The sequence below is a fragment of the Sphingomonas montana genome, assembly GCF_001956315.1.
GTDB lineage: Bacteria > Pseudomonadota > Alphaproteobacteria > Sphingomonadales > Sphingomonadaceae > Sphingomonas_R > Sphingomonas_R montana.
The window spans coordinates 1-52,952 of the sequence record NZ_MOLY01000021.1 but is presented as its reverse complement, the minus strand read 5'-3'; the positions used below and the strand labels follow the sequence as shown (position 1 = coordinate 52,952).

Below are 52,952 nucleotides of genomic sequence, written 5' to 3'. Positions count from 1 at the left end.
AACGCCGGCGACGTCGTCGATCCGCGTGCCCCGGTCGCGTGGCGCGTGCCGCTGGCCCTCGTCGCGGGCGGGGTTGCTGCCGCGCTGCTGCCTGCGGTCGGCGGACTGCCGCTGTTCGGCTATGTCGCGATGGCGCTGGTGCTGGCCGGCGGCGTCGCGGCGATGCCGTGGGCGGCGCGGGTGCTGCTCGCCCCGTTCGACGCGCGGGCCACCGGCCGCCCCGCCTTCGACCTTGCGATCCGCCATCTGCGCGGTGCGCCCGGCCAGGCCGCGGTGGCGCTGGGCGGTATCGTCGCCAGCACCGCGCTGATGATCGCGATGGCCGTCATGGTCACCAGTTTCCGCGGCGCGGTCGACGACTGGCTGGGCGACGTGCTGTCCGCCGATCTGTACCTCCGCGTCGAAGGCGACGCCGGCGGCTTCGACCCCGCGGCACAGGCGCGGCTGGGCGCCGTCCCCGGCGTCGCGCGCATCGCCTTCACCCGCCAGGTCCCGCTCACGCTCGACCCCGGCCAGCCCGCCACCATCCTGATCGCCCGTCCGATCGATGCCACGCTGCCGTTGATCGGCCCCAGCGTCGCGGTTCCCGCCGGCACCGTCGCCGTCTGGCTGTCCGAACCCGCCTCACGCGTGATGCACAAGGACCGCGGCGACACGCTGGCACTGCCCATCGGCGCTGGCGGCGTGCGGTTCGCGGTGGCCGGCATCTGGCGCGACTATGCGCGGCAACAGGGCGCGATCGCGATCGATACCGCCGCCTACAACCGGCTGACCGGAGACGCCGTCCGTGACGAGGGCGCTGTCACGCTTGCCTCCGGTGCCGACCCGGCCCGCGTCCGCCGCGCGCTGATCGCCGCCGCCCCCCCCGCGCTTGCCGGCCAGGTCGCCGTCGCCAGCCCCAGGACGCTCCGCGCCTACGCGCTCGACCTGTTCGACCGCAGCTTCGCGATCACCTATCTGCTCGAAGCGGTCGCGGTGCTGGTCGGCCTCGCCGGCGTCGCCACCACCGTCTCGGCCCAGACGATCGCGCGCATCCGCGAATTCGGCATGCTCCGCCATATCGGTGCGGGCCGGGCGCAGATCGTCGCGATGCTGGGGGCGGAGGGTGCGCTGCTCGGCGCGGTCGGCGGCGTCGCCGGGATCGCGCTCGGCCTCGGGCTCAGCCAGATCCTGATCCACGTCGTCAATCCGCAGTCGTTCAACTGGACGATGACGACGCGTGTGCCGATCCCGCTGATCGCGGGTGTCGCCGCTGCGCTGGTTGTCGCAGCGGCCGCCACGGCTATGCTGGCCGGCCGCCGCGCGGTCGCGGTCGATGCCGTGCGCGCGGTGCGGGAGGATTGGTGATGCGCCGGCTCTGGACCCTCCTCGCGCTGCTGCTGCTCGCCGCTGCAGCACCCGTTACCGACTATCCGGTCGTCCGCCCCGGAGTGCCGCTGACCTTCCCCGCGGACCACGGCGCGCACCCGGCCTATCGCACCGAATGGTGGTACGCCACCGGCTGGCTGCGCACCGCGGACGGGCAGGATCTGGGCTTCCAGGTCACCTTCTTCCGCTCCCGCCTGCCCGTCGATCCGCGCAATCCCAGCGCGTTCAACCCAAGCCAGGTCGTGTTCGCGCATGCCGGCCTGTCCGATCCCGCCACCGGTCGCCTGCTGCACGACCAGCGGTCGGCGCGCGCCGGCTTCGGGCTGGCGCAGGCCGCGACCGGCGACGCGGCGGTCGCGATCCGCGACTGGACGTTCCGCCGAACCCCCGCCGGCCGTTTCGAAACGCGCATCCCGGCAAAGGACTTCACGCTCGCGCTCGGCCTCACCCCCACCCAGCCGCCGTTCGCGCAGGGGCAGGGCGGGTATAGCCGCAAGGGACCCAACCCGGCCGACGCCAGTCGCTATTACTCGGTTCCGCACCTGAAGGTCGCCGGCACCGTCCTGCGCGGCGGACGCAGCGTGGCGGTGACGGGGGAGGCGTGGCTCGACCGCGAATGGTCGTCCAGCTATCTCGATTCCCGCGCGGCGGGCTGGGACTGGACCGGCCTCAACCTGGACGACGGGTCCGCGCTCATGGCGTTCCGGATCCGTGGCAAATCGGGCGGTACGGTCTGGGCGGGCGGGTCGCTGCGCCGGCCGGACGGGCGGATCGTGCGGTTCGCGCCCGGTGACGTGACGCTCACCCCGCTGCGCCGCTGGCGCTCGCCCCGCACCGGTGCGCTATACCCGGTCGAACAATTGCTGTCCGTCCGCCTGCCCGAAGGGGTCCGCCGCTACCGCCTCACCCCGCTGTTCGATGCGCAGGAACTCGACGCCCGCGCCGGCGGCCTGCCGGTCTATTGGGAGGGGGCGGTCCGCACGCGCGGCGGACGTGGCTATCTCGAACTCACCGGCTACGTCGCGCCGCTCGCCATCTGAGCCTGACGATCTGCTTGGTATCGCGCACATCGCTGCGCTAAGGGATGCGCCGCAACGAGAAACGGAACCGATGCCGCGCACCGATCCCAACAGGTTGAGCCTCCTGCTCGGAATCGGTCTGGCGCTGGCGCTCGCCGCCTTGCTGTCGGTCGCGCTGCTCTGGGCCGGCGCGCGGCGCGACGCCGCCGCCCTGCGGACCTGGCAGCACGCGCTGCTCCGCCAACTCGGCCAGGCCACCGCCGGCCCGCCCCCCACGCCTGCGGACGCCGCAGATGCCGTGGCGCGTATCGTGGCCGCACGCGACGCTGCGGTCGCGATGGCGGCCGCCGCGCCATCCGCCGTCGCGGCGGCCGGCGCACCCGTCCCGACCCGGTCACACCCCGACACCGGCACCGAAATCTCCCGCCTGCGCGCCACGCAGAGCACGGGCACCGCGGCGGGCGATGCGCGGATCATCGAACAGGATAGCCGCGCGGCATGGACCGGCTGGAAATGAGGCGCGGTCGCCGGTTCGCAGTGCTGCTCGCGGTCCCGCTGATCGCCGCCTGCACGGCCGGCATCCCCGGCCGGTCGGCCGCACCGCCGCCGGTCCCGGTGCTGCTGATCCCGCCCCCCGCCGCCACGCCGGCAACCCAACGCAGGCCGGCGGACGCCACCGTCGCACGCTGCCCCTCGGCCGCCGATATCCGCCGGCTGCGCGCCGCCCGGCCAAGGCCGCTTCGGCTCCAGACGATGCCTGCCAGCCCGGCCGAACGCGTCGCCCGCACCGCGGCGCAACTCGGCCAATATGAAGCGCGCAACGCCTGGGCCGATCAGGTCGAGGACGCCTTCGCGCGCTGCGACCGCGACTGACGCGCCGCACCCGGTCCCGGATTTTCATTTCGGCGTCGCGCGGCACCGTCCTGCCGCGTCGGCACGAACGGTCGTGCGGCGCATCCCGCCTCAGACCGTTCCCAACTCCGAATCTACCCGCGCCACGAGGAAACACGCATGTCCGTCGATCCGATCTACAAGACCACTGCCACCGCAACCGGCGGCCGTGACGGTTCTGCAAAGTCCGACGATGGCTCGGTCGATGTGAAACTCGTCGTGCCGAAGGAAATGGGCGGCCCCGGCGGCGTTGGCGCCAACCCGGAAAAGCTCTTTGCGGCCGGCTATTCCGCCTGCTTCCTGGGCGCGATGAAGGCGGTGTCGGGCAAGGAAGGCGTCAAGGTCCCGTCCGATGCCACCGTCACTGCCGAAATCGGCTTCGGCCCGCGGTCCGAGGGGGGCTATGGCATCACCGCCGACCTCACCGTCTCGCTGCCGGGGGTCGACCGCGCCGACGGTGAAAAGCTGATGAAGGCGGCCCACGAAGTCTGCCCTTATTCAAACGCCACGCGCGGCAATGTCGACGTCGGCCTGACGCTCGCCTGACCGGACCTGTCGAGTTGCAGATATAAGGATATCTTTATATCTGCCTTGACGGCTCCGCCCCCGCCGGCCACAAGGATAGTGTTGAGGTTCTTCCCCGTTGTTCGCAACGGGGGAGCTAAGACGGGAAGCCGGTGCGGTCCTTCGGGGCCAATGCCGGCGCTGCCCCCGCAACTGTAAGCGGCGAGCGGCGGTCCAACAATGTCACTGGGGGCGACCCCGGGAAGGCCGGACCGTAGCGACGACCCGTGAGCCAGGAGACCTGCCTCGACAGATAACGTCCTCCGGCGGGGTGTCCGGTCTGGTCGCCCCGTGGGGAATTAGGCGTCCGGACTAGTTGTCCGGCGACGAATGTCCCGTGTGCGTCCGTTCCGGCCCCTCGCCCGCCATCGGGGTGAGTAGAATATGACCGTAACCGTCGCTACACTGGGTTTCCCGCGCATCGGCGCGCGCCGCGAACTGAAATTCGCACTCGAAAGACATTGGTCAGGGCAGGACGATACCGCCGCTCTCCACGCCACCGCCGCCACCCTGCGTGGCACAGCCTGGGCTTGCCAGCGCGATCTCGGCGCGGACCATATCCCGGCGGGCGATTTCTCGCTCTACGATCATGTCCTCGATACCAGCGTCATGCTGGGTGCGGTCCCGGCGCGCTACGCCCATCCCGGCGGCCCGGTCGATCTGTCGACCTATTTCGCCATGGCGCGCGGCGCGACCGCCGAAGTGGGTGCCGGTCCGGACGGCGCCGCCTGTTGCGCTGGTGCCGGCCATACCGCGCAGGAAATGACCAAGTGGTTCGATACCAACTATCATTACATGGTCCCCGAACTGACCGCGGACACAATGCTGGCGCTGTCCTCCACGCGCATCCTCGATGACTATCGCGAAGCGCGGGCACAGGGGATCGCCGCCCGCCCCGTCCTGCTCGGTCCCGTCACCTGGGCACTGCTCGCCAAGGGGCACGGTGTCGATCCGCTCGATCATCTCGATGCCGCGGTCGCGATCTATGCCGACGTGCTGGCACAGCTTGCGGCACTCGGCGCGGACTGGGTGCAGATCGACGAACCCGGCCTCGTCCTCGACCTCACCGATGCGCAGCGGGACGCCTTCACCCGCAGCTATGCCCGCCTTGCCGGGGCCGGACCGAAGCTCATGCTCGCCACCTATTTCGGCGCGATCGGCGACAATCTGGACTGCGCGCTCGCGCTTCCCGTCGCCGGCCTGCACATCGATCTCGTCCGCGCGCCGGAACAGCTTGAATCCGTGCTGGCCGCCGCCCGGCCGGACCTGCTGCTGTCACTCGGCATCATCGACGGCCGCAACGTGTGGCGCGCGGATCTCGAACGGCTGCTTGACCGGCTCGAACCGGTGGCCGCGACGCGCGACCTGATCCTCGCGCCCTCCTGCTCGCTGCTGCACACCCCCGTCGATCTCGCGCTCGAAACCGCGCTCGATCCCGAAATTGCGCAGTGGCTGGCCTTTGCCGTGCAGAAGATCGCCGAACTCGACGTCCTGAAACGCGCGCTCAACCATGGTCGGGCTGCGGTCGGCGACGCGCTCGCCGCATCGACCGCCGCGGCTGCGGCACGCGCCGCATCGCCGCGCATCCACGACGCCGCGGTCGCCGCGCGCCTTGCCGCGGTCACGCCCGATCAGGCCCGCCGCACGTCGGATTTCGCCATCCGCCAGCCGCTCCAGGCCGCCCGGCTCAACCTGCCCGCCTTCCCCACCACCACGATCGGCAGCTTCCCGCAGACCCCCGGCGTCCGCCATGCCCGCGCGCAGTTCATGCGCGGCGAAATCGATGCTGCCGCCTATGAAGGCTTCCTGCGAACCGAAACCGCCGAAACCGTCCACTGGCAGGAATCGATCGGCCTCGATGTGCTCGTCCACGGCGAATTCGAACGCAACGACATGGTACAGTATTTCGGCGAACGGCTGTCCGGTTTCGCCTTCACGCGCAGCGCGTGGGTGCAGAGCTACGGCTCGCGCTGCGTCCGTCCGCCGATCCTGTACGGTGACGTCGCCCGTCCCGCCCCGATGACCGTCGACTGGTGGGCCTATGCGCAGGGCCTGACCGAACGGCCGATGAAGGGCATGCTGACCGGCCCGGTCACCATCCTCAACTGGTCGTTCGTGCGCGACGATCAGCCGCGCGCCGTCAGCTGCCGCCAGATCGCACTCGCCATCCGGGACGAGGTGATCGACCTTGAGGCGGCGGGCGCCAAACTGATCCAGATCGACGAAGCCGCGCTGCGGGAAGGCCTGCCGCTCCGCCGCCGCGACTGGGCGGCCTATCTCGACTGGGCGGTGGAAAGCTTCCGGCTGTCGGCGTCGGGCGTGCGCGACGAAACGCAGATCCACACGCACATGTGCTATTCGGAATTCAACGACATCCTGCCCGCGATCGGCGCGATGGACGCCGACGTGATCTCGATCGAAACCGCCCGGTCGCAGATGGAACTGCTCGAAGGCTTTGCGGACTATCGCTACCCCAACGACATCGGTCCCGGCGTGTACGACATCCACGCCCCGCGCGTGCCGGCGGCGGACGAGATGGTGGCGCTGCTGCGCCTGGCACTCGCCCATCTGCCGGCCGGACAGATCTGGGTGAACCCGGATTGCGGGCTGAAGACGCGCAAATGGCCGGAGGTGCGGCCGGCGCTGATCGCGCTGGTCGCCGCCGCCCGCACGCTGCGCGCGGCGGCATGACCGCCGCGCCCGACGCGTCGGCGGACACACTGGCGGAAACGCCGGCGGGTCCCGTCGTCCGGCTGATCGACATGGTGTTCCCCGGCGACACCAACCATCGCGGCACGCTGTTCGGGGGCGATGCGCTCGCGATGCTGGGCAAGGCCGCCTTCATCGCCGCGACGCGCCACACCCGCGGCGTCATGGTCAGGGTCGCGTCCCGCCAGCTCGGTTTCCGCCGCCCGGTACGGCAGGGCGCGCTGGTTGAACTGACCGCCACCATCGTCGCCGCCGGCCGCACGTCCGTCGCCGTCGGCGTGACGCTGGTGACGGAGGATCTGGCGTCTGCGGCGCGCCACCATGCCGCGTCCGCCGAATTCGTCATGGTCGCGGTCGATGCCGCCGGCCGCCCGCTGCCCTGGGGCAACCGGGCGGCAGTGGTTCAGGCCACCGCCGTGTAACGGGTCTCCGGCAGGGTCACTGCGGGCAGCGCGCGGAAACCGGGCCGTGCGAGCAGATATCCCTGGATATAGCGTACGCCGATACCGCGCAGCGCGTCATATTCGGCGACGGTCTCGATCCCTTCCGCGATCACCGTGATGCCCAGCGACTCCGCGATCCGCACCACCCCGCCCACGATCAGCCGACGTGGCAGGCTGGTGTCGATCCCGCGGATCAGATCCATGTCCAGCTTGATGAAATCCGTCTGAAAATTGGCGAGCAGGCCCAGCCCGGCATGCCCGGCGCCGAAATCGTCCACCGCGGTCGCGAACCCCATCTTGCGATAGCTTTCGACGATATGCTTCACATGGTCGATATCGGCCATTTCCTCGTTCTCGGTGAACTCGAAGATCAGCCGGTCGGTCGGAAAACCGGTCGCATGCGCGGTTTTCAGCGTCAGCTGGATACACGCGACCGGCGAATAGACCGCGTTGGGCAGGAAATTGATGGAAAGCCGCGCGTCGGTTTCCAGGATCCCGGCCGCCACCGCGCCCTCGATCGCGGCCACCCGGCACTGCTGGTCGAAGGCATAGCGATTTTCCGGCGTGACGGCTGACAGGACCTCGCCCGCACCCTGCCCGTCCGGACCGCGCACCAGCGCCTCATACGCAAACGGTCGCCCGGTCACGACATCGACGATCGGCTGAAAGGCCATGGCGATGCCGAAGTCTTGCACGCTCGTTCGACAACCCTGACATCCTGGCTGCATTGCAGATTCCCCTGAATTCAACCTGTTGCGTAGCGTGGGGATACTAACGCTTCATGAAGGATGGCCCCAAGCCCGGACGCACCGACCACGCCTGACGCACCGGACGCTACCCGCCGGCGGATGCGCCGTCGGGGTGCAGCGCCGTACCCATCGGTCGCCGCGTCGCCCCCGCCACGCGCACGGCGAACAACAGCGGCGACACCGCGACCCGCGGCCGCGCGGACAGGATCAGCACCAGCGCGATCCCGGCCAGCCCCGCCGTCGCCAGAAAGGCGACCACCCCCTGCCCCGCGCCCAGCCGCAGGACCGCCCCCGCCAGCGCCCCCGCCAGCAGGACCATACCGGCCGCGCGCAGCGGCCCGACCGGCACCGGCCGCAGGTCGCGCAGCCGGTATGTCGCCAGCGCCAGCGCCGCCATGCCGCAATAGCTCAGGCAGAGTTCAGCCAGCATGGGCCGGTTCCTTTCGTTCGATCCTGCGTCGCGGCGCCCGCGCCGGCACCGGCCGCCGCCCCGCCCGGCTCGCCCCGAACGCCAGCAGCAGCGCGATCGCCAGCATCGCCAGGTCGAACGCGCGGAACAGCGCGTCACCATCGCCGAACAGCGTCCGGTCAAGCCCGCGGTCGGTGGTGATCGCGTTGACGACCGGGATTGCCGCGAACAGCACCGCGGACAGCGCCAGCGTCTCCGCCCATGCCCGCCGTGCCGGCCGCAGCCAGCCGGCCACGGCCACCCCGCCCCAGATCCAGAACATCGCCGCCACCTCCGTGTCCGCCCGCCCGGCCTGCCCCGCCGGGATCAGCCGGTTTGCCAGCAGGAACGCCGCCATCCCGGCCGGCAACGCGGCCACCGCCGCGATATTCAGCCGCTCGACCAGCCGCAGGCCGAGGAACGGCGCGGCCCCCGGCCGACGCCGCTTGGCGGTCCACAGCAGCAATCCGGTTCCCACCATCGCCGTGCCCGTCAGGCCGAGCAGGAAGAACAGCCAGCGCATCGCCGGCCCCGCGAAACTGCCCAGGTGCAGCCCCAGCATCACGCCCGCCGTCGCGACCCCCGCGCCCGGCGGTGCCGATGCCGCCAGCCGGCGTCCGTCCGTGCCGGCATAGGTGATCGTGGCGCCGCGCGCGTTCATCCCGTCGCCCGCGTGGCGGACGACGGTCACCGTCGCTGCGGCATCGCCCGGATGGCGGACGATCAGCCGCGATGCGCGCCCGCCCGGCCATTCGCGTTCCGCCGCCCGCACCATCGCAGACACCGATGCCAGCGGCACCGCCCGTCCGGTTGCGGGTGTTTCGGGCGGTTCGCCCGTCATCGCGCGATAATAGGCGTCGGGCGTGGGGAAGTTCGTGCGGGCCGGCCACGGCATGTACAGCGCCGCCAGCGTGATGAGCCCGGTATAGGTGATCATCGCATGATAGGGCAGTGCCAGCACGGCCGACACATTATGCGCGTCCAGCCAGCTGCGCTGCCCCTTCCCCCACCGCAACAGGAAGAAATCGGCGAAGATCCGCTTGTGCGTGATGACGCCGGAGATGATCGCGACCAGCATGAACATGCCGCACAGCCCGGCCAGCCAGCGTCCCCATGGGTGCGGCAACTGCAACTGGAAATGAAACCGGTAGAACTGCTCGCCGCCCCGCGTGTCGCGCGCGGTGGTCTGCACGCCCGTCGCCGGGTCGATCACGATTTCGGGCCGGCGCTTCTTGGGCGGGCTGCCGGGCGGCGGCGGGGCGTCCTGCACATAGGCGCGGGTCACCGCCGTACGCGTGTCGGGCAGGTAGATCGCCCATTGCGCCGCATCGCCGGCCAACGTCTGCAGATACCGGACCGCATCCGCCGCGCTGCGTTCGGGCGGCACCGGCGCGGCGCGCATCTCCGGCTGCATCCACTGCGTGATTTCCGGCCGGAAATAGCTGGCGGTCCCGGTCAGGAACATCGCGAACAGCATCCACCCGGCCAGCAGCCCCAGCCAGCCGTGGATCCACGCCATCACCTTGCGCAATCCCTGCGGGACCTCGTCCTGCACCCCGGTCATGGCCGCAGACCGATCGCGGCAACGATGCCGGCCGGCACCAGCGCCGCCAGCCAGATCGTCGCGATCACGCGCATCAGCCGGCGCTCGGCAAACGCCCACAACACGATGGCGGCATAGAGCAGGAAGGACACCGTCATCGCCCAGGCCGTCGCCTCGACCGCCGTGCCGGGCAGCAACCGCGCGGCCAGCGTGGCGATCGCCGCCGTCGCGGCATAGCCGCCCAGCAACGCGGTCGATGCCCGCGCCGCCATCGCGACGCGCCGTCCCCCACTGCGTCGTCGCGCTACCCTCACTGCCCCACACTCATCGATTTTTCCGATCACACTCTTGCACCGCGTCGATCGCTCTTCTAGGAGACATGCGAGTCAGTCGCAATAGCAATGCGATGTACCAGGGGTGAATTTGATGATCGTTATGCCAGTCCTCTCGCGTTCCGCGGTGTGCGGGGTGCGCCGCGCGGCGCTGTTCGCGCTGCTGATGCTCGGTGCCGCCACGCCCGCCCTTGCCGCCGCGGACCTTGCTACCGCCGCCACCGACGATCGCGATGTCCCGGAAACCGTCGTCGTCACCGGCGCCCGTACCGCCCGGCCGGGCATCACCGGCACCAAGACCGATACTCCCCTGATCGAAACGCCGCAGGCCATCACCGTCATCGACAATGCCGAACTGGTCCGCCGCAACGCGCTGTCGATCAACCAGGCGCTCACCTATGTCGCGGGCGTCGCACCCAACCAGCGCGGCGGCGTCGCGACGCGTTACGACCAGCTGTTCGTCCGCGGCTTTTCCCCCGGCGTGTATCTGGACGGCATGCGGCTGCTCGGTGGCATCTACGCCACGCCGCAGGTCGATTTCCATCTGATCGACCGGGTGGACGTCATCAAGGGCCCTGCTTCCGTCCTGTACGGCAACTCCACCCCCGGCGGCCTCGTCAACCTCACCAGCAAACTGCCCTATGCGGGCCGCGGCGGGCAGGTGGAACTGGCCGGCGGCAATTACGACCTTGCCCGCGGGTCGATCGACATCAACCAGCCGCTCGACGCGTCCGACCGCTGGCTGTTCCGCGTGATCGGCGGCGGCGAACGCAGCGACGGCTTCATCGCGCGGACCACCAACGAACGCTATTATATCCGCCCGATGCTCACCTTCGCGCCGGATGCCGATACCAGCCTCTCGCTCATCCTGAACTATCAGCGCGATCCGCAGGCCGCCTCCTACAGCGGCGTGTCGGTCTATGGTTCCGCGCTCGCCAACCCGCTCGGCCGGTTTCCGACCGACCTGAACGTCAGCGAACCCGATTACGAGGCATTCGATCGCCGCCAGACCTCGGTGTCCACGCTCTTCCGCCACGATTTCTCGCCGGCCTTCAGCTTCACGTCAAACATGCGCTGGCTGCGGACCAAACTGCATTACCGGCAGGTCTATCTTTCGGATTTCGCGGTCACCGGCACGGGTGCCAATGCGAACACCGATTTCGGCACCATCGTCCGCGGCGGGGGCGGATCGGACGAGGATTTCCGCACGCTCACCCTCGACAACCGCGTCACCGGCACGTTCGATACCGGCCCGCTGCGCCACACCGTGCTGGCCGGGCTCGACTATCAGAACAACCGCGGGTCCAACGCGCAACAGTTCAACACCGGCGTCGCGCAGGGCATTCCCAACCTGAACCTGTTCGCACCGGTCTACGGCCTGCCGGTCCGCGATTTCCCGCTTACCCAGACGCGGGGCGATCGCCGCGTCAACCAGACCGGCGTCTATCTGCAGGATCAGGTCGCGATCGGCGGGTTGCAGCTGATCGCCAGCGGCCGCTACGACTGGTACGACCAGACCTCGGTCAACCGGGTCACGAACGGCGTCACCCGGCTGGACCAGACCGCCTTCACGATGCGGCTGGGCGCGCTGTACGAATTCGGCTTCGGCGCCGCACCGTTCTTCAGCTATTCCGAAAGCTTCGAACCGCAGACCGGCACGCTGTTCGATGGTACGCCGTTCGATCCGGTCACCGGCCGGCAATATGAAGGTGGCATCAAATATCAGGTGCCGGGCACCAACGCGCTGTTCACGCTGTCCGCGTTCGACCTGCGCCGCCGCCGCGTGCCCGTCGCCGATCCGGCCGCCGGCACCGGCAACATCCCGGCCAATTCCAACATCCAGATCGGCGAGGTCGCGATCCGCGGCATCGAACTGGAAGGGCGCGGTGAAATCCTGCCCGGCGTCGATGTCGTGGTGGCCGGCACCTATACCGATCCGAAAGTGACCAAGGGCAACGACCCCGCCAAGGTCGGGCTGGTCAGCGGTGCCACCGGCACCAAGCCGCTCGGCGTGCCGACCTGGAGCGCGGCGAGCTTCCTGTCCTACGATCTTGCCCGCGATCGCCGCGCATCGGGGCCGCTGTCCGGCCTGAACGTCGGTGCCGGCGTCCGCTACGTCGGCGCATCGGACGGCACGGCGTCGCAGATCATCGCCGGCCGCACGATCCTGACCCGGTTCCGCAGCCCCGGTTTCGTCCTGGTCGATGCGGTCCTCGGCTACGACCTGGGCAAGGCCGCGCCCGCGCTCGAAGGCTTCTCGGCCATGGTCAACGCGACCAACCTGTTCGACAAACGCCACATCGCCAGCTGCTTCTTCAACAACAGCTGCTATTTCGGCGCATCCCGCACCGTCGTCGGTACGCTCCGCTACAAATGGTGATCAGCGTTATTTGAACCCGACTCGCCGCGTCATTCCTACCGTCATCCTGACTTCCGTCAGGATGACGGTGGAAAGCAAAGCCCGCAGTCTCGGCCGGCCATCGCCGTCAGGCGGTCGGTAACGGCCGGAACACCGCACCGACCGCCCAGCGATGGCAGGCCAGGTCAAGAGTATCAGACCCAGCCGCTCGAAAAACCCCGCCGGCCGTCACTCCGCGCTGCCCGGTTCGGCCATGTTACGGTGCATGTGCGCCAAAATCGGGGCCGGCGTCACATGCGCCATCGCGACCTGAACCTTGTTCTTCCAGCCGGACACGACGCTCGCCTTGCCTGCCATCACCGCGTCCCAGCCGTCGCGCGCCACGTCGCCGGCCTCGCTCTTGCTCTCCGACACGCCGACCGACGTGTCCATCATGTCGGCCCGGTCGAAGAACTCGGTTTCCACCGGCCCGGGCATCAGCGTCGTGATCGTGACGCCCTTGGCCTCCTTCAATTCGTCGCGGATCGCATCGGTGAAGCTGTCCACGAACGCCTTGGTGCCGTTGTACACCGCCTGGAAACTGCCCGGGATGAACCCCGCGATCGACCCGGTGACCAGCACCTTGCCGGCGTCGCGCGCCACCATGTCGCGCAGCACGGTCTGCAACAGGTACAGCGTGCCCGTGATGTTGGTGTCGACCACCCGCCGCCAGTCCGCCACGTCCTGATCGAGGAACCCCTTGCCCAGTCCACGCCCGGCATTGGCGCATAACAGGTCGATGGTCCGCCCGTTGGTGGCCGCGATCAGCGCGTCGACGCCTTCGATGGTCGACAGGTCGGCCTGAAGCGATTCCACCGCCCCGCCATGCGTCCGGAAATCGGCGGCCGCCGCGTCGATCAACGCCTCGTCGGCCACGACCAATATGTCGTAGCCATTCTCCGCGGCCAGGCTGGCGAGTTCGAATCCGATGCCCGTCGAGGCCCCGGTGATGACGGCATATTTACGGTCGGACATGGTCTTGTCTCCTTCAGGCGGCGGCGGGTGCGGGCACGGCCATGCCGGGCTTCAGCACGATCTTCGTCACGTCATTCTGTTCGTCGTGGAACATCCGGTACGCTTCCGGCGCCTGCTCCAGCGGCATGCGGTGGCTGATGAGGAAGGTCGTATCGATCTTTCCCTCCATGATCGCGTTCAGCAGGCCCGGCAGATAGCGCTGCACATGCGTCTGGCCGGTCTTCAGCGTCAGCCCCTTCTCCATGAACGCACCCAACGGGAACTTGTCGACGATCCCGCCATAGACGGCCGGCATCGACACGCGCCCGCCCTTGCGACACGCGACGATCGCCTGGCGGATCGAATGGATCCGGTCCGTGCCGAGAAACGTCGATTTCTTGATCTGGTCGATCACATTATCGACGAACAGGCCGTGCGCCTCCAGCCCCACGCTGTCGATGCATGCATCCGGCCCGATCCCGCCGGTCATCTGCATCAGCGCATCGTAGGTGGCGGTTTCCTCGAAATTGATCGTCTCCGCGCCGAACCGCCGGGCCAGTTCCAGCCGCTTCGGGAAATGGTCGATCGCGATCACCCGCGCCGCGCCCATGAGGAACGCGGACTGCACCGCGAACAGCCCGACCGGGCCGCATCCCCACACCGCAACGGTATCGCCCGGTTCGATGTCGGCATTCTCCGCCGCCTGCCATCCGGTCGGCAGTATGTCGGACAGGAACAGCACCTTGTCGTCGTCGACCCCGTCCGGGATCACGATCGGCCCGACGTCGGAATATGGCACGCGGACATATTCCGCCTGACCGCCCGCATAACCGCCCGTCATGTGGCTGTACCCGAACAGTCCGGACATCGGCTGCCCGTACAGCGTCTCGGCAATATCCTGGTTGTCGGCCGGGTTGCCGTTGTCGCATGCCGAATATTGCTGCTTGCCGCAGTGGAAGCAGGATCCGCACGCGATCGTGAACGGCACGACGACGCGCTGGCCCTTCTGCAACGTGCTGCCGGGTCCGGTCTCCACCACCTCGCCCATGAACTCGTGACCCAGGATATCGCCCGCCTTCATCGTCGGGATATAGCCGTCATACAGATGCAGGTCGGACCCGCAGATGGCGGTGGACGTGACCTTGATGATCGCGTCGCGCTTGTTGACGATCTCCGGATCGTCGACGGTATCGACGCGAACGTCGTGGCGGCCGTGCCAGGCAAGTGCGCGCATTGGACTATGCCTCCTTGGCCGCGGCCTGCGCCGGGTTCATCGCGTTGGTGCTGATCTCGCCGGTTTCCATCAGCTGCTTGAAGCGGCGCAGGTCGCGGCGTGCCTGGATCGCGGGTTCGCGCTGGAACAGCTTGGCCACGATCTTGCCGACGATACCGGCCGGCGGGTCGTACAGGATCGTCGCGGTCACCACCGTGCCACGCCCGCCCTGCGCGTCCGCAAACTCGATCCGCCCGCTGTTGGGCACGTCCGCGCCGGGGGCGGTCTCCCACGCGATCAGTGCGTCCGGCCGATCCTCGGTCACGATCGCGTCCCATTCGACGCTCTTGCCGGCGGGGGCGGCGACCACCCAGTGCGACCGGCGATCGTCCGTCACGTCGATCCGTTCGACATTCTCCATGAACGTCGCCAGGTTCGCAAAGTCCCGCCAATAGGCATAAAGCTCGGCCCGCGGTCGGTTGATCGTCACCGCGCGCGCCATGATCTGGTCGCCGGCCGTATTACGGATCCGGCCACCGGTCTCGCCCGCCGGATCGCCATGTTTGGATGTCGCGAGCGGCGCATCGTCGCGCCCGCTGTTCGTCGCGCCGTCGTTCATCGCAGAACTCCTTGTTACAGAAGCTCAAACCGGTCGACGGACCGCACGTTCCGCATAAAGGCCGCAACCTGGATCAGCCTGGAACACCGTCAGAACCAGGCGCGCACCCCCAGCACCAGCGCCGCGCCGCCGCGCCCCTCCCCCGCCGCGCGGGCAAGCCGTGCCGTCCGGCCGAACCGCCGTTCCCACGCGACGCCCACATAGGGCGCGAATTCGCGCCGGACCTCGTACCGCAGCCGCAGGCCCAGTTCCGCATCGGACAGCCCGGCCCCGATCCGGCTGGCCACTACGTCCTGCGCCGCCAGGTTCAGTTCGGCGCGCGGTTGCAGGATCAGCCGCTGCGTGATGCGCTGGTCGTAGGTGCCCTCGACCCGCGCCAGCACGTCGCCGCGGTTCGACAGGAACAGCGCGCCTTCCACGTCGAACCAATATGGCGCCAGCCCTTCGACCCCGATCGCGGCATAGCTGCGCGTGCCCCGCCCCAGATCCTGCCGCACCCCGGCCTGCACGTCGAAATACGGCCCGATCGCCCGACTGTAGAGCGCCTGCACCTCCGCCGTGTCGATCCGCCTCCCGAACGCCGCCTCGCCCTCGCTCTTCACCACCAGCCGGTTCAGGTCGCCGCCGAACCAGCCTTCGCCGTCCCACCGATAGCCTTCCTCGCCGCGCTGCGCCTGCACCTCGGCCAGATTAAGCATCACGCGACTGAACATCATCCCGCCATGTTCCGCCCGCATCCGGCGATCCGCCGCCGCCATCGCGGCCGGGTCGTAGAAACGCGCCGCGGCCAGCGTCGTCGGCGGTGCCGGCGGCGGCGCGTTCCCGGCGGGCCGGTCCGTCCCGCGCCGCCCTCCGTCCGCTACCGGCGTCTCCACCGGTGGCACCGCCGATGTCGTGGGCGGTGTCGTGGGCGGTGGCGCCGCTGCCGTGCAATGCCCCATAGCCGCATGTTCGGGCGGGCAACCGGGCGTCGCCGCCTGCGCTGCAACGGGTTGCCTTGCCTTGGCGGCCCGCGCCGCACGCACGGGTCCTTTTCCGGTGGCACGCGGTTTGGCGACCGGCATCGCCATGCCCGGCATGGCGTGCATTCCGCCCATGCCGGGCATCTGCGCCGCGACCGGCGTGGCGATCGGCAACAGCGCCGCCGCCGCGATCACCGCCGCCTTCACGCCGCGCCCTCCGGCCGCACGGTCACGACCTGCATCATCCCGGCATGCATATGGTACAGCATGTGGCAATGGAACGCCCAGTCGCCGATCGCATCGGCGGTCAGGTCGAACGTCGCGGTGCCGCCCGGGGCCACGTTCACCGTGTGCTTGCGCGGCGCATGGTCGCCATGCCCGGTCACCAGTTCGAAGAAATGCCCGTGCAGGTGGATCGGGTGCGCCATCATCGTGTCGTTGACCAGCGTCACGCGCACCCGCTCCCCCGCGCGGAACGGGATGGGCGCGGTCACCGCGTTCAGCTTCACCCCGTCGAACGCCCACATATAGCGTTCCATATTGCCGGTCAGGTGGATGCGCAGCGTCCGGCTCGGCGCGCGCACGTCCGGGTTCACGGCCAGCGCGACCAGATCGCGGTACACCAGCACGCGGTGCCCGGCATTGGCCAGCCCCTGCGGCGGTGCGCCCGTCCGGTCGACCGGCATCGGCGAAATCGTTTGGACCACCGGCGTACGCGGCAGTTCGGGCGCATTGGCGAAATCGCGCATCCGATGCGACATCGCCGGCATCCCGCCCGCGCCGGTCTGGCCTGCGAGCTGGCAATGCCCCATCGCGGCATGTTCCGGCGGGCACGCATCGGGCGCGGCAGACATGGCGGCCATCGCGCCATGATCCATGCCGGCCATGTCGCCCATGCCCCCCATCCCCATGTCGGTCATCGTCGCCAGCGGTCGCGTGCGCAGCGCCGGCACCGCCGCCGTCATGCCCGCCCGCGGGGCCAGCGTCGCCCGCGCCATGCCGGACCGGTCCCAGGCTTCGGCGACCAGCGTATGGGCGATCGCCGCGGTCGGCTCCACGATCACGTCATAGGTTTCGGCCACTGCGATCTGGAACTCGTCCACCGTCACCGGCCGCACATTCTGCCCGTCCGCCTGCACGATGGTCAGCGTCAGGCCCGGTATCCGCACGTTGAAATTGGTCATCGCCGATGCGTTGACGATCCGCAGTCGCACCCGTTCGCCGGGCGTGAACAGCGCGGTCCAGTTGTCCGCCGGCCCATGCCCGTTGACCAGATAGGTGTAGGTCGATCCCGTCACGTCCGAAACGTCGGTCGGGTCCATCCGCATGCCGCCCCAGGACGCGCGGTCCTTCGCCGGCTGGTCCCGCCCGGCCAGCAACCCCGCCAGCGTCTGTTTCTGGTAGTTGAAATAGCCGCCCTGCTGCTTCAGCTTGCGGAAGATCGCATGGGGGTGCAGCGCGCTGTGATCGGACAGCAGGATGACATGCTCGCGGTCCGCCACGATCGGGTCCGGCCCCGCCGGATCGATCACGACCGGCCCGTAATGGCCCATCTGCTCCTGCAACCCCGAATGACTGTGATACCAGTAGGTCCCGGCCTGCACGACCCGGAACCGATATTCGAACGTCGCCCCCGCCGCGATGCCGGGAAAGCTGATGCCCGGCACGCCGTCCATCTGGAACGGCACCAGCAACCCGTGCCAGTGGATGGACGTCTCTTCCGCCAGCGCGTTCGTCACCGCGATCCGCACGTCCTGTCCCTGCCGCAGCCGGATCAGCGGGGCGGGCACCGTGCCGTTGATGCCGATCGCATGGTGCGTCCGCCCATCGATCATCATCGTCTGATGCGCCACGCGCAACGCGATGTCGGGGCCGGCCAAGGTTGGCAAGGATGCCGGCCGCGGCGTCACGATTCCGGCCGAAACCGGCTGCGCCCAGGCAGGCAGCCAGGGAACGGCCGCTGCGCCGGCACCCAGCCCGGCCCCGCGCAGGACGGAGCGCCGCGTGATCCCGCTCAACGCCACCCCATCCGATCGTCCATGAACCGATATGCCATCGTCGCCTCTTCCACCGCGCGCCCGGCCCGGAGTGGGTCAGCCGCCACGCGACGTCCGGACGGCGCGATACATGGGGTGTGCGCAAAGGCAATACATCGTCATGTCCTATCATGCCGGTGCGGCCGGGGCAGGATGGCACGCACGACCCCGGCCCTACCGATCATCGACGCGCCGTTTCCCCCGACGTCCCGAAAGTCAGAACAGGCTGATCCGCATGCTGGCGCGCACGGACATCGCCGCCCTGCCCTCGCGTTCCTCCGCCCCCACTTCGCCCGCCAGCCGGAACGCGTCCGATCCGCCCAGCGCACGCACCCGGCCGATCCAGCCGCTGTCGCGTTCGCGCGGCGCGATCGTGAAGCTCTGCCCGCCGGCGAACTGCGCTGTCGTGACACCCAGCCCGCCGCCGACGATCTCCCGCCGCCCGGCCTCGGCCTCGATCCGGAACCAGCCCTCGCCCAGCTTTCGCCCCAGGAAATCGCGCGACACGCTGAAGATGTCCACGCCGCCGCCGATGCTGCCCGTCACCGCCAGTTCGTCGCTCGTCCGGTCTGTCACGGACAGCGCGAAACCGGTCCCGCCGGCGTCCCGCTCCGTATGCGCGCCCTCTTCCAGCCGGTAATAGTCGACCGCGACCGTCGGGCGCAGGAACCACTGCCCGCTGTTCAGTTCATAGGATGCGCCGGCCCCGGCCGAGGCCATGTCCCCCTTCCAGCTGCTCGTCGCGGTCCGGTCGACCGCCTCGTTCGCGATCGTGGTGCCGCGGAACCGGCGGGTTCCGTCGAAATCGACGCGGGCATAGGATCCGCGCGCGTGCGCCGCGAACCGACCCTGGATGATCCGCCAGTATCCGCCCGCCTCGATCTGCTTGCTCTCGACGCGGTTGGCGATGCCGGGCGTGCTGTCGCGCCCGTCGAGATAACCCAGCGTCACGCCGAAATTGCCGATCCCGGTCTTGATCTCCGCCCCGCCCGAAACGCCCCAGCCCGCGATATCATACCCGCTGTCCGCGCCGTTCCGCGCCTTGGACTGCCATCCGGCGGGTGCCACCCAATAGGCCCAGCGGCCCTGGTCCTTGAAATACCCGTCCGGGTCCGCGATGATCCGCGCGGCGGTGCGCGATCCCATCGTGACCATTTCGAACGTGCCCGCCGCCTGGTCCGGCAGCATCTGGTTCAGCGTCGCCCGGTACAGCGCCCCGTCCGCGATGCCCAGGAACACGCCGCCGATCCGCGCGTCCGCGGTCAGCGCGGCATAGGCCGCATCGTTGATCGCGGTCTGCGGACGGTTCAGCCCCAGTTCCGCCGCGGTCCGGCGCGCAATATCGACGGTCAGCGCGTTGCCGGTACGCGTCAGGATCCCCCGGTACAGGAACGGCAGCGTCGTCGTGGCCAGCGTCGGCACGTCCGTTCCGGTCAGCGTCCCGGCCTGCACCGCGACATGCCGGCCGATCGCGCCCGACACGTTGGCGATCGAAACCGACAATGTGGTCCCCGCCTCGAAACGCGCGGTCCCGGCCACCACCAGCGCGGGCGTGGTCAGCGTGGCGGTGCCCAGCGCCACGCCCAGCGTACCCTTGCCCGCCACCGCCAGCGACCCGATCGCCGCCGGCGCGGTCAGCCGCAGCGTCCCGCCATTCACCGTCGCGGCCAGTCCGCCCGCGTTGGTCAGCGTGCCCAGGTACTGCGCGGTATCGGCGATCGCCAGGCGGTCCGCCCCACCGCCGAAATCGGCCGCCCCATTGTAAACTGCGGGTCCGGTCAGCGTCAGCGCGTCGTTCCCCGCGCCCGTCCGGATCGCGCCGACCACGCGGCCGGTCGCGATCTCGATCCGGTCGTTCCCGCTTCCCGTCAGGATCGCGCCGCCGATCGCCGCGCCGGCCGCACCCGATTGCCGCACCGTCACGTCACCGGTCGCGGCCGACAGGTCGATCGCGACGTTCCGGTCGGATGTCGCCAGCGCCCCGCTCGCGCCGATCGTCCCGCTATTGTCCACCAACCACACCGTGCCGGACGCGTCGCGGATCGCGGTCGCCGCGCCGTCCGTGGCACTTGCCGTCGCGCCCACGGTGCCGGTCACGCGGATCGTCTGCACGCCGGCGCCCTGTTCGATCAGGATCGCGGTGGACCGGACACCCGCCGCGCCGCCGCCGCTGGCGCTGACCGTGCCCGAAACCGCGATCTGCGGGACGGTCGCGCCGCTGCCGATCCGGATCGCGGTGGCGGCGCCGCCGTTCGACTGCGCCTGCACGCTGCCGGCCACCGCCATTCCGCCCGCGATCGTCGTCGTCCCACTTTGGCCACCGATCACCAGCCCGTTGCCCGCGACGCCGGCATAGACCCCGCTGCCGAGGATCGCGCCGTCGATCACCAGTCCGAACCCGTCCGTGCGCCCGGCAACCGCGCCGATCGCCACCGCACGGTCGGCCGCGCCGATCAGCACGGCCGGTGCCGCGCCATAGGTCGCGACGGCGGCGGCCCCCTCCGCCGTGTCGACGATGCCGTCCCGGTCGTCGTCGGTCCCGGCCGGATCGGTATTGGCCGGCGGCACCGCGAACACGATGCCCCCGCCGACATTGCCCGCGACCACCATCGCGGACCCGCCCTGCAACAAATCGTCTGCGTCCAGCGCGGTCAGGTTGGCGGGCAGGGTCGTACTGCGGTAGCCGGTCGATGCGATCCCGCCCTGCACGACCAGCGCACCCGTGATCGCACCGTCGATCCGCGTCGCCACCGCGTCCCGCCCCACGACGCCGATCGTTCCGGCCAGCCGCACATTCCCCGTGACGTCGCCGGTCCGCACGCCGACCGCCCGGTCGCCGATCACCTGCGTACCCCCGCTATGATCCAGATTGCCGGTCAGCGGCCCGCCCAGCCAGATCCCGGCGCTGTCGTTGCCCTCCACCGTGATCGCCCCGCCGATCGCGTTGGCGACGGTGCCTGCATAGGCGCCGTCCGTGCGGATGCCGAAGCGGCCATTGCCCTGCGCCAGCCCGCCGTCCAGATCGCCGTCCCGGTCGGTATCGACGGGCACATAGGCTTCGTCGATCACGATCCTGCCACGGTTGGTGATGCCGCCGCCGGTGCCGCGGCCCGCCCCGATGCCGACCGCGCCGTTCGCGTCGGTGACCTGGACCGTGCCTTCGTTCACCACGGCGTGAATGCTGTCGACCGTGACCGCGGTGCCGCCCGTCGGCACGACCGAACCGGCGGTGGTGATGCGGATCGCGTCGGGCGCCCCGGCCCGGATCGTCGATGTGCGGACCGGCGTCGTGGTCCGCGTCTCGATCGCGGTCTGCGCCGCGGCGGACCCGGCCATGCAGAAGGACGCGACGATCGCGGTGGACGTGAACAGATCAATACGCATGGCAACCCTTCGTGCAGTCTTCTCGGTTGCACGACGGAGCCGGCACGACGCGGCCTTGATGGTTCGCCGATCCCGCGATCGGCACGCGCCTCAATAGGCGATGTCCAGCCCGACCCGCACCGTCTGCGGCCGCATCGGCGTCAGATAACCGTTCCGCCCCGTCACGAACGGCGTGCCCAGCGCGAACCGGTTGCCGACATCGTCCAGCAGGTTGGTGACCGTGATCGACAGCCCGCGCCGCGCATCGCCCAGCCGTGCGACCAGCCCGGTGTCGACATAGTCGCCCTGCCGCTCGCCCAGCACCGGCCCGATCCCCAGCCGCGACGGCCCGACATAGTTCGCCCATCCCGACAGCCGCAGCGCGGTGTCCGGCGCCAGTGCCGCGACATAGTCCGCACCCAGCCGCACCGCGTGGCGCGCCACGTTGGGGATCCGACCCAGCCGTTCGGTGGCGGACGCGGCCAGCAGTTCGGGCGACAATTCGGTCACCCGGCTCCGGTTGAACACCGCGCCCAGGTCGAACGACAGCCCCGCGACCGGGCGCACCGCCGCGGTCAGCGACACCGACGTGATGACCCCGTTGCCGATATTGGCCGTGCTGGGCAGACCGTCGCCGTCCATGAAATCCGCCTGGATGTTGCGCCACCGGCTGTGCGACAGCGACAGCGCCGCATCGAACCGCCCCCGCCCGGGCTGGCCGTAGCGCACGCCCGCCTCGCCCGTCGTCACCCGGTCGTTGCGAAACCGGCGGACGCGGTCCGTCTCGATCGACAGTCCGCCCGGCCGGAACCCCTGCTGGTACCGCGCGAACAGCGCGACGTCGGCCACCGGGTTGGCGACGATCCCGAACGACGGCAGGAGATCACGCTCGCGCCGCCGCGCCACCACCGCGCGCAGCGACTGGACGACGCGTTCCGCCACATCCTCCCCGTCCCCGCTCAGCCGCGCCCGCGAATAGCGCGCACCCGCGGTCGCGGTCAGCCACGGCCGCACAGCGACGCTGCCTTCGCCGTACAGCGTATATTCGGTGATGCGGTTGGTGACGCCGGTCAGCAGCGCGCGCGCGGACGGCGATGTGAAGCGGCGGTTCAACCGCGTCCGGTTGTCGAGGAAACTGCCGCCCAGCACCCAGCCATAGCCGTCCCTGACCGGCCGCCACAGGCGGTTCTCGCTGGCGATCATCCGCGTGCGATTGTCCTGCGCGAACAACCGCGACGGATCGTCCGGGCGGCCGGCGTCGAACAGTTCGTCCAGCCGGTGGCCCGCGACCGCATTGGACGACTGGAACCGCAGCCCGTCCCACGTCTTTGCGACGACCAGCGTGCCGAGCGCATAGCGCGCCTCAGCGCCCTGTTCCACCGCGCTGCTGCGCGTCAGCGGCGGCGCGCCGCGGTCGACATATTGGCTGTCGTCGGCGTCGGTGGACTGGATCACGCCCCCCGCATCGACCGTCCAGCCGTCGCCGGGGGCGATCCGCAGCGTCGCGCGCCCGCCCACGGTGCGCGTCCGGTTGATGTCGTCCGTACCGCGAAGCGGATTGTCGATGTAGCCGCCGTCGCTGACCGCATAGCCCACCAGCCGCAGCGCGTTGCCGCCGCCCAGCGGCACGTTCGCCATGCCGCCGACATCGCCGCCCGGCGCGCCGTGCCGCGTTGCCGACACACCGCCCGCCATGGTCAGCGCCAGCGCGGACGGATCGGGCGCGTTCGGCATCAGGCGGATGATCCCGCCCAGCGATCCCGCACCGTACAGCGTACCCTGCGGCCCCTCCAACACCTCCACCCGCGCGATATCGTACAGCCGTAAGTCCGGGTCGGGCGCGTTGTAGCTCAGCCGGATATCGCCGAGATACTGGCCGACCGTCGCCTGCGTCGGACCGGTGAAGCTGCTGTCCGCAATGCCGCGTATGAACAGCTTGTTGCGTCCCGATCCCAGATGCGTCGATGCGACCCCGGCCAGCCGCGACAGGATCGCCTCGGTGCCGCGCACCCCGCCCAGCGCCAGATCGCCGCCGTCCAGCACGTGCACCGTCCCGGCATAGTGCGACAGCAGCGTGTCGCGCTTGCTGGCGGTAACCACGATATCGACCGCCGGATCGCGCGGCGCAGGCGGGGCGAGCGTGCGCACCGGCGCCCGCGCCGCCATCGGACGCGCCACGCGTAACGGCGTGCGGACGATGCGCCATCCGTCCGCGCTCACCTGCACCGCCTGCGCACCCGTACCGCGCAGCATCCGCCGCAGCGCCGCGCCCGCCGCCATCCGCCCGCGCACCGGCGCGACGCGCGCCTGCCAGAGCGCCGGATCGGCGACTGCGATGCTGATTCCCGCCTGCATCCCCAGCCTCGCCGTGACGTCCGCCAGCCGTCCGGCGGGCACGTCGATCACGCGCGGCGACGCCGCCCCGACCGCGTTCGGCAGCAGGACGGCGCATCCGACGATCAGGAACCGCAGGCCCGCGATCACGGTCCCCCGCGCGTCAGGTGCCATTCGTCCTGCCGGCGCGTCGCGCGCAACCCGGTCAGCGCCGCCAGCTCGCCCGCGATCCGGCCCTTGTCGCCGCCGGTCAGCAACGCACCGCGGAACGGCCGGTCCGCCAGTCCGGACGCCAGCGTGATCCGCGTCCCCGTCCCCCGGCGGATGTCGGCGACGACCGTCGAGAGCGGCGCCCCGTCATAGACCAGCTGGCCCGTCCGCCAGCCACCGACGAGCGCTGGGACGATCGCCGTGATCCGCGGCGTCGCGTCGGCATCGTCCGCCTGCAACTGCCGCCCCGCCGCGACATGGGCGTTTTGCGCGTCCGGATTATAGACGACCGCACCCTCGGACACCGCGACCCGCGTCGATCCGGCCTCGCGCACGATGTCGAACACGGTGCCGACGTCCACCACGGTCGCCCCGCCGACCGTCACCGTGAACGGATCGGCCGGATCGTGCACCACGCGGAACATCGCCTCGCCCTGCTCCAGCGCGGCGAAGCGCGGCCGGTCCCGGTCGATCGCGATGCGGGTGTCGCCGTTCAGCGCGATCGACGATCCGTCCGCCAGCGTCAGCGTCCGCCGCTCGCCCGCCGCGGTCGCGACGCGGACCAGATCGGGCGACCGGTCGACCGCGCCGTAGCCGACGATCCCGACGAGCGCCGCCGCCGCCGCCGCGCCGCCCGCCAGCCAGATCCGGCGGCTCGGCCGGGCTACAGCCCGCGCCACGGGCTGCGCGGGCAGGTCCGCCGCATCCGCGTCCGCGACCGCCGCGACGTCATACGCCTCGGCATGCCGCGTATCCGCCTCCAGCCACAGGGTGAACGCATCCCAGTCGTCGAACGCGGGATCGCGCTGGCGAATGACCCAGTCGATGGCCTGGGCGTCGGGGGTCGGTCGCGACTGGTCCATCATCGGTTCCATACCGGTATGACGAAGCCATGTCCGCGGGACCTTGGCATGTCACACCGCATCGATCTGTCTCCGCAATTCGACCAGCGCACCATAGGCCTTGCGCAGGTCGCTCTCGACCGTGCTCAGGCTGATCCCCAGTTCGGCCGCGATGGCCTTCTGGCTGATCCCGTCCAGCCGGAAACGCCGGAAACAGGTGGCGGCGCGCGGCCCCAGGGCCGTCACCGCCGCGTCCGCCCGCGCCAGTTCCTCCCGCGCGATCAATGTCCGCTCCACGGAAGTGACCGGCGATTGCGCGATTGCCGCATCGTCGCGGTCCTGCGCGCCATCCGGGTCCGCCCACGCGTGATCCCGCAGCGCCGCCTGCCGTAACGACCGGTATCTGTCGAGCATCAGGTTGTTCGCCGCGCGGTACAGGTACGACAATGGCTGCCCGACCGGGCCCGTGGGATGGGTCGCCAGCTTCATCCAGAGTTCCTGGAAGACATCCTCCGCCGCGTCTCCGGCACCCCGTGCTTCCAGGAAGCGCACCAGACGATCGCGATTGGCCAGCAGGACCGCTTCGATCCCCTGCGCATCCCCGGCCGTCATGACTCGTCCGTCGCTATTCCAGCCTCCACAACAATCGTCGCCCCGGTCGACCCATCCGCGCAGGTCCGGCCGTGAGCCGCTGCACCGGGACCGGACGGCCGAGGCGGTCGGCGGTGCGCGCGCCGGCCGTCGTCCGCGGCCCATCTACGCGCGGCACCGTCCCCCGCCAACCCGGATATGTCCTGCGCTGCCGGAACCTGTGGCGCTGCGTGGTCGTCCTGGAAATCCCGAACCGCGATCGGACCTAGTAGAAGCGCGGGATCGGCCCCATCTGCGGCGTCCGGTCCGGAAGCATGACTTCGGCATCGTCGACATAGCACCATCCCCAGCCCTCGGGCGGGTCGTAGCCCTCGATGATCGGATGCCGCGTCGTTCGGAAATGCGCGCGTGCGTGACGATGCGGCGATTGATCGCAGCAGCCGACGTGACCGCATCCGCGGCACAGCCGCAGATGGACCCAAGCACTGCCGATCTTCAGGTAATCCTCGCACCCCCTGGCACTCGGCGTTACCGCCCGGATCGTGTCGATGTGCGTGCAGGTCATGCGCGTGCCTCCGTAGCGGACTGTTCGGCAAACAGGCTGTGGATCTGCGCGACCACCGCCGCCCCCTCGCCGACGGCGGCCGCAACGCGCTTGGTCGAACCGGCGCGCACGTCGCCGATCGCGAAGACGCCGGGCCGGCTGGTTTCCAGCGGCAACGAACCCGCGCCGGTCAGGATGAATCCCTTGGCGTCCGTGTCGATGCAGCCCTGCGCCCAGTCCGCATTCGGGTCGGCACCGATGAACAGGAACATGTGCCGGACCTCGCATCTGGTCAGCGCACCACTGCGCCGGTCGCGGAACGTCGCTGCGCCAAGGCCGGTCTCGCGATCGCCCTCCAGCGCCACGACCTCGCTGCCAATGTGGATCTCCACGTTCGGCAGCGCGGCGATGCGGTCGATCAGGTACCGCGACATGGTGGCCGCCAGTTCGCGCCGCACCACCAGATGCAGCTTGCGGACCTGCGGCGCCAGGAACGCAACCGCCTGTCCGGCCGAGTTGCCGCCACCGACCAGCACCACCTCCTCGCCCGCGCACAGCCGCGCCTCGATGGCGGACACCCAATAGGAGATGCCCGCCCCCTCGAAGTCGGCAAGGTTCGGCACGTCGGGCCGGCGATAGCGCGCGCCCGACGCGATCACCACGGCACGCGCCTTCACGCGGCGCGCGTCCGCACAGAGCAGGGTCGGCTCCGGCCCGTCGCAGTCCAGCCCCTCGACCGATACCGGAATCGCGATCTCGGCACCGAATTTCAGCGCCTGGTTGAACGCCCGGCCCGCGAGCGCCTGACCGGAAATGCCGGTGGGAAAACCGAGATAATTCTCGATCCGTGCCGATGCGCCCGCCTGTCCGCCCATCGCCCTGGCATCCAGGACGACGACCGACAACCCTTCGGACGCCGCATAGACGGCGGTCGCGAGCCCGGCCGGACCGGCGCCGACGATCGCGACGTCGTACAGCCGGTCCGGGTCGATCGCCGGGACCACGCCGAGGCAGGCGGCAAGTTCCTCGACGCTCGGCCGTTTCAGCACCGGCCCCGTCGGGCAGATCACCAGCGGCAGTTCGTCCGGCAGCACGCCGGTGCGCTCGACCAGCGCCCGGCCCTCCTCGTCGGACCGGACGTCGAGCACGAGGTTCGGCAACCCGCTGCGGCCGAGGAAATCCTGCAACCGCACCATGTCCGGGCTGCCGGGCGTGCCGATCAGGATCGTGCCGGCACCACCCTCCTCGATCAAACTGACCCGGCGCAGGATCAGCGCCCGCATCACGATCTCGCCGACATCCGCCGACCCGACCATCAGCGCCCGCAGATGCGCCGGATCGAGCGGCAGCGCGGTGCAGCCGTCCGGCCCGGCCCGCCCTGCCGCGATCGACGGACGGCCCGCCAGCTGATTGACCTCGCCGGAGAACTGGCCGGCGTGGTGAACGGTGATCGTCGCCTCGCCGCTCAACCCGTCGCGCCGGACGGCCTCGATCGTCCCGCCGAGCACCAGCCACGCCGGCGCGCCATGGTCGCCGATCGCGTAAAGCGTCTCGCCGGGCGCGAAGCATGTCTCCGGCCCGCTGGCGAAGCGGCGCGCCGTCGCGATCTGCGCCGGCGTCAGGACGGGGAAGCGCTGATGTTCACGCGTGTCAATCATGGTCCCGATCCCCTTCGCGCCTGCCCGGACGTCGCGTCGTCCGATGCCCCAGGTCCTTACCCGTTTTGACCGCGCGTCGCACACGCGCGGCAATCGCGTCCGCAGATGGCACGATCCGCATCGCTCAGCGCTGCCGCTGCGGGCCGACGAGCTGGATCAGCACGCCGACACCGGAAAGAACGCCGCCGACGACAACGACCGCGGTCCAGCCACCACCGTTCCAGGCCAGCGTTGCCCCGGCGGACCCGGCCGCACCACCCAGGAACATCGCGCCCATGAAGATGGTGTTCAGCCGCGCCCGCGCTTCGGGGCGCAACGCGAAGACGACATGCTGGTTCGAGACGAGCGCGCTCTGCACGCCGAAGTCGAGCAGGACGACGCCGACGATGAGTCCCGCAATGGTGTCGAAGATCCCGAACACGCCCCACCCCGCCAGCGTCAGGACGGTGCCGAGCAGGATCACCGGGTGCGGCCCGCGCCGGTCGGCGATCCGCCCGGCGACCGGCGCGGCAAGGACGCCGACCGCGCCCACGACACCGAACAGTCCCGCCACATCGGCACCCAGCGAAAAGTGCGGTTCCTGCAGATGCAGCGCCAGGATCGTCCAGAACGCGCTGAAGCCGGCGAACAGCAACGCCTGCGTGATCGCCGCCTTGCGCAGGGCGGCGAACTCGGACCAGATACCGCCGAGCGAACGGAGCAGCGAGCCGTAGCTGTGGCGCGTCTCCGGCACGCTTCTGGGCAGCATGGCCGCCATCAGCGCGCCCGCCCCGATCGCCATCGGCACGCCGAGCCAGAACATCGCGCGCCAGCCCGCCTGGGTCGCCACGAAGCCGGCAAGCGTCCGGCTGAGCAGGATGCCGCAAAGCAACCCCGCCATCACCGTGCCCACGGTCGCGCCGCGCCGTTCCGGCGTCGCCAGATGCGCGGCCAGCGGCACGATCTGCTGCGCGACGGTCGACAGGACGCCGACGAGCAGCGAAGCGAGGATCACCATGGTCGCCCCCGGCGCCACCGCGGCGAGCGCCAGCGCGACGGCAAGGCCACCGAACTGCAGGACGATCAGCCGCTTGCGCTCGATCAGGTCCCCCAGCGGGACGAGCAGGAACAGGCCCGCGGCATAGCCGAGCTGCGTCGCGGTCGGCACGAAGCTGGTGGCGGAACCGGGCAGGTCCCGCTCCATGATGCCGAGCATCGGCTGGTTGTAGTAGATGTTGGCGACCGCGACCCCGGCGGCGGCCGCCATCGCGAAGTTCAGCGCGGACCGGCGCCGGGGCTTCGTGTCCGCCGCGGCGACATGTGCGGTGGGTGTCATGCGGACTTCCTCGGTACAACGATCCGGACCCATCTGGACCTTGTCGACCCGCAGCATAAGTAGCATCTTTCGACGAGCCGGTTTATCATCGTGAGATATGCTGGACCTCGCAGACCTGGCCATCCTGATCGAAGCCGTGCAGCAGGGCAGTCTCTCGGCGGCCGGCCGTCGGCTGGGGCTGACCCCATTGGTCGCATCCCGCCGGCTGGCGGCGCTGGAGGCCGAGATCGGTGCCCGCCTCGTCCACCGCACGACGCGGTCGCTGTCGCTGACCCCGGAAGGTGAAGCGTTCCTGCCGCACGCCGAGGCCATAATCGCGCATGTCGAGGACGGACGCGCCGCCGTTTCCGGCGGAAACGCGGGTGCCGGCGGACTGTTGCGGGTCGCCGCGTCGGTGCCGTTCGGCCGCAAGGTCCTGACGCCGATGCTCGTCCGCTTCCTCGACGCCCATCCGCGCGTGAAGGTGGAACTGCTGCTCAGCGACCGCGTCGTGGACATCGCCGCGCAGGGAATCGACGTCGCGATCCGCTTCGGCGAACTGCGCGACAGCACGCTGGTCGCCCGCCGGCTGGCGGACAACCCGCGGGGCCTCTACGCCGCCCCGGCCTATCTGGCCCGACATGCCGTGCCGACCGGGGTTGCCGAACTGCGCGACCATGACTGTCTGACCCTGCCCGCGGTGCGGCACTGGACGTTCGAGCGGACGGGAAAGGTCGTCCGCCAGTCGGTCGGCGGCCGCTTCGCCGCGGACAGCGTGGAGGCGCTGCACCAGGCCGGCCTCCAGGGGCTGGGTGTCGTGCAATTCTCGGAATGGAACGTCCGCGAAGACGTTGCGGCCGGTCGGCTGGTCGAGATCCGGCTGACCGACGCCACCGTGCCCGACCAAGGCATCTGGGCGGTGCTGCCGACGCGGCGGCTCGTCCCCCGCAAGGTCCACCTCTTCCTCGATGCGCTCTCCGCCCACCTGTCGGGTCGCCCGACTGCCGGCAGGGCCGATGGTCCTCCCCCAGCCAGTCGGGCGTGAGCCACACGACGGATACGCCCATGCCGTGCGGGCGCCACGTCGTCAGCCCGGCCGACGGGTCCGGAAGGCGCTTGTTCAGGGATCGCCCGAACCGCCTGCGCGGCACCGGGTGCGTCATCATGCCCCGAACGCCGCAGCATCGGACATGACCGTCGATGGCGACGCGCGGGGCATGGGCGGCGGCGCCTACATCCCGGCCGTGGCCAGGATCGTCGCCAGGCCAAGTCGCTTGACCTTGAGATTGCCCGGCTTCTCCACCGAAACCCACTCGTCGAGCGAATGCCCCCGGCCGCCGGTAGCGACGCGCGACAGCGTGATCGCCGGAATGCCCAGGCTGATCGGAATGTTCGAATCCGTCGATGCCGCCTCGAACCGGATCGGGATACCTTCGGCGGCATAGGCGGCCGTCGCGAACTGGACGATCTGCGCGCCCGGTGGCGTCCGTCCGGCAGGCCGATCGCCGATCAGCTTGGGTTCGACGGTGATGGCACCTTCCTTGACGGAACGCGCGGCATTCTCGGTGGCGGCGGCCTGCTGCATGATCTGGAGGAAGCGCTTCTCCAGGATCGCCAGCGCCTCCGCGCTTTCGGACCGCATGTCGAACTCCGTCCACACCTCCCGCGGAATAGCGTTCACCGACGTGCCCCCGCCGACGACGCTCGCACTGTAGGTCGTCTTCGGGTCGGCCGGCACCGCGATCTTGTAGAAATCGACGACGCCCTGCGCCATCGCGGCCATCGGGTTGACCAGCCCGAACGCGCCATAGCTGTGGCCGCCCGGCCCCCGGAAGGTCACACGGTAGCGCTTCGACCCCGCGCCGCCGACCGTCACGCCCTCCAGCCCGCCGCCGTCCAGCGAGAAGAACGCCTTGGCCCGCCCCTTATACTTGCCCTTGGTGAACAGATATCGGACGCCGCGCAGGTCGCCGGCCCCCTCCTCGCCGACCGTGCCGACGAACAGGACGTCGGCCGCGGTGCGGATGCCGGCCGCGTTCATCGCCTCGATGATGGCGATCTGCGTGGCAAGGCCGGTCGCATCGTCGCCGACGCCCGGCGCGAACAGCCGGTCGCCCGCGCGGCGGACCTTCACCGGCGTGCCTTCCGGAAAGACGGTGTCCATGTGCGCCGACACCACGACAAGCCCGTCGCCACCGCCCTTGCGCAAACCCAGCACATTGCCTTCCGCGTCGATCTCGACATCGCTCAGTCCGCTTGCGGCGAACATGTCGCGATAGGCGCGCGCCCGCGCCGCTTCCTTGAAGGGCGGGGACGGTATCTCCGTCAGCGTGATGATATTCTGCACCCAGCGATCGTGCCCCGCATCGAGCGCGGCCACGGCCTTCGCATAGCCGGGCGAGGCGACGATCCGCCCGATGGTGGCGGTCGCCGCGGCAGCGGCTGCGGAAGTCGCGGCGTTGGCCCGTGCGACGGTCGGCGGCGCCTGCGCGATCGCGGCGGCGGGAAGCATCAGCGCCAGCATGGCGGCACGGTGAACGAGACGGATCATGACATAACCTTTTTGCTACGAACGGGAGGCTGGCGATGGCCGGTTGCGCCAATATCCCGCCCGACAACGCGCGAACTGTTACCAGACGCGATCCGCGATACCATCGGTGGAGCGCAGCGGGGGCACTCGGATCCGCCCCCGCTGCTACGACGCCCCTCGATCCGGGCTAGAGATCGAAGCGCAGGCCGGCGCGGAAACTCCGCCCGAGATAGTCGTACATCGTCTGGTTGATGCCCAGATCGACGTTCGACGTGTCGGACGGTCCCTTGCCGACCGGCACCGGATCCGTGTTCAGGATGTTGGCGACGCGGAAGAACAGCTGGCTCTTCACCCTGCCGACCGGCAGGTCGTACGCGAAATAGGTGTCCAGATAGAATGCGCCGTCGATATGGTTGTCCGCGATCGTCCGATTGATCGTGTTCGATGCCGGGCAACCGCTCGTGCATTCGGTCCACTGGTTGTTGTAGACGCCTGCGCTCACGCCCCGGCCGATCAGCTGCATCGAGAAATTGTCGACCGCGTAGCCGGCGGTGATCCGATAGGTCCAGTCCGCCGGCCCCCCGCCTGCATTCTCGCCGACCACGTCGGTCGGGGCCTGGACGCCGTTCGACTCCGATGCTTCCAGATAATGCGTCGCGATGGCCCGCAGGTTCACCTTGCCCGGCAGGCTGGCCGCGATGCTAGCAAGGTCGAACTGGTAGCTGGCTTCGATATCGATGCCCCGCGCGCGGTTCGACAGGAAATTATAGGGGCTGTTGGCGATCAGATATTCGGTGACGCCGGTGCCCGGCCCGGTGGCACCGAAACCGGGGCTGCCATAGGGGACCGTGCCGCCCGGCGTGATCGCCTGCAGCCGCTGGCACAGGTCGACATTGCCCGTAAAGCAGCGATCGACGATGTCCTGCGGCCCCAGCGTCCCGATCGCGCCGTTGATCTTGATATCATAATAGTCGATCGACAGCCCGAAACCCGGCACGAAGGACGGCCGGAACACCGCGCCGAAGCCCCAGGTATCGGCCTTCTCCGGTTCCAGCGCCAGGTTGCCGGTCACGGTCTGGGTATACCGGACCGGGGCGTTGCCCTGCCACGGATCGCCGATCGAGTTGGTGTTGCGGCTGCCGCCCTGGAACAGTTCGGACAGGTTGGGCGCGCGGATGTCGCGCGACCGCGTTACGCGCAGGCGGATGTCGTTGACCGGCTGCCAGCTCAGCCCGGCCTTCCAGGTGACGACGTTCCCGGACTCGCTGTAATGCGTGTACCGCGCCGCGCCGGTGAACTCGAAATCGAACGGCAGCGGGACCAGCGCTTCGCCATAGCCTTCCGTCACGGTGTAGGACCCCTGGGTCGCGGTGAAATTCCCCGAATACCACCCCGACGCATATTCCGGCGGCACATACCCCGAAATCCGTTCCTTGCGATGTTCCAGGCCGAACGCGATGCCGATCGCCTCCAGCCACGGATTGTTGATGCTGGTGCTGAAATTCAGCGCGCCGACGTCCTGCTGCAACCGCCGGTCGCCATAGGGCGTGCCCATGATGTAGTCGACGGCGGCCTGCGAATTGACGCCGATCCCCATGCGGTTGAACGGGACGCAACCCTGGAACAACGGATCGGCCAGCCTGGCGGCGGTGGGACGGCAGACGATGGTGCCGCTGCTGTTGCGGACGGCGTCCTGCGCATAGCCCAGCTTGACGCGGTTGGCCGAAACCAGCGCTTCCTTGGCGTTCATGATGCCGCGCTGATAATAGCCGTCCCACTTCCAGTCCGCCTTCAGCAGGTCGAACGACCCTTCGAAACCGACCAGATAGCGTTGGACGTCCCGGTCGTAACGGCTCTCGCGCGTCGGAATATCCTGGTTCCACGTACCGATCGTGAAACCGGTCGCGCTGGCCGGCAACAGGTCGCGCACGGCCGCCGGGATGAACGCATTGTCGCGCAGGATCGTCACATTCGCCTTGTCGGTGTGATATCCGCCCCAGCTGCGCTGCTTGCTGAGATTGTAGGAAAGCTCGGTATAGACCTGGAAATTGTCGAACAGCTCGTAGCTGAACCGGCCGAAGATACTCGAGAGATTCTCCTCCGGCTGCAACGAAGTCCCATAATATTGCTGGCTCAGCTGATAGTCGCCCCCTTGCGTCCAGGCGCTGTTGTTGGTTGCGATGCTGTTGGCGATCGAACGATTGTCGCCATAGTCATAGCGGTTGACCGTACCGCCCTGACCGAAATATGTCCCCCTGAGCGCGCCCGCGCTGGTGATGATGCCGCCGCCGGTCGTCGTGTTCAGACCGGACTGCCGCGATGCGACGAATTCCGGCTGGCCGTTGCCCGGCTGATAGGCCGGGTTCTGGATCAGGTGCATGGCGCGGTCCGTCCAGGGACGCGGGCCGGATCCGTACACGCCGCCGCGCCGCACGATATTCCCGCTGATCAGGGCATGGCCGCGCCCGTCGGCAAAGGCGGTTCCGCCGGTCAGCGTCGCGCGCCACGTATCGTCGTCGCCATAGGTGGTCTCGCCGTAGCTGATCTCACCCTTCAGGCCCGTATAGGTGCGATCGAGGATGAAGTTGACGACGCCCGCCACCGCGTCCGAACCATAGACCGACGACGCACCGCCGGTGACGACCTCGACGCTCTTCACCAGTCCCTGCGGGATGGTATTCACGTCGACCGTGCCGCTCGCCAGCGAACCGACGGATCGGTGCCCGTCCAGCAGGACCAGCGTGCGCGTGCTGCCCAGGCTGCGCAGGTTGATGGTGTTGATGCCGCCTGCCCCGCCGCTCAGGACGCGCTGGGTGTTCGACGGCGTCACGCTGCCCGACACGGACGGGATCTGGTTCACGAAATCGGCGATGTTGGCCGGCGCCGCGGCCTGGATCTCGGCAAGGCCGATCACCGTCACCGGCGTCGGCTGGTCATAGCCGTTGCGCGAGATGCGCGATCCGGTGACCGTAATCTCGGCCGTCGCCGCGTCGTCGTCCGCGGATGCGGGAGCTATCGCCGGCGGCGGCGCGACGGCGGACGTCGGGACGTCGGGCACGGTCTGCACCGGCTGGGCGTCCTGTGCGTAGCCGGCGGTCGCACCGGTCAGCAGCAATGCCCCGATCAACGCCCTGCGCGATCGTGCGGCGGACCCGGCGGCGGCCGGAAAGACGGCGCAAGCAGCCAAGTCGCCGCCCTGTACGGGTCGCCGGATCGGGTTGTATGTGACATCGCGCGGCGTGACGGACCGATTACGACGGGACAAGACCGAGCATGTATAAGCGCGCATGAAAACCCCCCTTAACCCAAGCTCATGCTGCTTCCACGGGATCGAGGCATATCGCCTTCTGAACATTTGGAAGATCATGGAGCTTAGGCGCATTATTTGGCGCTACAGGCTCCCCCCTCTATTGATACTATGGCTATCAGCCGTGCGACTTCAGTCAAGCCGACTTGTACCTTCGCTCCTCCCCATATGAGGATGACACCCATAACGAAATTGCATGGGTCCGCTTTCGGCATGGAACGATGAACGGGGGCGTTACTGACTGTGAAGCTGGGCGACGCTGGATACCGTCCATGCAATACAGACGATATCGCCGACGCGACGCCGCCCGGAACCGGCATCCGCGGGCATGGGCGCGTGGGGCAACCGCGGAACGACAGGACGACCAGCGTCGCCCGACGAGGGGCGCGTGTGGACGCTGCGCGTCCGCCGATCGCGTCCGGGAAGGCTCAAAGCATGGTGACGAACCAGGCCGGACCGACGTTCAGCATCTATCGCCGATGCGCTCGCGCGGTTCGGCCCGAAGCGCTGGAAGACTGACCCGGATAGCGTCCCTCACCCATGCCGGGCATGGACGGGTTTCGCGGTGGTTCGGCCCGGCTTGTCGCGCGCCGGATCTTGGCTGCGCTAATGGGTGACGGCACCCGCACGATCGCCCGTCCCGACATACCCCCGCTCCGTGGGCGTCGCGATCAGCCGGCGCTTCAGTTCGATGAAGCTGCGCGCCAGGCGTGACAGCGGCCGGCTGCCAAGATGCAGCACCTTGAGTTCGAACGTGACGGCGGGTGCCAGCGGGAGGAAGATCAGGCTGTCGTCGACATATTCGCGTGCGGTGAATTCGTCGACGATCGCGATCCCCGCGCCCTGCCGCGCCAGCGCCGCCGCGATATAGACCGAACCCACCGTGATTTTCGGCGTGATCTCCGCCGCCCGCGTCGACCCGGCCAGCCCGCCGATCGCGACGCTCGGACTGAGGCCGATCACCTCGTTCGCGGCGAGCATCTCCGGCGTCACCGCCATCGTCCCTTCCGGCAGCAGCCGGCGAAGGAACAACGCACCGACGCGCCCGATGCCGAGCGAGGCCGACGCGATCTCCACGTCGAGCGGAAGCTGATGGCCGATCACGAAATCGCACGCGCGCGACGCCAGCACGTCGCGAAAATCCTCATGGTGGACGGCCGACATCTCGAAGGTGACGCGCGGCATCCGCTGACGGAAGCGGACCACGGCCTCGGGCGCCAGCGAAAGCGCCAGCGACGGCAGGACACCCATCCGGATATGCCCTTCGGAATTGGACCGCAGGCTCAGCGCCGCGCGCTGGAACGTGTCGATGCGCGCGTGAAGATCGTCCGCCTCGCGAAACAGGATATGCGCTTCGTCGGTAGGGGTCAGGCGCCCCCGCACCAGTCGGAACAGCGCAAAGCCGAGCCGCGACTCGGCATGTTTCACCATCTTGCTGACCGACGGCTGCGACACATGCAGCATGCGTGATGCGCCGCTGATGGAACCCAGCGAATAGACCGCGTGAAACACCTCGATTTGCCGGAGATTCATCGCAACCCCTTGATTAACTACGCCGCCAGCCTTCCCATGGTTGACTTATGACAGGTTGGTAACAGGTGTTTGACCACTATCGGGGCGATTTTGCCCATGAAATCGGCATACGTGCGCACCCCGTTGTCCCCACCGCCGTCCGGTGGCGATATCCACCGATCCACCGGGCGCCGGCTACGCCCCGGTTCGATCGACACCGAAAAATAGGTCGGCTTCTGCTCGAACAATTTCGGCCCTGCCCCGATCCGGTGCCGGGGCGGGCAGATACCTGCCCGCCGTCCGGCTCAATTGTCGTCGTCGGTATCGTCGTCCACGCTGGTCCGGGCATCCTGGCTGCCGCTCAGATAGGGGCGCAACGCGATCAGATCGACCGGCCCGAGCAGACGATCGAGATCGGCGACGATGGCGTCGACCTTCTGGCGCAGTTCGGCGTAGCGCCCGATCGCGTCGGCACCGACCTTCTGGTCCGTCGACCCGGTCTGGCTGTAGAGATAGTTGACGTGGGTCTGGAGCGCGGGCTTGCTGTACCGGATCCGCGGCGTGATCAGCGCGTCGGCGATCGGCTTGAGGGCCTTCGCCCTGGCCGGATCGGCCTGTGCCGACTGGGCCTGCGTGACGCGTGCAACGGCGCGGCCGGTATCGTTGACCAGTTCCAGCACGCGCAGGTTGTGCTGATACTGCGCCACCAGGTCGGCATCGGTCACGCCGCTGGCGACGACGCGGGGATCCTCGACGATGCGCAACGGCTGACGCGTCGCGACGCCGCCGACCGTGAGGACCACCGTATAGTCGCCCGGCGGCACCATGGGACCATCCGGAAAGCGCGGCCGCGGCGTCGCCGGTGCTGCGGTCGGTGTCGGTGTCGGCGCACTCGTCGCTGCGACCGGCGATGCCGTCCCGGGTTCACCCGTGTGGCGCAGATCCCAGATGAAGCGATGCATGCCGGGGGTCGTGGCCGGCGTCTTCGGATAGACCGGGCGATAGCGCCCGCCGCCGTCCTCGTCGCCCCCGCCCCCGCCGCCCGCCGGCCCTTCCGCCGGGCCATCGCTGGAGAAGCTGCGCACCGTCCTGCCGGTCGCATCGACGAAGGCGATCGACACCGGCTTGCCGCCGCTGTTCGGCCCGATGAAATAGTCGATCTGCGCGCCGGGCAGGATATATTCCGGCCCCTCGGCGGGGTCCGATCCCTTGTCGCCGGTGCTGTTGACGCGCACGGCCGTGACCGGCGCGTACAACCGGTCGGCCGTCGCCGCGCCGCTTCGTGGCACTTGCCGGAGGACGCTCAGATTATCGAGGATCCAGAAGCCGCGCCCCTGCGTCGACAGGATCAGATCGCCATGCGCCAGCCGGATGTCGGTGACGGGTGTGGCGGGCAGGTCGAGTTGCAGGCTCTGCCAATGCGCCCCGCTGTCGAACGATGCGTACATGCCGAACTCGGTGCCGGCATATAGCAGGCCGGGTCGCTCCGGATCCTCGCGGATCACGCGCGTCGGTTCGTTCGCCGCAATGCCGTTGCGCCCGTCGGCAAGCCGCTTCCAGCTTTTGCCGTAATTGTCCGTGGCATAGAGATAGGGCGCGAAATCCCCCATCAGGTACCGATAGATCGCGACATAAGCGGTGCCGGGGGCGCGCACGCCGGGTTCGATATTCTGCACGCGGCCGCCGGGCGGCAGCCCCTTGGGCGTCACATTCCGCCACGTTTTGCCGTCGTCCTGCGTGACGTGGACCAGCCCGTCGTTCGACCCCGCCCAGATCACGCCCGGCCGGACGCCGCTCTCGCGGATCGCGTATACCGTGGAATAGATCTCCTCGCCCGTCGCATCGCGCGTGATCGGCTCGCCGGACGCGAACTGCCGTTCGGCCGGATTGGCGGTCAGGTCCGGGCTGATCGTCTGCCACGTCACGCCGCCGTCGGGCGAACGATGCACGAACTGCGAACCATAATAGATCGTGGCGGCCCGCGTCGGCGAAACCTCCAGCGGCGCGACGCGCTGGAAGCGATAGCGCAGATCCTTCGGATCGTTGCCGTACAGCGACTCGCTGCCGATCCAGTAACGCTGCTCGTTGCCGTTGGTACGCAGGTCGAGCCGGCTGAACTGCCCCTTGCAGGCCCCCCAGACCAGATTCGGATCGTCGATCTTCGGTATGATCGGCCCCGTCTCGCAGCCCGGACCGATCCGGTAATCCTGTCCGTCGCCAAGCGACAGCGATGGCACGATGACCGTCGTATTGTCCTGCTGCGCGCCGTAGAGGCGATAGGGGAACTGGTTGTCGACCGCGACCTGGTAGATTTCCGCCGTCGGCTGGTTGGCCTGCGTCGTCCAGTTGTCGCCGCCGTCCACCGACACGTTGGCGCCGCCGTCATTGGCCTGCACCATGATCCGCGAATCCTTCGGGTTCATCCAGACGTCGTGATTGTCGCCATGCGGCACCGGGCGCGTCTTGAACGTCTTGCCGCCGTCCACCGATTTGAACCAGCCTTCGTTGCCGACGAACACCACGTTCGCATCGGTCGGGTCGACGCCCAGCGTGGTGTAGTAGAATGGCCGGGTGACAAGCCGCGCCTCGCCGTTGACCAGCCGCCATGTCGCGCCCGCATCGTCCGAACGATACAGGCCGTGTCCGGGCTTCGCCTCGATCAACGCGTACAGCACGTTCGGCGCGCTCGCGCTCACCCCGATATTGGCGCGACCGAACAGCCCGGTGGGCAGGCCACCGCCCAGCTTCACCCAATGGTCACCACCGTCGACCGACTTGTACACGCCGCCTTCGGTGCCGCCCGATATGATCGACCATGGCTGACGCAGGCCGTGCCACATGGTCGCATATAGAATCCTCGGATTGTCCGCCTGGAACTCGATGTCCGCGGCACCAAGCCGTTCGTTCAGGAAGAAGATCTTCTTCCACGTCACGCCGCCGTCGCGTGTCCGGTACACGCCCCGTTCCGTGCTGTATTTGAACGGATCCCCGGTCGCGGCGACGAACACCTCGTTCGGATCGGTCGGGTTGACGCGCACGGTGGCGATCTGCCCGACATCGCGCAGCTCCATGAACCGCCATGTCTTCGCGGCATCGACCGACTTGTACAGGCCGCGCCCGATCGACACATTGCTGCGGATCTTGGACGATCCGGTGCCGGCATAGACGATGTCGGGGTTGCTGTCCGCCACCGCGACCGCACCGATCGATCCGACCGAGATCTGTCCGTCGCTGGTGTTGGTCCATCTGTGCCCCGCATCCGTCGTCTTCCAGACGCCGCCGCCGACCGTGCCCATGTAGAATGTGCGGGGCTGCGACGGCACGCCGGTGACGGTCGTGACACGTCCGCCGCGCCACGGCCCGACCTCCCGGTAATGCAGTCCCGACCATAAGGCGGGATCATAGCCCTGCGCGGCCGCCGCAGGACCCGCAGTCGCCAGCAGACCGATCACCACAAGAGCAAAAACAGACTTCATACCAGCCCCCCGACCAAACCATCCGCGCAACTATCGCGCAGGATTCATGCCTTATGAAATCCCATCAAAATGGATTACAATCAACATAATTCAACTCTTAACTCAGATACGTCATATTGCGTATTTTCGTACACATGAAGAAACTCATATTGTACGGTAATCGCATGAGGCCATATTATCTTTATAGAATCAGTATTTGCGAATTAAATAACTCCAGCCGGTCGCGCCTGCCTCCGCCCTGTCTAGCCGAGCTGCAGGCCGATGCGGACCGATCGTCCCGGCGCGGGCAGGCCCAGTTGTGGTTCGATCCACGTATCGCCGATATTCCCGGCGTGCAGGAAGATCTCCATCTTCCGGTTCCCCACATCCCAGCCATAGCCGATCCTGCCGTCCAAGCTTGTCGATCGTTCCAGCGCCACCAGCGCGCCCGCCGGGTCGGCGGAATAGGCCTCGCCGACATGCCGGGCCTCCACCATCGCCGAAATGCCGGACGGATGCGCGTAACGCGCATTGATGCTGGCGATCAGCGCAGGCTTCTCCGCGATCCGGTTGGGCTGGCCCGCGGTCGCCCCCTTGCGGCGCACCTGCGTCCAGGTCGCGTTGCCCGCCACCGCCAGCGGCGGCAGGATCTGCCAGCTGCCGCCCAGTTCCAGCCCCCTGACCGTCGATCCGTCCAGGTTGATGCGCTGGCGCAGCCCGCCGGCGGTGCGCTGGTCGATCGTGTTCTTCAGGTCCTGCACGAACGGGATCAGGTAGAAACCGCCCGCCGCCCCGCGCCATTCCGCCCCCAGTTCCGCCGTGATGATCCGTTCGGGGTCCAGATCCGGGTTGGGCAGGAAACGGTTGATCGCCTCGCCGAACCGTTCCCGCATGGTCGGGGCGCGCATCTTGCGCCCCACGGCCGCCCGCAGCAGCCAGCCGTCGCCCGTCGCCAGGATCAGGCCGATCCGCCCCGTCCAGTCGCCGGCGGTCGGCACCGGCGGCTTGTCACCCGTGCGGACATAGTCGACCGCGTCATAACCCGCACCGATCTCGGCCCGCAAGACGGGCGAGACCGCATATTCGACCTCGCCGCCGACGCTCCAGTTGCGCTGGCTGTAGGACAGGGTGGCCGGCAGCACGGCCGGCCGCGATCCGCCCACATAGCCGATATCGCGCTGGCGGTGCGTCGATTGCTGGAGGTTGAGCGATCCCACGAACGTCGCCGGGCCGCTCCGATGCTTCAGCAGTTCGCGCACGCCCCAGGTCCGATCGCGGTCGACCTGCTGCGCCGTGATCCGGTCGTAATCGGCATCGGCATGGCTGTCGATCGTCTGCCCGAACCGCTGATACCATAGCGCGCTGTCGAGTTCCGTCGATCCGGTCAGCCGGCTGCGCGCATTGCCGGCGATCAGCGTGTGGCGGATATCGGGATAGCGCCAGAACCGCGCACCGGACGCGCGGTTGCCTTCGGGCGCGATCCCCTTCGCGCCCCGGACATGGAAGGCGGCAAGGCTCAGGTCATGATCGCCGACGGACTGTGCGACGCGCCCGAACAGGCTGGCCAGTTCGCGATCCGTGTTGGTGCGCAGCCGGCGGCCCGGCTGCGAAAACGGCAGATCGGCATCGTCGGACAGCGGGTCGCCGTCGCGCCGCGCATAGCTGCCGCCCACGATCGCCGGACCGATCCGCACCGCCGCCCGCCCGTCCAGCTGGTCACCGGTGCCGTACTGGCCCTGCGCCCCCGGTGCGTCGACGGGCGAAAGGCTGATCGCGGCCAGTGCGTTGACGCCGTAATGCGGGGCCAGCGGCCCGGCGGCGGTCCGGACGCCCCCGATCAACCCGGCGGGCAGCAACGACAGGTCCAGCCGGTTGTCCCAGGGAATGTTGATGCTGGCGCCTTCGAAGAAGACCGTGACCTGCCGTTCCCCCGCATTGCGCACGAAGGCGACGGCCTCGCCACGCGAATTGGTCGGCACGTGCAGCCCCGGAAGCCGCCGGACGATCTCGTCGGCCGACATCGCGTCCAGCCGCCCGACCATCTCGGGCGACAGTGCGTGCCGCGTCTCGAACGAAACGGCGTCGCCCGCCTCCCGCTGTCCGCTGACGACGATCGTTTCGGATACCGCCCCCGGCTGAGCCGAAGCCGCGGCCGGCAGGAGCGCGAACAGGGACGCCCGCAGCACAGCGCACGTTGGCGCACGCTTCGCCGGAACCGTGGACCCACGCGCATGCCGCCCCGAAATGCCGCCCGTCGCCCGACCATGACCAAGCCGCGTCACCGGATCAGTCGGCCGGTTTGGCGCCGGCCTCCTTCGTGGCCGCCACCGTCGCGATCCCGGCCTGGCTGGGCCCGTACAGCGCCGCGTTGAACAGCAGCTTGAACGTCGCATAGGACTGTCCACGCTGCGTGACTTCCGGCGCCAGCAGGTAGACGTGCCCGCGGCCCAGCGTCGCATCCACCACCGTGGCGGTGTCGTTCAGCGCCTTCTGGCCCCATGCCCAGCCCGACCGCAGCGGATCGTCGCTGGCGAACCACGATACGCGCCGGACCCCCACGGCGGCCGGCGCGAACATGTAGGTCGGGTTGTTGTTGTAGAAGACGTCGACCGTCTCCGGCATGCCGTAGGCCAGCGGATCGCTGATATCGACGTTCGCCTGCAACACCGAACCCGGCACGTAGAATTTCGTGCTGGGAAACGGCACGCGCTTGCCCGATGCATCGACGCTGCTCAGCGCGTTGACGACCGGCACCCCGATCGCGGCCGCCAGCGCGGATGCGTTGCCCACCGTCACCACGGTGCCGCCGGCGCGGGCGAACGCCGCGATCTGCGGATAGGTCTTTTCCCGGGTGATGCGGCCGAGCGCCTTGCGCCATTCGGCCGGAACGTCCGCCGCCGCCGGCTGCGGCTGCGGCGGGCGGCCTTCGCGGCCCAGCACGTCGGTCTGGAAGATCAGCACGTCATACGTCCTGTCCAGCCCGCCCTTGTCCAGCTCCTGCGGATAGACGACCGTGTACGGAAACTCATATTGTTCGAAGATCCAGCGGTTGTGGCCCGACGCCATCGATCCGCCATAGACGTCCACCAGCCCGATCCGCGGCGCCTTCACCGGGATCGCGTCCCCGGCCGGCCGGGCCGCGACGGCATGCACGTCCAGCCCGAGCTGCGTCACCGCGGCCTGCACGATCGCGCCTGCCTGCCCGCCCGCCGGGATCCACAGCGCGCCGGGTGCCAGCGCCGTGCCGTCAACCGTCGTCGCCGCCTTCAGCCAATGCACCGGCACCCCCGCCTTCAGCAGGCGGTTGGTCAGCGTGAAGCTGTTGTTGGTGGCATGGCTGACGACGTAGCCGGCGCTGCCCGTGCCGATCATCCGGCCGGCGGGCGGCGTGTCGATCACGTCCGGCACGATCGGGAAATGCGCCGGCGCGTCATCGAGCAGCCGATCGAACTTCACGTTCATCTGGAACGCCAGCGTGTAGCCGGTGATATCATAGGGCCGGACGGGCGGACCACCCGGATAGGCGAAGTCCTGCGGATGATCCTGCGCTTCGAACATGTCGAGCACATGGGGGCGGAACGCCTGGTCCGAACGGACGACATAGGAACCGGCCGCATAGCGCCGGCCGCCGTGGCTGAACGCCGCGGGTGCGCGCTCGACCTCGATACCGGCCTTGATCAGCGAATTGAGGAACTTGACCGTCGTCGGCAGGTCCGGCTGCGCATCGGCCGGCAGGACGAAGGCGCGCGGCGCGCGGTAGGCCGGGTCCTGCAACACGGTCTTGTACAGCGATGTCGGGACGATCGCCCGCGTGTCGTATCCGGTCAGTTCGTCCAGCGGACTGCCGCCGCTGTTCGTCTTCATCGCCGCGGCCGCCGCCTTCAGCGCGTCGATCCGCTTGGGCGTGACGACCCAGCTGTCCTCGCTGCCCTTCCGGATCTGGTTTCGACCCATGATGTAGCGATTGTAGAGCACCGTCTCGCGGTTGCGCGACGCATAGTCCATCACCGCCCGGTCCATCTCCTTGATGTAGTCGAGCGACTGCTGGAAATGCCAGGTCTGCGGCGCGATCGTCAGCACCTCGTCCTGCCGGTTCAGCTGGTTGGCGGGCACCAGCGGGATCTCCATCGGCGTCGGATTGCCGATGATCTCGGTCAGGATGCCGATCTGGTTGTGGAAATAGCCGATCGTGCGGATCCCGCCGTTGAACCAGGTGGAATAGGGTGCGCCCGAACGCGAGACCGAACCGCCCTTGCCCTGCGCCACCAGCCGCGCGTGCATCGCCGTGCCGACCGCGTCCGTCTGGTTGATGACCAGCGGTTCGTTGTTGTAGTTGTACGGATCGCGGAATGGCGGGATGAACACCACCGTGCCGACCGGCCCGGTCTGATGCTCGTTGTACAGGATCTGCGGAAACCACTCGCGATAGGCGACGCGGTTCATGTTCGTCGTCTCCGGCTGGTTGGAAACGAAGCTGTCGCGGTTGTTATCGTGCCCGATATACTTCTGGTACAGCCGCGGGATACTGTTGCTGTTGCGCTTCAGCTTGTCGGCCGGCCGCATGTACCAGTCGGCGACCAGTTCCAGCCCGTCCGGGTTGGCGAACACGAACAGCGTGATATCGTCCGCCAGCAACCGCCGCGTCTCCGCGTCGTCGCGGGTCAGCATTTCGTGGATGATCTGGATATGGGTCTGCACGTTCGTCACCTCGGTGGCGTGCAGCCCCGCGTCGATCAGCACGACCGCCTTGCCCTCCGCCGCCAGCGCCTTCGCCTGTTCGTCGGTCAGCCCCTTGGCCAGGGCCAGCTGCTCGGAGATCCGGCGATATTTCTCCAGGTTCCGGATGTTCTCGGGTGCCGAGACGATCGCCATATATTGCTCGCGGCCCTCGGCGGTCTTGCCGATGCCGACAATCTTGATGCGGTCGCTTTCGCCGGCGATCTTCTGCAGCCAGGCGCTGACCTGCGTATAGTTCGCCAGGAAATAGTCCGCACCGGGCCGGCCCGTCATCATCGCCTCGGGCGCGGTGATCCGCAGCCGGGGCGTCTGGGGCGTGGCCGTCTGGGCGACGGCCGGTGCGGCGGCGCAGAAGACGATCGTCAACGCGGTCGTAGCGAGCATCACGGTACGCATGGCATTCCCCCTGTCGAAAACCCGGTCACCGTCCAGCGGCGCCGGGCCAAATCAGCACTGCCGCTATTTCGCGCCCGCGATCAGCAGGACGGTGGCCAGGCCCAGCACCATATTCTCCACGTCCCGGGGCCGGTCGGACACCAGATACTCGTCCAGCGAATGGGCGCCCTGCGTTTCGAAGCCCGAACCCAGCGTGATCGCCTCGCGTCCCATGCTCCACGGAATGTTGCTGTCGCTGGAACCGGTGCCGAACGTCGGCGTCACGCCGGCCGCCTTGCGCAGCGCCACCGCCATCCGCATGATGTCCGCGTCCATTGCCACCGCACCCACCGGCCGGTCGCCGATCGGCGTGACCGTATAGCCGATCTTGCCGCTCGCGGTGGAACGTGCGGCGTTCTCCGCATCGACCGCGGCCGGCAGGATGGCAAGAAACTGCTTCTCCACGGCGTCCAGCTCGGCCTTGCCGCCCGAACGCATGTCCACCATCATCGACATCGCGAACGGGATCGAGTTCACGGACGTGCCGCCTTCGACGATGCCGACATTATAGACCGTCTTGGGGGTGGCCGGCACCGTCATCCTGCCGAACCGGACCATCGCATCCGCCAGCGCGTAGGATGGATTGACGATCCCGAAATTGCCCATGCTGTGCCCGCCGGGGCCGGTGAACGTCACCTTGTACCGCTTGGACCCCGCACCCGCATTGGTGATCCGGTCGCCCCGGCCGGGCTCGAACGAGATGAAATATTTGATCCGGTCCTTCAGCGGCCCCTTGCCGAACAGATAGCGCACGCCGCGCAGGTCGCCCGGCCCCTCCTCGCCGACATTGCCCATGAACACGATGTCGGTGGCCGGCGTGAAACCGGCCGCCTTGATCGCGCGGATGAACGCCAGCAGGACGGGCAGGCTGCTCGTATCGTCTCCGATGCCCGGCGCCATCAGCTTGTTGCCCGCGCGCTTCACCTTCACGTTCGTGCCGGCGGGGAAGACGGTGTCGAGATGCGCGGTCACGACAAAGACCGGCCGCGTCGCGCCTGACCCCGTCCCGGAACCCTTCAGCGTGCCGTAGACATTGCCCTCGGCATCGGTGGTGATGTCCGCCAGCCCCTCCGCGGCAAGCATCCTGCCGAACAGGGCACCGCGGGTCGCCTCCTTGAACGGCGGCGCCTCGACCTCCGTCAGCGTCACGATATCGGCGATGATCCGGTCGTAATCGGCATCGAGCCGGGCCTTGGCCTGCTTGAACTTCGCACTACCCAGCAACGTCCTGGCCTGCATGTCATAGCCTTGCGCAACCGCCGGCGCGATGGGCGCCAGAAGCCCCCCAACCCCGGCCGCCATTGCCAACATGGTCGTTCTGCTCCGCAAACTCATGCAATGCCCCCACGAATATTGATGCGATGGCCATCGGCCGCATGCCGACCGCCATGACGGGTTCGATCCTGTTCGACGTCGCGCTGCGCCACGCCGGAACGACGTCGCCGTGCGTGATCCGCCCCCCCTGTCCCCTTGCCGGCGCACCGCCGCCGGGCACGATGCACGTCCCCGAAACCGCGTCCGTACGGCGTTCACATGCCGCGCCATCCGCCCTGCACCGCAAACATGACCGCAACGCCCCCACGAAGCGAGCGAACATTGTCCGCCAATGCCTTCTTAAACTTTCGTTGGTCATAGCCTTTGGCTAAGTCTCGGGAACCAGGCGGCGTCTCGCCACCGCATCCAGGCGGGCTTCCGCGGCGGCCGACCGGCACGCTTCGGTCGGCCGCGGCAGGGCCGCGCGTTCCCCGCACCCCGATCCACCCTCGCCCGGGACCGTGGTGCCGGAACACGGGCTCCTACCGAAAGTATCGGATCGGCGTCCAGGTCCGATCGGATGCCATGTCCTGTATCCAAACTGCTCGGCTTCGGGCGGCCCGTCGCGAAAGTTCGCGGCGGATCGAACCGAATACGCGAACCATCATCCGTACTGCATTACATCGGACCCGGCTATTGGCGATATCGACTATTGCGGGAGTGAACTTGCGAATTAAATATCAGCCGGGCAGGGAGAACGGCAATGACATTCCGATGGATGATGGTTGCAACCATGGTGGTGATGGCCTCGGCCCCAGCCGGCGCTCAAGGTCCCGACGACGGTAACGGCGCGATCAATCTGGTCTGCACGGGTCGTGGAGAGAAGCTTCAGTCCGGATATGTGAATACTTTGGAATGGGATCGCTACGACCACAGATATCGGTCGCGCAGCGGCGTCCAGTCCGAAATGCGCGGCTTCGAATCCGCGGTCACCCTTCAGATATATGATAATGATGGGCGGATCCGCCTGCCGCAGAAGCTGATACCGCCGCTGAACTCCGGCGGGGACCACCAGCATTGGTGGCAGTTGGACAATATCAGCGTCGGCAATGACGAGATCCGGGCAAGCTACCGCCTCAACGGGCTGAACAAGCCGAAGGTCAGGATCGATCGCCAGACGGGGGTCATCACCATAAAGGGCACCGGGCAGGACTTTTCCGGAACCTGCGAACGGATCGATCCGGGTCAGCGCCGGTTCTAAGGGCGGGTCTTCAAATCGCGGTGATTCTGCGCCGGCTAGCGGTGTCGCACGCGCTGCAGTTCGGCGACCAGGAACGCGACGGACCAGCCGAGCAGCAGGACGCCGTTGACACCCTCGATCGCGCCCACAAGCCGCCAAGGCGTCGCCAGCGGTGCATCGGAATAGCCGATCGCAGCGAAGGTAATGGTCGAGAAATAGACCGAGTCCGGAAGCGTCGCCGTGGCGCCGACCGCCAGATAGACGAACGCGTAGAGCCAGATCTCGATGCCGGCCAGCGCCAGCAGACCAAGCACGACCATGCTGGTGTAGGCGGCCCCCACCCAGGACAGCGGATCGAGTTCGGCATCGACAACGCCGCGATCGAGCGCGCGCAGCGAACGGCCGATCACCAGCAGGCCGAAACCGTGGATCATCGCGGTCACGACGACCATCGCGGTCGCCAGCGCCAGTTCGGTCAGCAACGGCATCGACCTGCTTCGACGTGCGCCGGATCTAGAACCGGCGGGGCTCGCCGATGACATCGCAGGTGCCGCGGAACCCGTAGCTTCCGGTCCCCTCGACGGTAATCCGGCCACGGCGGCGATCGATGGTGAGGCGCGGCTTGTTCAACCCGTTCAGCCTGTATGTCGCGCGGATCACGTCGCGACCGACGGATACGTCGTTCAGGTCCCACCAGCCGCTGTTACCGCGCGCGTTGATCGGCGGGATCAGCGAGCGCGGCAACCGGATGCGACCGCCGCCGGCCCAGGTCTGGACCATCAGCGACGCGTCGAACATCTCGGTCGTGGACTGGTTGTAGCGGCCATGTTCATAGCGGTCGTGCGCCGCATTCCATGTCCAGGTCGTGCCGCTTGCGATGCCGTTGCGCGAACCGTCGCCGAAACAGACAAGCCCGAGTTCGACGGGGCGGCCACCCACGACCGGCAGTCCACCGGCGGGATAGATCGGCCGGTCGCCACCGGGGCGGTAGGATGGTCGGCCATAGGCCGGGTCGGGTTCGTAGCCGGGCCGGGGCCGGCTGGCGGGCTGGTTCTGATAGCGCGGATCCGGGCGTCCGTAACGCGGGTCGGGTTCGAAACCGGGGCGCGGCCGGCTGGCCGGCTGGCCCTGATAATCGCGGTTCGGCCGCACGGACGCCGGCTGGCGGCAGTCGGGCGCCGGGCTGGGCGTGATCGCGTTATAGCGCCCGTCCATCGTCGCGATGGTGACGCACTGCCGGCGATCGCCGCTCCACCAGTAGGTGTAGCTCCGATCGTCGCCCTTCTCCCCGCCCACATTGCGGTAGCCCCGGCGTTCAAGCTCCGCCTCCGCCTGACCCGCGCGGGCTCCGACCAGGTCATCGAGACCCGTGGACTGCGCGAGGGCGCCCGCCGGCACCATCGCAAGCGGAGCGGCAAGCATCGCTAGTCTCGTACCGGTATCGAGACGCATGACAACCATTCCCCCGTCTTACGCAGTATCCGAAGCAACCGTGTTCTGAGGCTAATATTGCCGATCGGTCATGTCCATCATCCTTAAGTCGTCATCACCGGCAAACAAACAGCAACCTATTACGCAATCATGACGACGTCGCTGTGCGATCTTATGGCAGCGGTATTACCGCATCCAGGACCGTCAGCGGCTCCCCGGTGCTCCGGCCGACCGGCGATTGGGTAATCAGGATCGTCGTTCCCGGCCGCAACGCGGCCTTCACCGCTTCGTAGAATGGCCGCGGCAGCTGCAACCGGTTGATGACCGCCTCGTCCAGACTCTTGCCTTCCTCCGCTTCGTGGCCGGGAAGGCCCAGATACATCCAGCGCGCCGTACCATCGGCATGCGCGGCGAGCTGAACGACATGGCTTCCCGGATCGTCGTCGTTGACCTTGGCGACGCTGCGGCCAATCTCCACGCCCCCGCGCAGGACGACGACCCGCTGCTCGGACTTCGACACGATGATGGTCAGCGGGCCGGCCGGCGCCCGATCGGGGGTCCAGGCATATTGCCGCGCACCAAGCACCGCCGATGCCGTCGGTCGTCCATGGGCATCATATGGCGCCAGAAGGCTGGCATCCGACGTACGGACATGGTGCGCGGCGTCCCCGTCGATGACGACCGTGGCACCGAGCGTGGTCACACCGAACAACGCGCGCGAGAACCCGTAGGGCAGGTGCACGCAACCATGGCTTTCCGGATAACCGGGCAGGCCGCCGGCGTGAAGCGCCACGCCATCCCATGTCAGCCGCTGCTGGAAAGGCATCGGCGCGTCGTTGTACTTGCTCGAACGGTGGTTCGCGTCCTTCTGCAGGATCGTGAAGACACCCGTCGGCGTGGCATGGCCGGGCTTGCCCGACGACACGGTCGTCACGCCGATGCGGATGCCGTTGCGATAGACGGTCGCGCGCTGCCGCGACAGGTCGACATAGACCAGGATGGGGCCGCTCGGTGCGATCGTCGGTGCCCAGACCCATTGCCCGGGCTTGAGTTGCTCCGCCATCCGGACCAGTTCGGTCGGCGAACTGGCCTTCGCGCCCTGCGCAGACGCGCCGGACGGACAGGTCGCGCTGGCCAGCAGAATGGCCAGACCCAGGACGACGTTGCGATTGCCGGTCATCTTCCTTCCTCCCCCTGTCTGCATCGCGCGATCAGCGACCAGGCGACGATCGAGCGCCGGGCGTGTCGGATCGCTACGGAGCGGTCGATCGGCTGCCTGGAAGCCAGGAGGCGGGGCCGGCGTCATACGAACGGCAGCGCCAGCAGGACGAACAGCGCGAAGCTCTCGCCGATCCCGATCAGCGCGTCGATCGCCGAACGGGCGACCGAGCCACCAAGCTCCTGCCGGAACCAGCGGAACTGGACCGCGCCGTAAAACACGATCGCCACGACGAGCGCCAGCGTGCCGGCGACCTGCAAGGCGGGGTGATGGTGGCCGAACGCCGTGATGCCGACATTCGACAGGAGGGCTACCGGTGAAATCGCGTAGCATTGCGCGTAGAACGCCGGTTTCAACGTCGCACGCTCGAGTTCCACGCTGCTGCGCCGCACCTTGCGCGTGGCGAGCACCACCGCGAAGATGGCGAACAGCACAAGCCGCAGCAGCAGAAGGGTCGTATTGTCGCTGACGAGGGCCGCCAGGCCCTGGTTGCTGCGGACGATCGGGTTGCTGCCCAGCACCGCCAGACCGATCGCCTGGCTTATGACGATCGTCAGGATCAGCATGACCGGCGGGCTGACCGTCGTGCGATACTGCTCTTCGCCGGCCGGAAGCCGCAACTGTTCCTCGGCATAGCGCATCATCGTCAAGGGGTGACGGATCACGCGCCGCAATGTCAGCGGGAAGAAGACGAACCAGCTCATCAGTTCGAACAGGATCTCGTCGAGAGATTTGAGCAGCTGGACGAAGATCAAGGAACATCACCTCCGGCAATGGGCCAGCCGAACTGACGGAGGATCGCCGGGCAGGTCAAGCCCGCATCGTCTGTCGCGGACGCCGGTCGGCTAATTGAGTATCGACCGACGATCCGATCGCGTTGCCCCCCGTGCCGGATGCGATGCGCGCCGACGCGGGCGGTGGGATGGCCCCGCCCCCTCAACGCGTCGTGGTGATCCGGTAGTTGACCTCCAGACCGTCGTGATCCGACAATCGGGGGCTTCCCGGTGATCCGTCGAACATCGCCCTGACCCTGATCGGCACGATCCGGACGCGTTCACCGGACGAGAAGAACTGCAGGTCCTGCGTATCCATCCAAGGCGCATCGCCGTCCCAGGACAGGCGCACATCGCATGACGGCCGCTGGCGGCAATAGATGTGCACCATCTCCATCGCGTGCAGCTTGCTGAAATCGCTGAACCGGTCGGCGGATCGCCGCATACTGAAATCTCCGGCCAATATCATCGCATGCCGTCGGGAATGATTGCGCCGCAGGAACATCGCCAGCTCCTCGGCCTGCGCCCGATGGGACGCCAGCGTGCGGTCAGCCGACACCCTGGACGCCCCCCTGGCATTCATGTGCGTGTTGGTGATGTCGATCGGTTCGGGGGATGCCCGGCACCCGGATGCGGACCAGCATCGTCCCCTTGTTGGAAAGACAATCGAAGCCTGCACAACTTTTTCGGGAATAAGCATCCGACACGGGGCCGACGACGGGGAAGCGACTTGCGACGATCAATCCCGACGACATGAGCCTGATCCCCAGCTCCCCTTTCAGCGGCTTCGATCGACCCGGCAGTCTGCCGTCGGTGGCGTAGATGCTGCGTGTCGAACGGGATGGGCCGCGCACGATGACCGGATATCCCGTCTGCTGGACGGCCTGTCTGGCCGCCGTAGAGAAGGCCTCCTAAAACAGCACGACGTCCGGTGCCGCCCCGCTCTCGCGCTGGGTGTGCAGGATCTCCCCGATCCGGCGGAGCTGCTTTGCCCGGCCGCTTCGCGCCGGCCACTGCAACCCCTCGACATTCAGCTCCACCGTCGGCTTGATGCGCATCCGGCCATTCCGCAGTGACCTGTTCCCGTCTCCGCGCCGCTGATAAGCTGGCGTCGGCGCCCACATGCACGTGAAGTGGTCCTCCGCAAACTCAGCGCGCACCATCCCGCAAGCCTGCTGTGCGGACGCGCTGCGTGGTAGGTTGTCCCTCACGCTTCGAGGATCGGCTTCGATCGGAAGGCGCGTCGCGCAACCGACCATTGAACGATTTCACGACGCCCTTCCATGGCGCCCCCCGACAACCTCAGAAATGTACCTGAGCAATCCAGTGTCGCCCGACACTGGCGTCTTGGGTCAGGAAAAACGCCCAAACTGATCGCTTGGTCTTATTATCAATCGCCACCATGCACGACTGCCGGCGAGGTTCGGCGATGATGCCCAAAAAGTGGACGAATCAGCATTCCGCAACGCCGGATCGACAAGTCATCCCCCGCATCTCCTGCGGTCAGCGTAATAGCGCTCGAATACGAAGCCGCCGGTCGGAAGCCAATGAGTCCGATACAAAGTTGAACGACCAATGCCAGTCCGGCCCGTGAAAGATCGCCCTGGGCATCAGCGCACCTGGTAGGCGGCTGCTACCGTGAACGGCAGACCGAAGCGAAGCGGCGCAGATCCAGTCGACGCTTGACGAGAATGTTACCCTCTATCCGGACGGAAGCATGGCTCCGATGCGGAGATGATGACCAAGGATCCAAATCGGCGCCCCTGAGGGACAGCAACGGCGAGTTTCTGGACGGATCGACGTTGAACTGGAGAGTCCACGCCCGCCTATGCAGGCGGTGGCACGCATGCTCCCCGAGGTCGTTCTTCGCTCGCCGGAGCAGACTTCGCCGGTTGCTGTCCGGACCGGCCTGTCCGAGCGGGAGCCCGATGTTTAGCAAGGTGCTGCCTGCAGGTTGTGGCAGTGGGGACTGCTT

General features: G+C 68.4%; 40 protein-coding genes and 1 riboswitch. Of the genes, 11 read left to right on the top strand and 29 right to left on the bottom strand.

Going from position 1 to position 52,952, the window contains the following annotated elements:
• The 7 genes from BKY59_RS07835 to BKY59_RS07805 all read left to right on the top strand — a co-directional run.
• A partial coding sequence (locus BKY59_RS07835) for an ABC transporter permease (RefSeq protein WP_129586281.1) occupies positions 1–1,347 on the top strand: 1,347 nt, incomplete at its 5' end.
• A complete protein-coding gene (locus tag BKY59_RS07830; RefSeq protein WP_076070352.1) occupies positions 1,347–2,408 on the top strand; it encodes a lipocalin-like domain-containing protein in 1,062 nt (353 codons plus the stop codon). The genes BKY59_RS07835 and BKY59_RS07830, both read left to right, overlap by 1 nt.
• Positions 2,409–2,502: 94 nt before the next feature.
• The gene (locus tag BKY59_RS07825) at positions 2,503–2,904 is read left to right on the top strand and encodes a hypothetical protein (RefSeq protein WP_129586280.1); all 402 of its coding nucleotides are present in this window, start codon (positions 2,503–2,505) and stop codon (positions 2,902–2,904) included.
• Entirely contained in the window at positions 2,901–3,260 is a 360-nt protein-coding gene (locus BKY59_RS07820; RefSeq protein ID WP_129586279.1) for a hypothetical protein, read from the top strand. Before BKY59_RS07825 ends, BKY59_RS07820 begins: the two co-directional genes overlap by 4 nt.
• Positions 3,261–3,398: 138 nt before the next feature.
• Positions 3,399–3,824 carry an organic hydroperoxide resistance protein gene (locus BKY59_RS07815; RefSeq protein ID WP_076070347.1) on the top strand — a complete coding sequence of 142 codons (426 nt, stop codon included), beginning with the start codon at positions 3,399–3,401 and terminating at the stop codon, positions 3,822–3,824.
• A gap of 67 nt (positions 3,825–3,891) precedes the next feature.
• A riboswitch (cobalamin riboswitch) is annotated at positions 3,892–4,105 on the top strand.
• A gap of 121 nt (positions 4,106–4,226) precedes the next feature.
• The gene (gene metE, locus BKY59_RS07810) at positions 4,227–6,533 is read left to right on the top strand and encodes a 5-methyltetrahydropteroyltriglutamate--homocysteine S-methyltransferase (RefSeq protein ID WP_076070346.1); all 2,307 of its coding nucleotides are present in this window, start codon (positions 4,227–4,229) and stop codon (positions 6,531–6,533) included.
• Entirely contained in the window at positions 6,530–6,973 is a 444-nt protein-coding gene (locus BKY59_RS07805; RefSeq protein ID WP_076070373.1) for an acyl-CoA thioesterase, read from the top strand. The genes metE and BKY59_RS07805 overlap by 4 nt, the downstream gene beginning before the upstream one ends.
• Here BKY59_RS07805 and BKY59_RS07800 read toward each other — a convergent pair.
• The 4 genes from BKY59_RS07800 to BKY59_RS07785 all read right to left on the bottom strand — a co-directional run bounded on the left by BKY59_RS07800 (position 6,955) and on the right by BKY59_RS07785 (position 10,006).
• Complete coding sequence (locus tag BKY59_RS07800; RefSeq protein ID WP_420822083.1) at positions 6,955–7,722, bottom strand: EAL domain-containing protein; 768 nt, start codon at positions 7,720–7,722, stop codon at positions 6,955–6,957. The two genes, BKY59_RS07805 and BKY59_RS07800, sit on opposite strands and share 19 nt — an antisense overlap.
• 106 nt (positions 7,723–7,828) lie before the next feature.
• The gene (locus tag BKY59_RS07795) at positions 7,829–8,173 is read right to left on the bottom strand and encodes a DUF3325 domain-containing protein (protein WP_076070344.1); all 345 of its coding nucleotides are present in this window, start codon (positions 8,171–8,173) and stop codon (positions 7,829–7,831) included.
• Positions 8,163–9,755 carry a PepSY-associated TM helix domain-containing protein gene (locus BKY59_RS18215; protein ID WP_076070342.1) on the bottom strand — a complete coding sequence of 531 codons (1,593 nt, stop codon included), beginning with the start codon at positions 9,753–9,755 and terminating at the stop codon, positions 8,163–8,165. The genes BKY59_RS07795 and BKY59_RS18215 overlap by 11 nt, the downstream gene beginning before the upstream one ends.
• Positions 9,752–10,006, bottom strand: coding sequence for a hypothetical protein (locus tag BKY59_RS07785; RefSeq protein ID WP_076070340.1), 255 nt, complete (start codon positions 10,004–10,006; stop codon positions 9,752–9,754). Before BKY59_RS07785 ends, BKY59_RS18215 begins: the two co-directional genes overlap by 4 nt.
• A gap of 154 nt (positions 10,007–10,160) precedes the next feature.
• On the opposite strand from BKY59_RS07785, the gene BKY59_RS07780 reads away from it, so the two are divergent.
• On the top strand, positions 10,161–12,446 hold the full coding sequence (locus BKY59_RS07780; protein WP_083671968.1) for a TonB-dependent siderophore receptor: 2,286 nt from the start codon (positions 10,161–10,163) through the stop codon (positions 12,444–12,446).
• A gap of 207 nt (positions 12,447–12,653) precedes the next feature.
• On the opposite strand, the gene BKY59_RS07775 is transcribed toward BKY59_RS07780, so the two are convergent.
• The 12 genes from BKY59_RS07775 to BKY59_RS07720 all read right to left on the bottom strand — a co-directional run bounded on the left by BKY59_RS07775 (position 12,654) and on the right by BKY59_RS07720 (position 29,105).
• A complete protein-coding gene (locus tag BKY59_RS07775; protein WP_076070336.1) occupies positions 12,654–13,439 on the bottom strand; it encodes an SDR family NAD(P)-dependent oxidoreductase in 786 nt (261 codons plus the stop codon).
• A gap of 13 nt (positions 13,440–13,452) precedes the next feature.
• Positions 13,453–14,652, bottom strand: coding sequence for a zinc-dependent alcohol dehydrogenase (locus tag BKY59_RS07770; RefSeq protein WP_076070334.1), 1,200 nt, complete (start codon positions 14,650–14,652; stop codon positions 13,453–13,455).
• 4 nt (positions 14,653–14,656) lie between these two features.
• A complete protein-coding gene (locus BKY59_RS07765; protein WP_076070333.1) occupies positions 14,657–15,250 on the bottom strand; it encodes an SRPBCC family protein in 594 nt (197 codons plus the stop codon).
• 89 nt (positions 15,251–15,339) lie between these two features.
• Complete coding sequence (locus tag BKY59_RS07760; protein ID WP_076070369.1) at positions 15,340–16,356, bottom strand: copper resistance protein B; 1,017 nt, start codon at positions 16,354–16,356, stop codon at positions 15,340–15,342.
• A 59-nt stretch (positions 16,357–16,415) separates the two neighbouring features.
• Positions 16,416–18,230 carry a copper resistance system multicopper oxidase gene (locus tag BKY59_RS07755; RefSeq protein WP_076070367.1) on the bottom strand — a complete coding sequence of 605 codons (1,815 nt, stop codon included), beginning with the start codon at positions 18,228–18,230 and terminating at the stop codon, positions 16,416–16,418.
• A 234-nt stretch (positions 18,231–18,464) separates the two neighbouring features.
• A complete protein-coding gene (locus tag BKY59_RS07750; RefSeq protein ID WP_076070331.1) occupies positions 18,465–21,632 on the bottom strand; it encodes an autotransporter outer membrane beta-barrel domain-containing protein in 3,168 nt (1,055 codons plus the stop codon).
• A gap of 90 nt (positions 21,633–21,722) precedes the next feature.
• Positions 21,723–24,119: a TonB-dependent receptor gene (locus tag BKY59_RS07745; protein WP_083671967.1), complete on the bottom strand. Its 2,397-nt coding sequence runs from the start codon at positions 24,117–24,119 to the stop codon at positions 21,723–21,725.
• Entirely contained in the window at positions 24,092–25,021 is a 930-nt protein-coding gene (locus BKY59_RS07740) for a FecR family protein (protein ID WP_083671969.1), read from the bottom strand. The genes BKY59_RS07745 and BKY59_RS07740 overlap by 28 nt, the downstream gene beginning before the upstream one ends.
• A gap of 48 nt (positions 25,022–25,069) precedes the next feature.
• Positions 25,070–25,609: an RNA polymerase sigma factor gene (locus BKY59_RS07735; RefSeq protein ID WP_076070329.1), complete on the bottom strand. Its 540-nt coding sequence runs from the start codon at positions 25,607–25,609 to the stop codon at positions 25,070–25,072.
• Between the two features lie 244 nt (positions 25,610–25,853).
• Positions 25,854–26,153 carry a UBP-type zinc finger domain-containing protein gene (locus BKY59_RS07730; protein ID WP_076070327.1) on the bottom strand — a complete coding sequence of 100 codons (300 nt, stop codon included), beginning with the start codon at positions 26,151–26,153 and terminating at the stop codon, positions 25,854–25,856.
• Positions 26,150–27,790 (bottom strand): FAD-dependent oxidoreductase, encoded by a 1,641-nt coding sequence (locus tag BKY59_RS07725; protein WP_076070326.1) that lies wholly within the window; start codon positions 27,788–27,790, stop codon positions 26,150–26,152. The genes BKY59_RS07730 and BKY59_RS07725 overlap by 4 nt, the downstream gene beginning before the upstream one ends.
• 124 nt (positions 27,791–27,914) lie before the next feature.
• The gene (locus BKY59_RS07720) at positions 27,915–29,105 is read right to left on the bottom strand and encodes an MFS transporter (RefSeq protein ID WP_076070361.1); all 1,191 of its coding nucleotides are present in this window, start codon (positions 29,103–29,105) and stop codon (positions 27,915–27,917) included.
• Positions 29,106–29,202: 97 nt separating this feature from the next.
• On the opposite strand from BKY59_RS07720, the gene BKY59_RS07715 reads away from it, so the two are divergent.
• Positions 29,203–30,129: a LysR family transcriptional regulator gene (locus BKY59_RS07715; RefSeq protein ID WP_165374809.1), complete on the top strand. Its 927-nt coding sequence runs from the start codon at positions 29,203–29,205 to the stop codon at positions 30,127–30,129.
• Between the two features lie 186 nt (positions 30,130–30,315).
• On the opposite strand, the gene BKY59_RS07710 is transcribed toward BKY59_RS07715, so the two are convergent.
• From BKY59_RS07710 to BKY59_RS07680, 7 genes are all read right to left on the bottom strand, one after another.
• Entirely contained in the window at positions 30,316–31,635 is a 1,320-nt protein-coding gene (locus tag BKY59_RS07710; protein WP_076070324.1) for a M20/M25/M40 family metallo-hydrolase, read from the bottom strand.
• 166 nt (positions 31,636–31,801) lie between these two features.
• Positions 31,802–34,879 (bottom strand): TonB-dependent receptor plug domain-containing protein, encoded by a 3,078-nt coding sequence (locus tag BKY59_RS07705; RefSeq protein ID WP_206362037.1) that lies wholly within the window; start codon positions 34,877–34,879, stop codon positions 31,802–31,804.
• Positions 34,880–35,527: 648 nt separating this feature from the next.
• Positions 35,528–36,454, bottom strand: coding sequence for a LysR family transcriptional regulator (locus BKY59_RS07700; RefSeq protein ID WP_076070322.1), 927 nt, complete (start codon positions 36,452–36,454; stop codon positions 35,528–35,530).
• A gap of 284 nt (positions 36,455–36,738) precedes the next feature.
• Positions 36,739–39,909 carry a WD40/YVTN/BNR-like repeat-containing protein gene (locus BKY59_RS07695; protein ID WP_206362036.1) on the bottom strand — a complete coding sequence of 1,057 codons (3,171 nt, stop codon included), beginning with the start codon at positions 39,907–39,909 and terminating at the stop codon, positions 36,739–36,741.
• A gap of 242 nt (positions 39,910–40,151) precedes the next feature.
• The gene (locus tag BKY59_RS07690) at positions 40,152–42,074 is read right to left on the bottom strand and encodes a TonB-dependent receptor (RefSeq protein ID WP_076070319.1); all 1,923 of its coding nucleotides are present in this window, start codon (positions 42,072–42,074) and stop codon (positions 40,152–40,154) included.
• A gap of 100 nt (positions 42,075–42,174) precedes the next feature.
• Positions 42,175–45,021, bottom strand: a complete 2,847-nt coding sequence (locus BKY59_RS07685) for a M14 family metallopeptidase (protein WP_076070317.1) — start codon at positions 45,019–45,021, stop codon at positions 42,175–42,177.
• Positions 45,022–45,084: 63 nt separating this feature from the next.
• Positions 45,085–46,362 (bottom strand): M20/M25/M40 family metallo-hydrolase, encoded by a 1,278-nt coding sequence (locus tag BKY59_RS07680; RefSeq protein ID WP_240500019.1) that lies wholly within the window; start codon positions 46,360–46,362, stop codon positions 45,085–45,087.
• A 59-nt stretch (positions 46,363–46,421) separates the two neighbouring features.
• Between BKY59_RS07680 and BKY59_RS17345 the strand changes: the two genes are divergently transcribed.
• Positions 46,422–46,706: a hypothetical protein gene (locus BKY59_RS17345; RefSeq protein ID WP_129586277.1), complete on the top strand. Its 285-nt coding sequence runs from the start codon at positions 46,422–46,424 to the stop codon at positions 46,704–46,706.
• 386 nt (positions 46,707–47,092) lie between these two features.
• Positions 47,093–47,575: a hypothetical protein gene (locus BKY59_RS07675; protein ID WP_076070315.1), complete on the top strand. Its 483-nt coding sequence runs from the start codon at positions 47,093–47,095 to the stop codon at positions 47,573–47,575.
• Positions 47,576–47,610: 35 nt separating this feature from the next.
• Here BKY59_RS07675 and BKY59_RS07670 read toward each other — a convergent pair whose 3' ends face one another.
• The 6 genes from BKY59_RS07670 to BKY59_RS17650 form a co-directional block, all read right to left on the bottom strand.
• Positions 47,611–48,042: an ion channel gene (locus tag BKY59_RS07670; protein ID WP_076070313.1), complete on the bottom strand. Its 432-nt coding sequence runs from the start codon at positions 48,040–48,042 to the stop codon at positions 47,611–47,613.
• A 25-nt stretch (positions 48,043–48,067) separates the two neighbouring features.
• Positions 48,068–49,006: a hypothetical protein gene (locus BKY59_RS07665; protein WP_076070354.1), complete on the bottom strand. Its 939-nt coding sequence runs from the start codon at positions 49,004–49,006 to the stop codon at positions 48,068–48,070.
• A 151-nt stretch (positions 49,007–49,157) separates the two neighbouring features.
• Positions 49,158–50,165 carry a L,D-transpeptidase gene (locus BKY59_RS07660; RefSeq protein ID WP_076070311.1) on the bottom strand — a complete coding sequence of 336 codons (1,008 nt, stop codon included), beginning with the start codon at positions 50,163–50,165 and terminating at the stop codon, positions 49,158–49,160.
• Positions 50,166–50,287: 122 nt separating this feature from the next.
• On the bottom strand, positions 50,288–50,959 hold the full coding sequence (locus BKY59_RS07655) for a hypothetical protein (RefSeq protein ID WP_076070309.1): 672 nt from the start codon (positions 50,957–50,959) through the stop codon (positions 50,288–50,290).
• Positions 50,960–51,140: 181 nt separating this feature from the next.
• Positions 51,141–51,422, bottom strand: coding sequence for a hypothetical protein (locus BKY59_RS07650; protein WP_129586276.1), 282 nt, complete (start codon positions 51,420–51,422; stop codon positions 51,141–51,143).
• A gap of 466 nt (positions 51,423–51,888) precedes the next feature.
• A complete protein-coding gene (locus tag BKY59_RS17650; RefSeq protein WP_165374808.1) occupies positions 51,889–52,035 on the bottom strand; it encodes a hypothetical protein in 147 nt (48 codons plus the stop codon).
• Positions 52,036–52,952 lie beyond the last annotated feature (917 nt).

What these genes read in the sequence shown, in the direction of transcription:
- metE (WP_076070346.1), top strand. Translation starts at nt 4,227, where the DNA reads ATGACCGTAACCGTCGCTACACTGGGTTTCCCGCGCATCGGCGCGCGC.
- BKY59_RS07650 (WP_129586276.1), bottom strand. Translation starts at nt 51,422, where the DNA reads ATGCGGCGATCCGCCGACCGGTTCAGCGATTTCAGCAAGCTGCACGCG.
- BKY59_RS07715 (WP_165374809.1), top strand. Translation starts at nt 29,203, where the DNA reads ATGCTGGACCTCGCAGACCTGGCCATCCTGATCGAAGCCGTGCAGCAG.
- BKY59_RS07695 (WP_206362036.1), bottom strand. Translation starts at nt 39,909, where the DNA reads ATGAAGTCTGTTTTTGCTCTTGTGGTGATCGGTCTGCTGGCGACTGCG.
- BKY59_RS17650 (WP_165374808.1), bottom strand. Translation starts at nt 52,035, where the DNA reads ATGCGCATCAAGCCGACGGTGGAGCTGAATGTCGAGGGGTTGCAGTGG.
- BKY59_RS07685 (WP_076070317.1), bottom strand. Translation starts at nt 45,021, where the DNA reads ATGCGTACCGTGATGCTCGCTACGACCGCGTTGACGATCGTCTTCTGC.
- BKY59_RS07780 (WP_083671968.1), top strand. Translation starts at nt 10,161, where the DNA reads ATGATCGTTATGCCAGTCCTCTCGCGTTCCGCGGTGTGCGGGGTGCGC.
- BKY59_RS07795 (WP_076070344.1), bottom strand. Translation starts at nt 8,173, where the DNA reads ATGCTGGCTGAACTCTGCCTGAGCTATTGCGGCATGGCGGCGCTGGCG.
- BKY59_RS07805 (WP_076070373.1), top strand. Translation starts at nt 6,530, where the DNA reads ATGACCGCCGCGCCCGACGCGTCGGCGGACACACTGGCGGAAACGCCG.
- BKY59_RS07815 (WP_076070347.1), top strand. Translation starts at nt 3,399, where the DNA reads ATGTCCGTCGATCCGATCTACAAGACCACTGCCACCGCAACCGGCGGC.
- BKY59_RS07720 (WP_076070361.1), bottom strand. Translation starts at nt 29,105, where the DNA reads ATGACACCCACCGCACATGTCGCCGCGGCGGACACGAAGCCCCGGCGC.
- BKY59_RS17345 (WP_129586277.1), top strand. Translation starts at nt 46,422, where the DNA reads ATGGCCATCGGCCGCATGCCGACCGCCATGACGGGTTCGATCCTGTTC.
- BKY59_RS07775 (WP_076070336.1), bottom strand. Translation starts at nt 13,439, where the DNA reads ATGTCCGACCGTAAATATGCCGTCATCACCGGGGCCTCGACGGGCATC.
- BKY59_RS07820 (WP_129586279.1), top strand. Translation starts at nt 2,901, where the DNA reads ATGAGGCGCGGTCGCCGGTTCGCAGTGCTGCTCGCGGTCCCGCTGATC.
- BKY59_RS07680 (WP_240500019.1), bottom strand. Translation starts at nt 46,362, where the DNA reads ATGGCGGCCGGGGTTGGGGGGCTTCTGGCGCCCATCGCGCCGGCGGTT.
- BKY59_RS07760 (WP_076070369.1), bottom strand. Translation starts at nt 16,356, where the DNA reads ATGCCCGGCATGGGCGGAATGCACGCCATGCCGGGCATGGCGATGCCG.
- BKY59_RS07660 (WP_076070311.1), bottom strand. Translation starts at nt 50,165, where the DNA reads ATGACCGGCAATCGCAACGTCGTCCTGGGTCTGGCCATTCTGCTGGCC.
- BKY59_RS18215 (WP_076070342.1), bottom strand. Translation starts at nt 9,755, where the DNA reads ATGACCGGGGTGCAGGACGAGGTCCCGCAGGGATTGCGCAAGGTGATG.
- BKY59_RS07770 (WP_076070334.1), bottom strand. Translation starts at nt 14,652, where the DNA reads ATGCGCGCACTTGCCTGGCACGGCCGCCACGACGTTCGCGTCGATACC.
- BKY59_RS07675 (WP_076070315.1), top strand. Translation starts at nt 47,093, where the DNA reads ATGATGGTTGCAACCATGGTGGTGATGGCCTCGGCCCCAGCCGGCGCT.
- BKY59_RS07830 (WP_076070352.1), top strand. Translation starts at nt 1,347, where the DNA reads ATGCGCCGGCTCTGGACCCTCCTCGCGCTGCTGCTGCTCGCCGCTGCA.
- BKY59_RS07750 (WP_076070331.1), bottom strand. Translation starts at nt 21,632, where the DNA reads ATGCGTATTGATCTGTTCACGTCCACCGCGATCGTCGCGTCCTTCTGC.
- BKY59_RS07800 (WP_420822083.1), bottom strand. Translation starts at nt 7,722, where the DNA reads ATGCAGCCAGGATGTCAGGGTTGTCGAACGAGCGTGCAAGACTTCGGC.
- BKY59_RS07670 (WP_076070313.1), bottom strand. Translation starts at nt 48,042, where the DNA reads ATGCCGTTGCTGACCGAACTGGCGCTGGCGACCGCGATGGTCGTCGTG.
- BKY59_RS07725 (WP_076070326.1), bottom strand. Translation starts at nt 27,790, where the DNA reads ATGATTGACACGCGTGAACATCAGCGCTTCCCCGTCCTGACGCCGGCG.
- BKY59_RS07785 (WP_076070340.1), bottom strand. Translation starts at nt 10,006, where the DNA reads ATGGCGGCGCGGGCATCGACCGCGTTGCTGGGCGGCTATGCCGCGACG.
- BKY59_RS07765 (WP_076070333.1), bottom strand. Translation starts at nt 15,250, where the DNA reads ATGAACGACGGCGCGACGAACAGCGGGCGCGACGATGCGCCGCTCGCG.
- BKY59_RS07735 (WP_076070329.1), bottom strand. Translation starts at nt 25,609, where the DNA reads ATGACGGCCGGGGATGCGCAGGGGATCGAAGCGGTCCTGCTGGCCAAT.
- BKY59_RS07740 (WP_083671969.1), bottom strand. Translation starts at nt 25,021, where the DNA reads ATGATGGACCAGTCGCGACCGACCCCCGACGCCCAGGCCATCGACTGG.
- BKY59_RS07730 (WP_076070327.1), bottom strand. Translation starts at nt 26,153, where the DNA reads ATGACCTGCACGCACATCGACACGATCCGGGCGGTAACGCCGAGTGCC.
- BKY59_RS07745 (WP_083671967.1), bottom strand. Translation starts at nt 24,119, where the DNA reads ATGGCACCTGACGCGCGGGGGACCGTGATCGCGGGCCTGCGGTTCCTG.
- BKY59_RS07710 (WP_076070324.1), bottom strand. Translation starts at nt 31,635, where the DNA reads ATGATCCGTCTCGTTCACCGTGCCGCCATGCTGGCGCTGATGCTTCCC.
- BKY59_RS07665 (WP_076070354.1), bottom strand. Translation starts at nt 49,006, where the DNA reads ATGCGTCTCGATACCGGTACGAGACTAGCGATGCTTGCCGCTCCGCTT.
- BKY59_RS07700 (WP_076070322.1), bottom strand. Translation starts at nt 36,454, where the DNA reads ATGAATCTCCGGCAAATCGAGGTGTTTCACGCGGTCTATTCGCTGGGT.